General features: G+C 72.6%; 46 protein-coding genes and 2 pseudogenes (2 of these 48 only partly in view). 18 read left to right on the top strand and 30 right to left on the bottom strand.

Annotated features, from left to right (window positions below; genetic code table 11):
- Positions 1-163, bottom strand: partial view of a macro domain-containing protein gene (locus ACFY2L_RS03695; RefSeq protein WP_390821381.1) — the beginning only. The gene continues 1,199 nt to the left of window position 1, outside the view; the window shows 163 of its 1,362 coding nt (coding positions 1-163); it begins with the start codon at positions 161-163; the stop codon falls past the left edge of the window.
- Positions 164-264: 101 nt separating this feature from the next.
- Between ACFY2L_RS03695 and ACFY2L_RS03690 the strand changes: the two genes are divergently transcribed.
- A complete protein-coding gene (locus ACFY2L_RS03690; RefSeq protein WP_390821380.1) occupies positions 265-1,155 on the top strand; it encodes a macro domain-containing protein in 891 nt (296 codons plus the stop codon).
- A gap of 87 nt (positions 1,156-1,242) precedes the next feature.
- Here the strand turns inward: ACFY2L_RS03690 and ACFY2L_RS03685 are convergent, their stop codons facing one another.
- The 14 genes from ACFY2L_RS03685 to ACFY2L_RS03620 all read right to left on the bottom strand — a co-directional run bounded on the left by ACFY2L_RS03685 (position 1,243) and on the right by ACFY2L_RS03620 (position 20,597).
- Positions 1,243-1,998 (bottom strand): TIR domain-containing protein, encoded by a 756-nt coding sequence (locus tag ACFY2L_RS03685; RefSeq protein ID WP_390821379.1) that lies wholly within the window; start codon positions 1,996-1,998, stop codon positions 1,243-1,245.
- Positions 1,995-3,521 carry a hypothetical protein gene (locus tag ACFY2L_RS03680; RefSeq protein ID WP_390821378.1) on the bottom strand — a complete coding sequence of 509 codons (1,527 nt, stop codon included), beginning with the start codon at positions 3,519-3,521 and terminating at the stop codon, positions 1,995-1,997. Before ACFY2L_RS03680 ends, ACFY2L_RS03685 begins: the two co-directional genes overlap by 4 nt.
- A gap of 33 nt (positions 3,522-3,554) precedes the next feature.
- Entirely contained in the window at positions 3,555-4,259 is a 705-nt protein-coding gene (locus ACFY2L_RS03675; protein WP_390821377.1) for a hypothetical protein, read from the bottom strand.
- A 260-nt stretch (positions 4,260-4,519) separates the two neighbouring features.
- On the bottom strand, positions 4,520-5,407 hold the full coding sequence (locus ACFY2L_RS03670; protein ID WP_390655490.1) for an LLM class flavin-dependent oxidoreductase: 888 nt from the start codon (positions 5,405-5,407) through the stop codon (positions 4,520-4,522).
- A 171-nt stretch (positions 5,408-5,578) separates the two neighbouring features.
- The gene (locus ACFY2L_RS03665; RefSeq protein WP_390821376.1) at positions 5,579-6,688 is read right to left on the bottom strand and encodes a glycoside hydrolase family 5 protein; all 1,110 of its coding nucleotides are present in this window, start codon (positions 6,686-6,688) and stop codon (positions 5,579-5,581) included.
- 187 nt (positions 6,689-6,875) lie between these two features.
- A complete protein-coding gene (locus ACFY2L_RS03660; protein ID WP_390655492.1) occupies positions 6,876-7,913 on the bottom strand; it encodes a rod shape-determining protein in 1,038 nt (345 codons plus the stop codon).
- A 178-nt stretch (positions 7,914-8,091) separates the two neighbouring features.
- Positions 8,092-10,203: an MMPL family transporter gene (locus tag ACFY2L_RS03655; RefSeq protein WP_390821375.1), complete on the bottom strand. Its 2,112-nt coding sequence runs from the start codon at positions 10,201-10,203 to the stop codon at positions 8,092-8,094.
- A gap of 26 nt (positions 10,204-10,229) precedes the next feature.
- The gene (sigJ, locus tag ACFY2L_RS03650; RefSeq protein ID WP_390821374.1) at positions 10,230-11,150 is read right to left on the bottom strand and encodes an RNA polymerase sigma factor SigJ; all 921 of its coding nucleotides are present in this window, start codon (positions 11,148-11,150) and stop codon (positions 10,230-10,232) included.
- A gap of 125 nt (positions 11,151-11,275) precedes the next feature.
- Positions 11,276-14,536 (bottom strand): SAV_2336 N-terminal domain-related protein, encoded by a 3,261-nt coding sequence (locus ACFY2L_RS03645; RefSeq protein ID WP_390821373.1) that lies wholly within the window; start codon positions 14,534-14,536, stop codon positions 11,276-11,278.
- Entirely contained in the window at positions 14,526-15,584 is a 1,059-nt protein-coding gene (locus ACFY2L_RS03640) for an AAA family ATPase (protein WP_390821372.1), read from the bottom strand. The genes ACFY2L_RS03645 and ACFY2L_RS03640 overlap by 11 nt, the downstream gene beginning before the upstream one ends.
- 70 nt (positions 15,585-15,654) lie before the next feature.
- Positions 15,655-17,373 (bottom strand): trypsin-like peptidase domain-containing protein, encoded by a 1,719-nt coding sequence (locus ACFY2L_RS03635; protein WP_390655497.1) that lies wholly within the window; start codon positions 17,371-17,373, stop codon positions 15,655-15,657.
- A complete protein-coding gene (locus tag ACFY2L_RS03630) occupies positions 17,370-17,720 on the bottom strand; it encodes a CU044_2847 family protein (protein ID WP_390655498.1) in 351 nt (116 codons plus the stop codon). The genes ACFY2L_RS03635 and ACFY2L_RS03630 overlap by 4 nt, the downstream gene beginning before the upstream one ends.
- A gap of 100 nt (positions 17,721-17,820) precedes the next feature.
- The gene (locus ACFY2L_RS03625) at positions 17,821-19,158 is read right to left on the bottom strand and encodes a carboxyl transferase domain-containing protein (protein ID WP_390821371.1); all 1,338 of its coding nucleotides are present in this window, start codon (positions 19,156-19,158) and stop codon (positions 17,821-17,823) included.
- Entirely contained in the window at positions 19,155-20,597 is a 1,443-nt protein-coding gene (locus tag ACFY2L_RS03620; RefSeq protein WP_390821369.1) for an acyl-CoA synthetase, read from the bottom strand. Before ACFY2L_RS03620 ends, ACFY2L_RS03625 begins: the two co-directional genes overlap by 4 nt.
- A gap of 252 nt (positions 20,598-20,849) precedes the next feature.
- On the opposite strand from ACFY2L_RS03620, the gene ACFY2L_RS03615 reads away from it, so the two are divergent.
- Entirely contained in the window at positions 20,850-21,740 is an 891-nt protein-coding gene (locus ACFY2L_RS03615) for a RimK family alpha-L-glutamate ligase (RefSeq protein WP_390655501.1), read from the top strand.
- On the opposite strand, the gene ACFY2L_RS03610 is transcribed toward ACFY2L_RS03615, so the two are convergent.
- Positions 21,703-22,320: a hypothetical protein gene (locus ACFY2L_RS03610; protein WP_390655502.1), complete on the bottom strand. Its 618-nt coding sequence runs from the start codon at positions 22,318-22,320 to the stop codon at positions 21,703-21,705. The genes ACFY2L_RS03615 and ACFY2L_RS03610 overlap by 38 nt on opposite strands.
- 134 nt (positions 22,321-22,454) lie before the next feature.
- Here ACFY2L_RS03610 and ACFY2L_RS03605 point away from each other — a divergent pair, with 134 nt between their 5' ends.
- Positions 22,455-23,228: an IclR family transcriptional regulator gene (locus ACFY2L_RS03605; protein WP_390655503.1), complete on the top strand. Its 774-nt coding sequence runs from the start codon at positions 22,455-22,457 to the stop codon at positions 23,226-23,228.
- Positions 23,225-24,073 carry an SMP-30/gluconolactonase/LRE family protein gene (locus ACFY2L_RS03600; RefSeq protein ID WP_390821367.1) on the top strand — a complete coding sequence of 283 codons (849 nt, stop codon included), beginning with the start codon at positions 23,225-23,227 and terminating at the stop codon, positions 24,071-24,073. The genes ACFY2L_RS03605 and ACFY2L_RS03600 overlap by 4 nt, the downstream gene beginning before the upstream one ends.
- Positions 24,074-24,185: 112 nt before the next feature.
- Here ACFY2L_RS03600 and ACFY2L_RS03595 read toward each other — a convergent pair whose 3' ends face one another.
- From ACFY2L_RS03595 to ACFY2L_RS03585, 3 genes and pseudogenes are all read right to left on the bottom strand, one after another.
- Positions 24,186-25,604: an NAD(P)/FAD-dependent oxidoreductase gene (locus ACFY2L_RS03595; protein WP_390655505.1), complete on the bottom strand. Its 1,419-nt coding sequence runs from the start codon at positions 25,602-25,604 to the stop codon at positions 24,186-24,188.
- Positions 25,605-26,491: 887 nt separating this feature from the next.
- Positions 26,492-27,535 (bottom strand): annotated as a pseudogene (locus ACFY2L_RS03590) (MAB_1171c family putative transporter); the annotation flags it as partial.
- Positions 27,535-28,155 carry a toxin-antitoxin system, toxin component family protein gene (locus tag ACFY2L_RS03585; protein ID WP_390655506.1) on the bottom strand — a complete coding sequence of 207 codons (621 nt, stop codon included), beginning with the start codon at positions 28,153-28,155 and terminating at the stop codon, positions 27,535-27,537. The pseudogene ACFY2L_RS03590 and the gene ACFY2L_RS03585, both read right to left, overlap by 1 nt.
- Before the next feature lie 251 nt (positions 28,156-28,406).
- On the opposite strand from ACFY2L_RS03585, the gene ACFY2L_RS03580 reads away from it, so the two are divergent.
- From ACFY2L_RS03580 to ACFY2L_RS03550, 7 genes are all read left to right on the top strand, one after another.
- Positions 28,407-29,765 (top strand): extracellular solute-binding protein, encoded by a 1,359-nt coding sequence (locus ACFY2L_RS03580; RefSeq protein WP_390821366.1) that lies wholly within the window; start codon positions 28,407-28,409, stop codon positions 29,763-29,765.
- A complete protein-coding gene (locus ACFY2L_RS03575; RefSeq protein ID WP_390821365.1) occupies positions 29,762-30,706 on the top strand; it encodes a carbohydrate ABC transporter permease in 945 nt (314 codons plus the stop codon). The genes ACFY2L_RS03580 and ACFY2L_RS03575 overlap by 4 nt, the downstream gene beginning before the upstream one ends.
- Entirely contained in the window at positions 30,703-31,554 is an 852-nt protein-coding gene (locus ACFY2L_RS03570; RefSeq protein ID WP_390821364.1) for a carbohydrate ABC transporter permease, read from the top strand. The genes ACFY2L_RS03575 and ACFY2L_RS03570 overlap by 4 nt, the downstream gene beginning before the upstream one ends.
- A gap of 12 nt (positions 31,555-31,566) precedes the next feature.
- Complete coding sequence (locus ACFY2L_RS03565) at positions 31,567-32,550, top strand: arabinan endo-1,5-alpha-L-arabinosidase (RefSeq protein WP_390821363.1); 984 nt, start codon at positions 31,567-31,569, stop codon at positions 32,548-32,550.
- A gap of 35 nt (positions 32,551-32,585) precedes the next feature.
- The gene (locus ACFY2L_RS03560) at positions 32,586-34,100 is read left to right on the top strand and encodes an alpha-N-arabinofuranosidase (RefSeq protein WP_390821362.1); all 1,515 of its coding nucleotides are present in this window, start codon (positions 32,586-32,588) and stop codon (positions 34,098-34,100) included.
- 101 nt (positions 34,101-34,201) lie between these two features.
- A complete protein-coding gene (locus ACFY2L_RS03555) occupies positions 34,202-34,660 on the top strand; it encodes an RrF2 family transcriptional regulator (RefSeq protein WP_390655512.1) in 459 nt (152 codons plus the stop codon).
- Between the two features lie 123 nt (positions 34,661-34,783).
- Positions 34,784-35,683, top strand: coding sequence for a sulfite exporter TauE/SafE family protein (locus ACFY2L_RS03550; RefSeq protein ID WP_390821361.1), 900 nt, complete (start codon positions 34,784-34,786; stop codon positions 35,681-35,683).
- Between the two features lie 70 nt (positions 35,684-35,753).
- Here ACFY2L_RS03550 and ACFY2L_RS03545 read toward each other — a convergent pair whose 3' ends face one another.
- Entirely contained in the window at positions 35,754-36,503 is a 750-nt protein-coding gene (locus tag ACFY2L_RS03545) for an intradiol ring-cleavage dioxygenase (RefSeq protein WP_390821698.1), read from the bottom strand.
- A 33-nt stretch (positions 36,504-36,536) separates the two neighbouring features.
- Positions 36,537-37,214 (bottom strand): macro domain-containing protein, encoded by a 678-nt coding sequence (locus tag ACFY2L_RS03540; protein ID WP_390821360.1) that lies wholly within the window; start codon positions 37,212-37,214, stop codon positions 36,537-36,539.
- Positions 37,215-37,325: 111 nt separating this feature from the next.
- Between ACFY2L_RS03540 and ACFY2L_RS03535 the strand changes: the two genes are divergently transcribed.
- The 3 genes from ACFY2L_RS03535 to ACFY2L_RS03525 all read left to right on the top strand — a co-directional run bounded on the left by ACFY2L_RS03535 (position 37,326) and on the right by ACFY2L_RS03525 (position 40,999).
- Positions 37,326-38,942, top strand: a complete 1,617-nt coding sequence (locus ACFY2L_RS03535; RefSeq protein ID WP_390655515.1) for an ADP-ribosyltransferase domain-containing protein — start codon at positions 37,326-37,328, stop codon at positions 38,940-38,942.
- A 141-nt stretch (positions 38,943-39,083) separates the two neighbouring features.
- Positions 39,084-39,740 carry a DUF4360 domain-containing protein gene (locus ACFY2L_RS03530; RefSeq protein ID WP_390655516.1) on the top strand — a complete coding sequence of 219 codons (657 nt, stop codon included), beginning with the start codon at positions 39,084-39,086 and terminating at the stop codon, positions 39,738-39,740.
- A gap of 134 nt (positions 39,741-39,874) precedes the next feature.
- Complete coding sequence (locus tag ACFY2L_RS03525) at positions 39,875-40,999, top strand: FAD-dependent monooxygenase (protein ID WP_390655517.1); 1,125 nt, start codon at positions 39,875-39,877, stop codon at positions 40,997-40,999.
- A 25-nt stretch (positions 41,000-41,024) separates the two neighbouring features.
- Here ACFY2L_RS03525 and ACFY2L_RS03520 read toward each other — a convergent pair whose 3' ends face one another.
- Complete coding sequence (locus tag ACFY2L_RS03520; protein ID WP_390655518.1) at positions 41,025-41,792, bottom strand: intradiol ring-cleavage dioxygenase; 768 nt, start codon at positions 41,790-41,792, stop codon at positions 41,025-41,027.
- Positions 41,793-42,032: 240 nt separating this feature from the next.
- On the opposite strand from ACFY2L_RS03520, the gene ACFY2L_RS03515 reads away from it, so the two are divergent.
- Complete coding sequence (locus tag ACFY2L_RS03515) at positions 42,033-43,004, top strand: arabinan endo-1,5-alpha-L-arabinosidase (RefSeq protein ID WP_390655519.1); 972 nt, start codon at positions 42,033-42,035, stop codon at positions 43,002-43,004.
- A 12-nt stretch (positions 43,005-43,016) separates the two neighbouring features.
- Here the strand turns inward: ACFY2L_RS03515 and ACFY2L_RS03510 are convergent, their stop codons facing one another.
- From ACFY2L_RS03510 to ACFY2L_RS03475, 8 genes and pseudogenes are all read right to left on the bottom strand, one after another.
- Positions 43,017-44,669 carry a pyridoxal phosphate-dependent aminotransferase gene (locus tag ACFY2L_RS03510; RefSeq protein WP_390655520.1) on the bottom strand — a complete coding sequence of 551 codons (1,653 nt, stop codon included), beginning with the start codon at positions 44,667-44,669 and terminating at the stop codon, positions 43,017-43,019.
- Between the two features lie 188 nt (positions 44,670-44,857).
- Positions 44,858-45,925 (bottom strand): annotated as a pseudogene (locus tag ACFY2L_RS03505) (aldose epimerase family protein); the annotation flags it as partial.
- Between the two features lie 37 nt (positions 45,926-45,962).
- A complete protein-coding gene (mmsB, locus tag ACFY2L_RS03500; RefSeq protein WP_390655521.1) occupies positions 45,963-47,207 on the bottom strand; it encodes a multiple monosaccharide ABC transporter permease in 1,245 nt (414 codons plus the stop codon).
- Positions 47,204-48,754, bottom strand: coding sequence for a multiple monosaccharide ABC transporter ATP-binding protein (mmsA, locus tag ACFY2L_RS03495; protein ID WP_390655522.1), 1,551 nt, complete (start codon positions 48,752-48,754; stop codon positions 47,204-47,206). The genes mmsB and mmsA overlap by 4 nt, the downstream gene beginning before the upstream one ends.
- A gap of 32 nt (positions 48,755-48,786) precedes the next feature.
- A complete protein-coding gene (chvE, locus tag ACFY2L_RS03490) occupies positions 48,787-49,893 on the bottom strand; it encodes a multiple monosaccharide ABC transporter substrate-binding protein (protein ID WP_390655523.1) in 1,107 nt (368 codons plus the stop codon).
- 142 nt (positions 49,894-50,035) lie between these two features.
- The gene (locus ACFY2L_RS03485) at positions 50,036-51,007 is read right to left on the bottom strand and encodes a hypothetical protein (RefSeq protein WP_390655524.1); all 972 of its coding nucleotides are present in this window, start codon (positions 51,005-51,007) and stop codon (positions 50,036-50,038) included.
- A gap of 144 nt (positions 51,008-51,151) precedes the next feature.
- Positions 51,152-52,156, bottom strand: a complete 1,005-nt coding sequence (locus ACFY2L_RS03480; protein ID WP_390655525.1) for a zinc-binding dehydrogenase — start codon at positions 52,154-52,156, stop codon at positions 51,152-51,154.
- On the bottom strand, positions 52,153-53,310 hold the full coding sequence (locus tag ACFY2L_RS03475) for a mandelate racemase/muconate lactonizing enzyme family protein (protein ID WP_390821359.1): 1,158 nt from the start codon (positions 53,308-53,310) through the stop codon (positions 52,153-52,155). The genes ACFY2L_RS03480 and ACFY2L_RS03475 overlap by 4 nt, the downstream gene beginning before the upstream one ends.
- Positions 53,311-53,566: 256 nt before the next feature.
- On the opposite strand from ACFY2L_RS03475, the gene ACFY2L_RS03470 reads away from it, so the two are divergent.
- From ACFY2L_RS03470 to ACFY2L_RS03460, 3 genes are all read left to right on the top strand, one after another.
- Positions 53,567-54,478, top strand: a complete 912-nt coding sequence (locus ACFY2L_RS03470; protein ID WP_390821358.1) for a hypothetical protein — start codon at positions 53,567-53,569, stop codon at positions 54,476-54,478.
- A 1,174-nt stretch (positions 54,479-55,652) separates the two neighbouring features.
- A complete protein-coding gene (locus ACFY2L_RS03465; RefSeq protein WP_390655528.1) occupies positions 55,653-56,699 on the top strand; it encodes a LacI family DNA-binding transcriptional regulator in 1,047 nt (348 codons plus the stop codon).
- Positions 56,700-56,833: 134 nt separating this feature from the next.
- Positions 56,834-57,338, top strand: partial view of an ABC transporter substrate-binding protein gene (locus ACFY2L_RS03460; protein ID WP_390655529.1) — the 5' portion only. It continues 503 nt past the right edge of the window; the window shows 505 of its 1,008 coding nt (coding positions 1-505); the start codon lies at positions 56,834-56,836; its stop codon lies off the right edge, out of view.

Raw genomic sequence — 57,338 nt, 5'->3', positions numbered from 1 at the left:
GCGGGAGTTCGGCGGTCTGCTGCCAGACGTCCCGGTACAGCTGCCGGGCCGGCACGGCCTCGCCCTCGGCGGCGGCCAGGCGGACCAGCAGGCGCGCGGTCAGCGGGGTGAGCCGGGCCGGAGTGCCGTTCACGTCCAGCCGGACGGGCCCCAGGACGCTCACGCGTACGCACGGTGTGCGGGTCTCCACGCGCTTCGCCCCCTCCGCCGCGTGACTGCCCGTCAGCAGTGAGATCAGCGTACCAAGATGCCCTGGAGGCAACCATGCGATCGGACCGTCCGCACTCCTGGCTCCGGCACGCGCGCGTGCGGAAGGTGTTCGCGGGCAGCGTGCTCGTCGCCTTCGGTGTGGTGTCGGCCGTCGTGCAGTTCTTCAGCCAGTTGTTCCCGGCGGCGTTCCGTCATCCCGGGCTGGTGACCGCCGGCTCCCTGGGCCTGTGCCTGGCGTGGGGACTGGCCCGGGCGCGGCCGCAGGGCGGGGTACGCCAGGAGTTCGGGCGCCCCGGCATGACGGTGGTGGTGGAGGAGGGCGACCTCTTCGACCAGCCCGGGCATCTGGTCGTGGGGTTCACCGACACCTTCGACACCCTCGTGGACGACGGGAGCGTCATCAACGACGGCAGCGTGCAGGGGCAGTTGCTGGCCCGCCGGTACGGGGGAGACGCGGCGGTGCTGGACGCGGAACTGGCCGCGGCGCTGGACGGGGTGGCCCCGGTGGCGCGGGAGAGCGCGCAGGACAAACCGCGGGGCAAACGCGACCGGTACCCGATCGGCACGGTCGCCGTCCTCGGCGCCCGGCCCCGGCTCGTGTTCGCCGTCGCCTACAGCCGGATGGGCAACGACTGCGTGGCCTCCTGCGGCGTGCAGGACCTGTGGCTCGGTCTCGACCGGCTGTGGGACGCGATCCGCCGGCACGGTCAACTGGAGCGCGTCACCATGCCGTTGGCCGGCGCGGGACTCGCCCGGCTGCACGACCTCGACGAGGACAGCCTGCTGCGGCTGATCCTGCTGTCGTTCGTCGTCCACGCGTGGGAGCGGCCGCTCTGCCGGGAACTGCGCGTGGTGATCCGCCCCGGTGAGCTGGGCCGGATCGACCTCCCGGAGACCGCGGCCTTCCTGGCGGGTCTGGCGGCGGGTGCCCGGCGCCAGATCTGACGCCGGACACCCCCCTTCCCCCGACGAGCGGTACGGGCCCCTCCCCCGGGCGAGGCCCGTACCGCGGCTCTGTGCGGACGGCGGCGCCTACCGCCCCGTACGGCCGTACGCCGCCAGATGACGGAACGGCCAGGTGTGACGCCAGTCGGAGCCGGTGTCGTTCACCTTGCAGCCGGCCAGCTTCAGCCGCTCGACGATCTTGCCCACGGCGGTCTCCGAGCCGTCGAACCGGATGACGTTCATCCCCGCGATGTCGGAGATCGTGCGCAGCGCGCCGACCTCCACCATCAGCGTCCGCTCCGGGTAGGCCATCAGCACCATGCCCAGCTCGATCAGGACGTTCGGCCGGGGCTGGCCGGTCGGCTCCGTCTCGTACGCCGGTTCGTTCGCGCCCCGCAGGTCGGGGTGCAGCTGGACCACGTCGTCCGGGGTGAGCAGCACCAGGGCCGCCTGGGCCTGCGCGGGGGCCGCCGCGACGACCTCGCCGAGGAACGGCGCCGTCTTCCCGGTCGCCCTGACCAGGTCCTCCCACTCCAGGGGATGCAGATCGAGCAGCCGCAGCAGGTCGAACATCTTCATCCGGACCTCCTCGTCCCGGCCGTGGACGACGAAGACGTTCCGGCTGACGTCCGGGGAGGGCCCGGCCTGGACCCGGTCGGGGGCCGGGGCCCGGGAGGCCGCGCCCGGGGCCGGGGCGCCCGGGGAGAAGTACTGCGTCCCGGAGTTCCGGTTGTCCTGGTTCCCGGAGCCGAAGTTGCTGTGGCTGCCGAAGTTGTTGCCGCTGCCGAAGTTGTTGCTGGTGTGGGAACCAGCACCGCCGGAGGTGTCGGCCATCGAAGTCATGCCCCCTGGTTGCCGTTCTGCGGCGCCGTGCTCCGGTTGTCCTGGTTGCCGGGACCGAAGTTGCTGTGGCTGCCGAAGGTGTTGTTGCTGCCGAAGTTGTTGCTGAGGATGTTGGTCTGGCGGGCCTCGTGCTCCGCGAGGTCCACCTTGTGCTCGTGCAGGAAGCCACGGACGACGTGCAGCAGCTGGCGCTCCACGATCTGCGTGTACTTGATCGTGTCCGTCTCCTGGAAGAAGACGTGGAAGTCGTCGCTGGTGGCCAGCTCCCGGATGCTGGTGAGCGCCCCCCGGTCCAGCACGGTGTCCGCGTAGCGGCCGAGGTGGAACTCGCTGGTGTCGAGCGGCAGCAGCACCCGGATCCGGTTCGCGCCCGGCTGCCACGGCAGCAGGGCACGCGCCCGCCGGAGCGCCGGACCCAGCACGGCCCCGGGCGCGGCGCGCAGGGTGTCCCACGCGACCCGGAGCAGCAGCCTGCCGTCCAGGGCGGCGGGCAGCCGGTCCACCAGGTGGAAGTCGCTCTTGATCGGCGCCAGCACGTACGAGTAGAACTCGGTGTGCAGGGTGTTCCCCTTGAGGTCGAAGCCCACGAACGCGGTGGTGACCAGCTCCTGGTTCCACGAACCGACCCGCACGCACAGATACGCGCGTCCCGAGTCGTAGACGTCCTCCCAGCGGCCCTCGCGCTCCCCGGGGGTCGGCTCCCACAGGCCGGGGCGGGTCGTGACGCTCGTGGTGAACGTGGACCGCTCGACGGCGAGACCCTCGATCCGCTCCGCCTGCCGTGCCTCGTCGCGCAGGGTGGCGGCCATCCGTCCGGCGACATGGGAGGTGATCTCCTCGACGGTGAAGGGGACGACCTCCTTGCGCTGCGGTTCCTGCCCGGCCGCCGGCGCCCCCGATGTCCGCTGCGGGCTCTCGAACGGGCTGAGCGGCGCGCCGATCAGCAGCTCGGCGGTCGACCACCGCTTCACCGGTTCACCCGCGCCGACGAACGGCTTGTAGCCGCTGTAGCGGACCAGCGTGCCGTCCGAGGCCTGCTCCCGGTCGATCTTGGCGACCAGGTCGGCCGTCAGGTCGGGATGGCGGGGGTACGCGCCGGTGAACCCGCCCGTGTCGCCGGGTGCGCCGGTGCCGCGCCGCAGCCGGGTCAGCAGGGTCTGGAGGGTGACGATCCGCCGCAGGTACGAGGTGACCCACAGCAGCCACGCCACCGCCAGGAAGCCGCCCCACCCGTTCAGGACACCGGCACCCATGAGGACGAAGGTGAGGACCAGGCCCGCGCCGAGCACGGCCAGCCGGGCCCGGTGCAGCCGGCGGGCCGCCAGCGCGTGCGCGAGGACGGGAACCGCGTCGTAGCCGTACGACGGCGCCACCACCCGGAACCGGTGGGTCAGTAACTCGCGGATGACGGTGGCCCGGTAGAGCGGATCGAGATACGTGCCCGCGCACAGCAGCCGGGTGGCGTTGCTGGTCGCGGCCCCGGCCGCACGGCCCGCGGGTACGGAAAGGGTGTCAGTCGCCATGGCTTCGCTGCTCCGTTCTCGGTGGGTCGGTGATCATCCGGTGGGGCTCATCGAGCCGCCGGTGATGACCCCGTCGACCACGGTGTACTCGCCTTCGAACGACTGCTGGGTGCCGTCGTCCAGTTCGGCGCTCAGGCTCACCGAGACGGTGTCGCCGTCGACGGACTCGACGACGACGTCGCTCCGCCGGGTCCGGTCGTAGCCCGACACGAAGGCCGCGTAGTCGGCCGTGCCGAGGTTCTTCCCGCCGAGGTCCCAGGCCGTCTCGAAGTCGCGCGCGTTGACGGCGTCGTAGAACTTCTGGACCGTCGTCCCGGGATCGGCCGTCGTCGCGGGGCCGGTCGGTTCCCCGAGCCCGGTGGGGCTCGTGGTGGGGTCGGCCGTGCTCTCGCCGTCGGTGGGTGTCGCCGCCCACAGATCCGGACCGTCGGCCGCCGTCCGCGGGTCCTCCGAGGGGAGCGGGTCGGCCTCGGACCCGTCGGCTTCGCCGGCTTCGTACGGGGAGGTGGGCTGCGCGTACCAGCCGCTGTCCGGGCCGCCGGCGGCCCCGGACGACCCCCGGTCCCCGGAGGTCAGCGACGGCAGGACGCCGACCAGCAGGATCAGCAGCAGGGGGAGGCCGGCGATGAACAGCGCGTACGTCCGTTCCTGGCCGGCGGCCGGTAAGAGGCTCGGTGCCTCGTACGTGCCGCCGGGTCTGGTGCCCGTCGCGTCGACGGGGTGGTGCGCATGGTCCATGGGGCCCCTCACAACTCCCGGCAGAGCGCCGGATCCTCGCTGTTTCGCCGGCACGACCAGAGTCACAGACATCCGGTTCCGCCATGACGAGATGCGACCAGATCCCGCGCTTCCGCTACCAGACCTCGCGCCTGCCGATACGCTTCCGATCCACTTCCGGCCCGCTTCCGCGGATCACGGCGACAGACCCGCGCCGGCGGCGGGCCGTCCGGCGGGCGGGCGTGGGTCAACACCCGCCCGGATGAGGGGATGTGACCCGCTCAGCGGCCCGAACGGGGCCCGGCCGCCGCCAGCACCGCCTCCAGTTGCCGCAGCGGCTCGTCCCCCACGAAGCGCAGGACGACGGTGTCCGTGCCGGCCGCAGCGAGCTCGCCGACGCGGGCGGCGGCCTGCTCCGGAGTGCCGGAGACGGTGAACACCTCCTCCTGCGGACGGCCGAGCCAGGCACCGTGGCCCTCGGTGTGCGGATGGAGCGTGCGGGACACCTCGGCGGGGTCGTCGCCCACGCAGGCGAAGGAGAACGCCGTCAGGGAGTGCTCGGGCCCGGCGCCGCCCTTGGCGGTCAGCGCGCGGATGTTCTCCACGTCGGCCGGGCCGTGGCCCTCGGCGATCAGCGTGCCGTCGGCGATCCGCCCGGACAGTTCCAGCGAGCGCGGCCGTACGACCCCCGCGACGACCGGCGGGACGTCCGCCGGCGGATGCACCAGCCGGACGCCGTCCAGCCGCACTTCCCGCCCCTCCAGCTCCACGCGCTCGCCGCGCAGCAGCGCGCGCACCGAGGTGATCGTCTCCTCCAGCAGGGACAGCGGGGAGCGCGGCGCGACCCCCACCTGCGCCATCCACTCCCGCACACCGTGCCCGACGCCGGCCACCAGCCGCCCCGGGAACACCCGGGCCAGGGTGGCGATCTCCATCGCCAGCAGGGCCGGGCTGCGCAGCGGGGCGGGGGCGATGCCGATGCCCACCCGAAGCCGCTGTGTCGCCCCCAGCGCCACGGCGGCCGCCGACAGCCCGCCGTTCCACCCGAGGTCCTCCACCACCCACAGGTCGTCCGCCCCGAGGGCCTCGACCTGCCGCGCGAACCCGGGCAGCCCTTCCGGGGCCCAGTCGCGGTCGTGCATCACACCGATCCGTACGTGGTTCGTCATGCTCCGGAACCTATGCGGCGGGGGACGGAAGGATCAACGGCGTATACGGGCCACAGCAGTTGGAAGAGGGGGGCTGACCTGCGGCTGGGCGCGTCCGGGCGCGCGGGTGCGGGCCCGCCGACGCGGCGGTCGGCGGGCCCGGCGCGATGACGGACCGGTGGGGGAAGGGCCTCAGCCCTTGACCGGCTTGCCGCGGCCCCAGCCCCAGGCCAGGCGGTCGGCGCCGGACTGGTTGGTGGTGACCAGCCAGGGGCGGTCCGGGTCGCCGACGAGCTTCTGCAGGGAGTAGGTGTCGTCGGTGCGCAGACCCGGCCAGTACACCGAGCCCATCTTCAGCTCGCGGAAGGTGTCGGTGACGGCCTGGACGTAGTTGATGTAGTTGTTGTCCGGGGTCTTCACGTTGTAGTTCAGACCGTCCGTCATGGGCGCGCCGAACTCGTCCGCGACCGTGCGGCCGGCGCAGTCGCCGATGCGCACCTTCAGGTCGGCCACCCACTCGTCGTAGGTGGCGTACGACTTCCAGAAGCCGTAGTGGTGCAGGGAGAGGTACGTGCCCTTCAGGCGCGGGTCGGCGCAGACCGAGGTGACGTGGTCGTTGTAGCCGGCGCCGCTGACGAAGACCCGGTCGCGGGGGACCGAGGAGTAGGTGTCCAGCCACTTCGCGGCGATGTCGGCCCACTCGGTGTCGGTGTAGCCGTGCGGCTCGTTCATCGGCTCGAAGTAGACGCGCTTGTCGTTCTTGTACGCCTTGACGACGGTGTTCCACATCGGCCAGTAGGCGGCCTCGTCGTCGATGTAGCCGTCCTTGCGGTCACCCGTGCCCTCCCAGTAGGACACGATGACCTTGAAGCCCTGGTCGGACGCCGCGTCGATGACCCCGCGGTACGACTTCCAGTACGCCCCCTCGACCGTGTACGGGTTGATCGGCAGCCGGACCGTGTTGGCGCCGAGGTTCGCGCGGAACGCGGCGATGATCCGGCTCGCCTTCGCGTACGTCTGCCGGTAGGTGTCCGAGGTCGACAGGCCGGACAGCCGCAGGTAGTCGTCGGCGAAGTTGTCGCGCGGGTCCGCCCAGTTGACGCCCTTGAACCGGGTCGTGTCGCCGGCCGGGGCGGAGGCGGCGGAGGAGGAGGCGGTGGCGGAGGCGGGCGTGGCGGCGAGGGTGCTGCCGCCGACCGCGGCGAGGGCTACGGCGACGAGGGCGGCACGCAGGCGGGGGGAGCGGGAGGGCCGGGAGGCGGGGGAGGCGGCGGAGGAGGCTCTGGCGGGGGTCTGGCGCATCGACTTGCCCTTTCGAGGACGACGATGTTTGCGTAAACATCGAAGCCCGTCCCTGGCTGATGTTTGCGTAAACATGGCGGCGCCGGAATCGTGGCACCCGGCCAGGTGATCGTCAAGGTTTCGCGCGCGTCACGTGTGCGGGAGGAGTGACCCGAGTGGTCACGAAGGGGCGGGCCGGGGTGCGGGCTCAGGTGGCCAGCGGGGTCAGGGTGAGGGGCGCGATCCTGCCTTCCAGCATGGCGCCGAGGCCCTGCGCGGCGCAGATGTCGGGCCGCTCGGCGATGTGCACCGGCATGCCGGTGGCCTGGCGGAGCATGTGGTCGAAGCCCGGCAGCAGGGCGGAGCCGCCCACCATCATGATGCCCCGGTCGGCGAGGTCGGCGACCAGGTCCGGCGGGCACTCCCGCAGCACCCGCCCGATACCGTCGATCACGGCCGTCAGCGGGGTCTCGATCGCGCCCCGTACGGCGGCGGTGTCGACCCGGACGGAACGCGCCAGACCGGTGGCGACGTCCCGCCCGTGGATCTCCGTGGACGCCGGGCCGTGCGGGGAGAGGCCGTTGCCGGAGAGGGCGAGCTGCAGCGGCCGTACGGACTGGCTCGGCAGCATCAGCTCATGTTCGTGGCGCAGGAGTTGCACGATCGCTCGGTCGACCGCCTCGCCGCCCACCGGGATCCGCTCGGCGGCCACGATGGAGCCGAGGGAGAGCACCGCGACCTGGGTGGCGGCCGCGCCGCACACCATGATCATGGTGGCTTCCGGTTGGTCCACCGGCAGCCCGCAGCCGACGGCGGCGGCGATGAGGGTGTCCACCAGCTCCACCCGGCGCGCGCCGAGACCGACCAGCGTCTCGATCGTGGCGCGCTGGGCGAGCGGGCCGGCGTCGTGCGGGGTGCAGGCGGCGGCCCGCAGGAACGGCTTGCGGCGCAGCTGCCGGCGGACCTTGTCGCCGAGCAGGTGGCGCAGCATGCGCTGGGCCATCTCGATGTCGATGACCGTGCCGCCGGAGACCGGGCGCATCACCCGGATGTAGTGGGGGGTGCGGCCGGTCATCCGCTCGGCGAACTCGCCGACCGCGATCAGGGCTCCGGTCCGGGTGTTCACGGCCGCGACGGACGGCTGGTCCACGACGAGCCCGGCCCCCCGCACGTACACCCGGGTCCGCGCCGCACCGAGGTCGACGGCGAAGTGGCAGCGGCGCAACTGCTCCAGACTGACGGTCATGGCAGGTCCTCCCGAGAGCGCAGACCGGGGGGCCGCCGGGCCGGCGGGCCTCTCGTGCCGGTGGGCCGCCGGGCGGTCGGCCTCCTTCGCATCGTGCGGGGGCGGGGCGGGGGGTCGCCTGTTCAAGGGGGCCGGGCGGGGCGCGGCCGAATGGGGGTTTCCGTTCCTCCACGGCGTGTCACGTCCTCCCGAGGGCGGGTTCGAGTCCCGGTTCGGCCGCCCGGGGCGCGGGGTCGTCGTGCCGCCGGAACAGGGCGCCGGGCCACCACATCCACCGGCCCACGTCCAGGGTCAGCGCGGTGACCAGCACCGAGCGGACGATCATGGTGTCCAGCAGGACCCCGAACGCCACCGCGAACCCCAGCTCGGCCGCGAAGACCAGCGGCAGCGAGGCCATCGCCGCGAAGGTGCCGGCCAGGACGAGACCCGCCGAGGTGATCACGCCCCCGGTGGCGGACAGCCCCGTCAGCGCGCCGCGCCGGGTGCCGTGCAGCTGGGCCTCCTCGCGTACCCGGGTGACCAGGAAGATGTTGTAGTCGATGCCCAGCGCGACCAGGAACACGAACGTCAGGAGCGGGAAGGAGGCTTCCGCCCCGGCGAAGTGGAAGACGTGCTCGAACACCAGGGCGCTGACGCCGAGGGCCGCGCCGAACGACAGCACCACCGTCGCCATGAGCAGCAGCGGTGCGACGACCGCCCGCAGCAGCAGCGTGAGGACGAGGAACACCACCAGCAGCACGACGGGGATGATCACTTCGGAGTCCCGGGCGGCCGCTTCCCGGGTGTCGAGGAGGACCGCCGTGCTGCCGCCGACCTGGGCGTGCGCCCCGTCGATCCGGTGGACCGCGGTTCTGGCCCGCTCGACGGTGCGCATCGCGGCCGTGCTGCTGGGATCGTCCGCGAGCTCCCCGAGCACGAGGGCCTCCCCTCCCTTGACCACCGGCGCCGAGACACGGGTGACTCCCGGGACCCCGGCCAGCGCGTTGCTCACCCGCTCCGCCGAGGCGGCGCGCGCCACGACGTGGACGGGGTCGCCCGACCCGGCCGGGAAGTGCCGGGACCGTATCTCCGCGCCCACGGCGGTCTGCGGTCTGCCGGTGAACTGGTCGTTGCTGGAGAGCCCGTCGGCCTTCAGCCCGACCACCCCGAGCGCCATGACGCCGAGGACCAGCGCGGTGCCGGTCCACACGAGCCGCGGCCGGCCCGAGACGGCGGCGCCCACCCGCGTCCAGACGCCCCCCTCGGCCGTCCCGGCCGATCCGTACGACGGCCGCACCGGCCAGAAGACCCAGCGGCCGCAGACCACCAGCAGGGCCGGCATCAGGGTGACCATGGCGAGCAGTCCGACGAGGACGCCGACGGCGCAGGCCGGCCCGAGTCCCTGGGTGGAGTTGAGGGTGGCCAGCATCAGCAGCGTCAGGCTGACCGCGACGGTCGCGGCGCTGGCGACGATCGCCGGGCCGGAGCGGCGCAGGGCCACCGCCATCGCCTCGTGCCGGTCCTCGTGCCGCCGCAGCTCCTCCCGGTACCGCGAGGTGAGCAGGAGGGCGTAGTCGGTGGCGGCGCCGAACACCAGCACGGTCAGGATGAAGCCGGTCTGCTTGTTGACGGTGAGTCCGGCGTTCTTCGCCAGCAGGTAGATCACCGCCTCGGAGGTGACCAGGGCGCCGCCCGCGGTCAGCAGCGGCAGCAGCGGCAGCACCGGGCTGCGATAGGTGAACAGCAGGATCAGCACCACCACCGCCGCGGTGATCGTGGTCAGCCCGCCCCCGCCGGCGAACGCCTTGACCGAGTCGGACGCGTGCCCGGCCGGTCCCGTGACATGGAATCCGAGACCGCCCGTGTCCTTCTCGCCGACCTCGGTCATCGCGTCCACGACCTCGCCGACGCCTTCCCAGCCCGTCCGGTCCTTGCGCACCTGGACCACGGTCTGGACGGCCTCGCCGTCCTGGGACCTCACCGGTCCCTCGGGCCGCCCCACGACGTTCTCCAGGTCCTGGAAGGCCTCCGCGTCGGCACGGGCCTTGGCCAGGTCGGCGGCGGTGACACCGCCGGGCCGGTCGTAGACCACGATCGCGGGCAGGGTGTCGGCGGGCTGGAACCTCCCGGCCCGGTCGACGACGCTCGTCGACTCCGCGTTGCCGGGCAGCCAGGCGGCGTTGTCGTTCTCCTCGACCTCGCCGAGCCGGCCGGCCAGCATCAGGGCCGGGACCAGCAGGGCCGCCCAGAGGGCGACGACGACCCATTTCGCCACTCTGCCGCTGGGCAGTGACGCCAGTTCTCGCAGCATGCGCATTCCTCGGTGTTCGTGGACGGTCACTCGACGTGGGAGAGCTTGTCGGGGTTGGCGACGGCGTAGATCCCGCACACCTGGTCGCCGTCCGGTGTGAGGTCGAGGACCAGGACGGCGTAGGGGGCGTCACCGACCAGCAGCAGCGCCGACGGGGCGCCGTTGACGCTGCGGTAGGCGATGTCGAGGCCCCGGCCCGCGTGGGGGGCGACCGCGGCGAGCAGGCGGGCGACCTTGTCGCGGCCCTGGAGCGGCCGCAGGCCCCCCGCGCCCTTGCCGCCGCCGTCGCCCCACAGGGTCACGTCCGGCGCCAGGATCTGCAGGAGGGCGTCCAGGTCACCGCCGAGCGCGGCGGCCAGGAACCGTTCGGTCACCTGCTGCCGTACCTGCGGATCGGGCTCGTAGCGGGGGCGCCGGGCATGGACGTGCTCACGGGCGCGGTGGGCGAGCTGGCGGATCGCCGAGGGGCTGCGGCCCAGGATCTCCGCGATCTCGGTGTGCGGGTAGCCGAACACCTCGTGCAGGACGAACACCCCGCGTTCCAGGGGGGTGAGGGTTTCCAGCACCACGAGCAGCGCCATCGACACCGCCTCGGCGCGCACCGCCGCGTCGGCGGCGTCCTCGGGGGCGGGCCGGCCGGCGAGGGGGCCGACGAGCGGTTCGGGCAGCCAGGGTCCGACGTAGGTCTCACGGCGGCGGCTGACGGCCGCCCGGTGGGCGAGCGCCGCGTTCACCGCGATCCGCACCAGGTAGGCGCGCGGGTTGTCGATCCGCTCCGCGGCCGGGGCCCGGTTCCTGGCGGCCCACGCCAGCCATGTCTCCTGCAGCACGTCCTCGGTGTCACAGACGCTGCCGAGCATGTTGTAGACGATGGAGAACAGCAGTTCGCGGTGGTCGGCGAACACCTGGGTCGCGGTGTGCGCCACCGGATGCGGAGCGTGGGACATCGGAGGGCCTCCCGTCACGGATGCGTTCCGAGCTGAGAGGGACGCGGGCGCCCGGAGTGTGACATCCGCGCCCGGAATGTGATCCACCTCACGCCGAGGCCTGTCCAAGGCCCCCGGGGCCGTGTCTACAGCGAGCGGGCCGCCTCCAGCACGGGGGTCAGCGAGGGCACCGTGACCTCGCAGCCCGCCTCGCGCAGACCCTGCGCGACCGTGGGATTGCGGGCGAGGCCGATGAAGCGCAGGCCCACCTGCTGCGCGGCGGTCAGCTCGGCGAGCGTGGAGCCGATCAGGACGCCGGTGCGGGCGGGGGCGCCGTGCGGGCGCAGGGCGCGCAGCAGACAGTCGGGGTGCGGCATCAGCAGACCGAGGTCGTCGGCACGGCCGTGCACGCCCGCGGCCAACGGGAGCCGGCGGTCCTCCAGATACCGGTGGACGGCCCGCTCACAGACGTCCGTGGCGATCCCCACCCGACGGCCGGCGCCGTGCAGGGCGCGCACGAGGGCACCGGAGTGGTGGGTCGTCGGCGCGTCCGGTACGGCCCGCAGCTCCCACGCGTCGAGACGCCCCCGCAGGAGCGGTCCGAGCCCGTCGCGCGCGAAGGCCCGCAGCACGTCCAGCGGGTGCACGGACAGCTCCCGTGCCGCGCCGGAGTTCCCCGCGGGTCGGCCCGTCAGCGCGTCACCGGGGTCGCGGTGCTCGGCGACCAGGGCGAGCAGGTCGAGGGCGGCCCGGCGGGCGGTCGTCGCCGTGTACAGCCGGGCCAGCGGGCCGTCGAAGCCGAACAGCACGGTCTCGGCGTCCGCGAGCAGCTCCGGCAGCGGGCGGTCGGCGCGATCCGGCCGGAGCACCGCGGGTGGCGGGGCGTAGTCCGGCACGAGGGTGACGGCGCAGGTCACCGCGAGACCGGCCACCGGCCACCGGCCGATCCGGCCGTTGACGGCCCGCTGGGCCCCCGCCGGCCTGCGTACGGAGTGGTGGCGGGTGATCCGGGGCGCCGCCTCCAGGAAGTGGGCCAGCAGCTGCTCGCCGACCTGCCAGGCCTCCGCCCGTACGAAGGCGACGGGGTCCTCGACCCGCCAGGACAGCTCGACGGCGGCGGTGAAGTCGCCCTTGCCGGAGCTGGGCAGGGACACCTGGTGGACCGCCTGCCGGGGGGTGAGGTCGACCTCCCACCAGGTCACCGGGCGGGGCGGACGGCCCTCGTACGGGCGGGCGGGGTCGAGGAGGGTGAGGGGACCCTCGGGGCGGGTGTGCACGACGGCGGTACGCCCGGGGGCGGGGACGCCGAGCCGGCGGAAGTCAGAGGTGATGAAGGGGCCGCGCACCAGGTCGCGCCGCTCGTCCCCGGAGGGCAGGGGGCACAGCCAGGCGACGGGTCCGGAGCCCGGGTCGCTGCCGTAGCCGGGGTGGAAGCGGTGCGGGCCGGACGCGGCGGAGCTGTCGGTGAAGTCCCGGTAGAGGGCGGGCGGGATCACCACCAAGAGCGGGGCGCTGACCGTCTCGCCGGTCACTGGTGGCGTCTTGCCCGTCTTCAGGAACGTCAGGCGCAGGCGTGGCGGTTCGGCGAGGGAGGCCCAGCGGCCGGGGAGCCAGCGCAGGGCCGCCACGAGGACGGGGAGCAGCCGGGCGGCACCGTCGACCTCGACGTCGTAGCCGACGTCACGGACGCGGATGGCGTACTGCTGGGGAGTGAGGCCGCCGCGGGAGAGGATCTCGTGGACGGCGTATTCGAGGGCGATACGGCTCTCGGGGTGGCCGGTCAGGTCGGTGTCGGTGGTGAAGCGGAGGAAGTGGCGGCGGCCGCCCGTCCCGGGGGAAGCGTCCCCGCCCAGCCGCGGCACCGTCTCCGGGCTCACCGCCGCGAACGCCGGACCGCTGCCGTCGTGTCCGGCGCCGGCCGCCTCCGCGCGGAACTCGCCCGCGGCCAGCCCCGCCCGTTCGTCGATCAACCCCCCGATCGTCTCCAGGAGTTCGCGGGTGCGGCCGCGGACCGTGCGCGGCAGGGTGCGCAGCAGCACCTCGCGCACCCCCGGGCGGAAGTCGTAGGAGCCGGGCGGCCCGGGAACGGCCGTGAGCATGCCGCTGAGGATGACCTCGGCGAGATGCTGCGGGCGCGGTTCGCGGTCCACGGCACGCTGGACCAGGCGCATCACCGGGACCGACGGGACGGCCAGGGCCAGATGACCGGCGAGGCGGAACGCCTCCGGGGACGCGGTGGCGCGGAAGCGCAGCACGAGGTCCTGGGCGGGCAGATCGGTGGGGGAGGGGGCCGCTTCGGCGGACGGCGGCGCGGGGGGCAGCCAGGCGGCCGCGCCCGGGGTGCGGGCACCGCCCGGGGACGCCACCAGCGCCGCCCAGTTGGCGAGCCACGGCGCGCCCGGTTCGAGGACGGGCACGGGCACGGCCGCGCCGGGCGGGGGCGCCGCGTCGGGGTCGTACGGGGTGAACGCGAGGGCGGTCAGCGGGGCCGCCGCGGCCGGGGCGGCCAGGACACCCGGCTCGGCCGGGAGGGCCGTCGTCGGCCACAGGTGCTCCGGGAGCGGCTGTACGACGGCCAGCGGCATCCGGGCCGCCCAGTGCCGCAGCGTGCGGTACCAGCGCTCGCCCGCCGGGCCGGGGCGCCACTGCGGGCCCATGCAGTCGCTGACGACCAGTGTGACGGTACGGCCGTCCCCCGGGTCGGGGACGTGCCCGGCACCGCCGTCGGGACCGGCCGGGCGCAGGGTGACCGTGCGGAAGACGCCCGACTGGGCCAGCACGGTGTGCAGTTCACGGACGAGGGGACGCCAGACCGGCATCGTCGGGCCCGTGTCGTGGACGAGGTTGAGCCGCAGCCAGCGGTCCCGGGCGGGGCGCAGGACGGGCAGCCAGACCTCCGGGTGCGCGCCGAGCCGCGCGATGCGGTCGGCCGTCGCCCGCTCGTCGAGGAGCCGGGCGCGGGGCGCCGGCACCGTGCGCTTCAGCGGGCGCAGGGCGCGCTGGAGGGCGAGGGGGCGGGGGAGCATCGGGGGCGCCGGGGCGAGCAGCGGGGAGCGGGTGGCTCCGCCGGACGGGCCGGCGGGCCCGGGCCCGCCGGGTGCGGGCGCGGGCGCCGGCGCGGGTGCCGGCGGGGGAGCGGGGAGGTGGAGCGGGACGCGGTCGGCCGCGGCGGGCGGGGTCACCGGGGGCTCGCGATCCGCCGGGGGCGCGACCGGAGCGGCGGGCGCCGGGACCGCCGTGTCCGCCGAGGTCCGCGCGCGCGCCTCCTCGTCGCCCGACCGCGCTGCCAGCCACAGCAGTTCGGCCAGCTCGCGGGGCGTCGGCGGGGTGTCCGCGGTGGCCGTCAGGAGCGCGGTCAGCCGAGCCAGGGCGGCCGCGTCGCCGCCCGGTGTCTCCTCAGAATCCATCGCCGTCCGCCGTGGCGCCGAGGTACGGCATCAGCTGCTCCGCCAGCGCGTCGCGGGAGTCGGCGTCCAGGCCGGCGACCCCGGTGAGGTAGAGGGCGTTCAGCAGCTGGTCGGTGGCGAGTTCGCCGTCGGCCGCGCGGGCCAGGAAACGGTCGATGAGGTGGGCCGCCTCACCGGGCGGGGTGTCCAGATGGGCGCGGACGATCTCGGTGAGCTGCTCGCGGCCGGGGCGGCGCAGCTTCAGGCGGACGCAGCGGCGCAGGAAGGCGGGCGGGAACTCGCGCTCGCCGTTGCTGGTCAGCACGACGAACGGAAAGGCGCGGCAGCGGACCCTGCCCCGGTTGACGGTGACCGGCGCGTCGGTGCCGTCGGCGAGGACCTCGGCGGTGGTGCCCTCGGCGGAGTGGCGGGCCGCGGGCAGGAGTTCGGGGATCTCGTACTGGCCCTCCTCCAGGACGTTCAGCAGGTCGTTGGGCAGATCGAGGTCGCTCTTGTCGATCTCGTCGACCAGCAGGGCCCGGGGACGGGAGTAGGGGAGCAGGGCGGTGCCGAGGGGCCCGAGACGGAGATGGTCCTCGACGCCGGCACCGGAGGCCGTGTCCCCCGCGCCCACGCCCCGGGAGCCCCCGTCGCCCCCGTGCCGTGCCGCCTGCCGGGCCGCGTACAGCCGGGACAGCGGGTCGTACTGGTAGAGCCCGTCGGCCAGGGTGGAACGGCTGGTGATGTTCCAGCGCAGGACGGGACCCAGGCCCAGTTCGCGGGCGACCGCGTAGGCGAGGGAGGACTTGCCGGTGCCGGGCGGGCCGGTGACCAGCAGCGGACGACGCAGCACGAGGGCCGCGTTGACGAGCTGGACGCTCTCCGGGGTGGCGACGTAGGACCGGGCGCGGTGGACGCGGTCGGGCGAGACGGCGGCCTCGTCGTCGGCGTCGCGCGGCGGGGGCAGCACGGGCTCGCCGTCGAACGCCCGCCAGGGCGGCGGCGCGGGCAACCGGTCGATGCCGTCGTGCGGCTCGCTGTTCCCGGTGTAGACGGTCCAGTGGGGCATGGTTCTCCGAACTCGGCGTGACGCGGCGTGGTGCGGCAAGGGCGGCGTGGGTCGGACGGCGGGAGGCGGCTCAGACGACGGGGGAGTGGGCGTGGGCGGGGGCGCCGCCGTGCGGGTCGGTGAAGACGCGGGGGTCGTCCCACAGCAGCTGGATGTCCCGGGCCCAGTGGCCCTCCTCGGCGTCCGCCTCCTCCCGCAACGCCAGTACCTGGCGCGGGAGTTCTGCGGGGGGCACGCCGGACACGCAGGCGTCGAGCTCGTCCAGGAACGTCTTGCCCGCGCAGCCGTCCCCGCCCGCGCAGGCCTCCTCGGGGCCGTCCGCGCAGCCACCGCGCGACCAGATGACCACGGGGGCGGGCGCGGTGAGCGAGGTGTCGAAGTGGGGGCGGGTGCGCGGCGCCGCCGGGGCGGTGGCGAAGCCGGCGAGACAGGCGTCGGGCTTGCGCAGCCGCAGCCGCAGCCGGGCGGGTTCCTCGGGGCTGCCGCACTCCACGCGGTGCACCCGCGCCCCCGGCAGGGTGTCGAGCCGCTTCCAGGCGCGGGTCAGCTGGTGCCGGGTGCCGGCCCGCAGCCGTGCCTGGTCGGTGACGACCAGCGGGTACACGGACCCGAGCGGGGTGTCGTCGTCGGGGGCGCTCGCCCAGCGGTCCACCGGCAGGTCGATCCAGTCCCGGGGCAGCGCGAACGCGATCAACTCGTCGCAGCCGGGCGTCAGATAGCGGAACGCGGCCTCGATGCGCTCCTGCACGTAGGCCCGCACCCGGGCCTGCGGGACGGTCTCGGAGCCGACCGGGTGCCGGCGGCCCCCGCTGTACGCGGACACCTCGACGCGGACGTGCCCGTCGCCGGCGCCGCTGTGCTGGAGGTCGACGAGGATGGGCGACCAGTCGGGCGCGGCGGGCGCCTCGGCGGGGACCCGGAACAGGGCCTCCACCTGGGCGGTGAAGCGGGCCACGGTGGCGGCCGCGTCGGCGCCGTCGAGTTCGCACAGCACGAACAGGGCCGCCGACCACAGCGAGTCGAAGCCCTCCTCGGGCGGATCCGGGTCCAGCGGCGCCCTGGCCGCCTCGTAGAGCCGCACCCGCCGTACGGGATCGCCGTCGAGGCCCGCGCGCACGGCGCGCTCGACGAGGGCGCGCAGCCGGGCGCGGTCGGCCGCGCCGTGGTCGGAGGTGGGGACCAGCCCTTCCAGGCCGGGCCAGTAGCGGGCCATGACCTCGGTGGGCATCATCCGCCCGTTGTGGACGCCCTGGGCGCCCGCGGCGGCGGTGACCATGCCCACGACCTCGCCGGTGTCCGCGAGGGTGACCGCGGCCCCGCTGAAGCCCGGTGCGAGCGGCTGGCCGCCCGGCTGCCAGGCCTCCAGCTGGATCCATTCGCGGTTGAGCAACTGGGTGGCGGTGATGCGGTACTCGGCGAGCGTGCCCTCGTCGAAGCCGACCGGGAAGCCGTAGACGACGAGCTTGCGGGGCCGGCCGGCGCGCTGCGCGTGCGCCGCGTCGACGGGGGCGAGCGCGGCCGGCGCGATCGGGACGTCGTGCGCCAGTTCCAGTACGGCGAGGTCGCCGAGGTCGGTCGCGCCGCCGCCCCAGCCGCCGTCGGCGACCACCCGGGCCGGTACGGCGGGGGAGCCCGGCCGTTCGGTGAACGTCACGCTCAGCGCCTCCGCCGCGCCGCCCTGGCGCACCACGTGCGCGCAGGTCAGCACCTTGCGCGGGGTGACCAGGAAGCCGGCTCCGGCGACCTGGCCGGCGCTCTCGATCCGGGCGTGCCACTCGGCGCTGTTCATGAGACGGCGGTGGGCTCCGGCCCCTCGGCGGGCGAGGGGGACCAGGTCAGCTTCACCACGAGGTGGCCCTCCGCCGTGCCCTTGGCGATGATCGCGCCCGTCTCCGCCGAGAGCTTCACCCCGAACTCGATCTCCACTCCGTCGGGCCGTAACGAGCCGTCCCGGAACACCCGCAGCGCCGACTCGGCCGCCGCGCGCACCCCCTCCAGGGCGCCCTCGAAGGTACGGGCCGCCTGGACCGTGCCGTCGCCGCGGGCGACCAGCCGTGAACCGGGCCGCCCCTCGACGGCCGCCTCGACGGCGACCACGGCGCCGTCCTCGGTCTTGAACTCCACCAGTCCGTCCACGCGCCCCCGTAGCCCCTTCCCTCGGACCAGACCCTGCGGCTGTGTGCGTCCCCATTGTTACGGACGGTGCTCGGGGTTGTCCTGTTTCTTCCCGCCGTTTTCACGGCGTCCGCCGGTCGTCCGTCCTGATCACCCCCAGCTCGGCCAAGTCCTGCGGCCGGATCCGGAGTTGGCGGGCCGTCGCCTCCACCTCCTCCGGCGGGCGCTTGAGGATGGCGGCGGCCGCCTCGGGCGCGATGACGGAGAAGTAGCTGTCCGGGGTGGCCCAGGTGCGGCCGGGAGCGGCCAGCGCGAGCGCCCCGCCCGAGCCGCCCTCGCCGATCACCAGGGTGGTGACCGGCGTACGGGTGGTGGCGAGGGTGGCGAACAGCTCCGCGATCGCCGCGCCCGCGCCCTGCCGCTCCGCCTCGGCGTCGTTGGCGGCGCCCGGGGTGTCCACCAGGGTGAGCACCGGGATGCCGAGCCGGTCCGCGAGCCGGATCAGCCGGGTGGCCGTGCGGTACCCGGCGGGCCGGGTGGCGGCCCCGGTCTGCGCGGCGTACGCGACCGTACGGCCCCGGCGGTCGCCGAAGCCGCACAGCATGCCGCCGGGATCGGTGCCGCCGCAGCGGTCGCCGGAGATCGCGAGGCGGTCGGTGAAGTAGGCGTCCAGGTAGCGTGCTGCGCGCGGCCGCCGGGGGGAGCGGGCGCGTTGTACGGCATCCCAGCCGGAGAGCGGCAGGTCCTTCGCGCCGAGCGGCTCGGGCACCGGGGCGGGCTCGTCCGAGGCCCCCGTCAGCAGCCGCAGCCACCGTCCCAGCGTCTCCCGCAGCTCCTCCGGCCGTACCACGGCGTCCGCCGACCCCGCCGCGACCTGCGCCCGAGCCGTGTACGCGGCCGGGTCGGCGTCCGCCGGCCGCACCCGCGACCCGGCGAAACCGACCTGCGCGCCGGGCAGCGCGAGAACGACGTCGGCGCCCGCGCCGAGCGTGGCCCAGCCCCCGCCGGTCGTCGGATCCCGCACCACCGCGACCTGCGGCAGCCCGGCCCCGCTGGTCAGCGCCGACTGCCGTGCGACGCGCTGGAGTTGACCGAGGGCGACCATGCCCTCCTGCATCCGGCTGCCGCCCGTGGCGACCAACGGGACGACCGGGAGCCGGTGTTCACGGGCGTACGTGTACGCCGCCTCCAGCCGGTCCCCGGTGCGCTCGCCCAGCGAGCCGCCCAGGAAACCGAACTCGAAGGCGATCAGCACCGCCGGGGTCCCCTCGACGCTCGCGGTGCCGCACACGACGGACTCCGACTCGCCGGTGCGTTCGGCGGCGCGGGCGCGGGAGAGGTCGTACCCGGGCCAGGCGAGCGGACCGTCGGGAGTGAAGTCCCTTTTCGGATAGGGGAGTTCGGTGAAGGAGTCGGTCACGAGGGCGATGACCTCCCGGGCGCTCGCGCGTCCCGTCATGACGTCAGCGCCCGCTTCATGATCTTCCCCATGTCGTTGCGGGGCAGCGCCTCCAGGTAGCGGACCACGCGGGGCCGCTTGTGCGGAGCGAGCCGCCGGGCGACATGGCCGGCCAACTCGTCGCTGCCGGGCGGGGACTGAGGATCGACGGGGACGACCCATGCGACGATCCGCTCGCCGAGGTCCGCGTCGGGCTCCCCCGTGACGGCGGCCTCGCGCACCCCCGGATGCTCCAGCAGCGCGTTCTCGATCTCACCCGCCCCGATCTTGTACCCGCCGCTCTTGATGAGATCGGTGGCCTTGCGCCCGACGATCCGCACGTACCCGTCGGGATCGAGCACCGCCACGTCACCCGTCCGGAACCAGCCGTCGGCGGTGAAGGCGGCCGCCGTGGCGTCCGGCCGGTTGAGGTACTCCGTGAACAGGTGGGGCCCGCGCACCTGGATCTCCCCGACGGTCTCGCCGTCGTACGCCGTCACGACGGCCCCGTCCTCCTCCACGAGCCGCAGCTCCACGCCCGGCAGCGGCACCCCCACGGTCCCGGCCCGCGCCTCCCCGTCGGCCCGCACGGAGGTGTTCATCAGCGTCTCCGTCATGCCGTACCGCTCGATCACCCGCCGCCCGGTCGCCGCCGCGATCCGCTCGTGGTCGTGCACGGGCAGCGCGGCCGAGCCGGACACCAGCAGCCGCGCCGCCGAGAGCCCCTTGACCAGCTCGGGGTCCCCGGGAAGCGCCTCGGCGATCCGGTGGTACATCGTCGGCACCCCGAACAGCATGCTCGCGCCGCCGTTCAGCTCCCGGGCGACGCCCTCCGTGGTGAACCGCCCCAGATGCCGTACGGACCCCCCGCGCCGCAGCGGTCCGAGCACACCCAGCACGAGCCCGTGCACATGGAACAGGGGCAGTCCGTGCACCAGCACGTCCTCCCCGGTCCACTGCCAGGCGTCGGCCAGGGCGTCCAGGGTGGCGACCAGGGCGCGACGCGGGATGACGGCGCCCTTGGGCGGGCCCGTGGTGCCGGAGGTGTAGACGACGAGGGCCGGGTGCTCGTCGTCCACGGACGCCGGGGACGGGGCGCCGGTGCCGTGCACCTCGACGTCCACCCGCGCCAACCCGTCGAGTGGAGCGGGCAGTTCGTCGCCCGGAGCGGCGAGGACGACGCCCGGCGCGCTGTCCCGGAGGATGTGCCCGAGCTCCTTCTCGCCCGACTTCGGGTTGAGCGGCACGGCGGCGGCCCCGGCGAGCAGCACCCCCACCACGCCCACGGCGGTCTCCAGGCTCGGCGTGGCCCACACGGCGACCCTTTCCGCCCCCCGCACCCGCTCCCCGACGGCCCCGGCCGCCGCCGCGAGCTCCGCGTACGTCAGAGTCCGCTCACCGAACCGCAGCGCGACCCGCTCGGAGGGATCGTCGGTCAGGGCGGGGAAGAGTGAGGACACGCGGACGCTCCTTGTACTAGTGGCCATGCCACCGATCCTGCCCGGGTCGAGCCGCCTCCACCATGTCGGCCACCCCACAGCTCTCGTCGTCCGCCCCGCCGACGGCGTCCGCCTCGGCGGCCGGCGCCCGCACGGCGTCCCCGGGGGCGGGGCGCCCGGCCGCGCGGCGGCGGTCGCCGGTGGCCGGCCCCGGGCCGGTTGTTAGCCTTCCCGGGACCGGTCACCGGACATGCGTACGAAGATGGAGTCGCCGTGCCCCGCATCGCCCTCGTCACCTGCCGGCCCGGGCCCGAGGTCGCCGTCGACACCGATCTGCCGGGCCTGGTGGCGGCGCTGCGGGACGCCGGGGCGGACGCGGAGGCCGTCGTCTGGGACGACCCCGACGCCGACTGGGCGGGCTACGACCTCGCCGTGATCCGCTCCACCTGGGACTACAGCTGGCGCGCGGCGGAGTTCGTGGCCTGGGCGCAGCGGACCGGGGCGGTCACCCGGCTGGCCAACCCGGCCGGGGTGGTCCGCTGGAACAGCGACAAGCGGTACCTCGGGGAGCTCGCGGCGGCCGGAGTGCCGACCGTCCCGACGCGCTACCTCGCGCCCGGGGAGGAGGCCGGGTTCCCCGACGGCCACGAGTACGTCGTCAAGCCGACCTCCGGCGCGGGCGCCCGCTTCGCCGCCCGCTACACCCCCGACGAGCACGACACCGCCGTACGGCAGCTCGCGCGGATGCACGCGGAGGGCTTCACCGCGATGGTGCAGCCCTATGTGCGCGGTATCGACGTGGCCGGTGAGCGGGCGCTGCAGTTCTTCGACGGCCGTCTGCTGCACGCCAGCCGCAAGGGAGCCGTCCTCGCGCCCGGCACGCCGTACGACGAGCGCAAGGTGGCCCACCCGGGCCTGGAGCGGTGGCAGCCGACGGACGCCGAACTGGCCGTGGCCGAACAGGCCCTGGCGGCCGTCCCGGAGGCCCCCGAGCTGCTCTACGCGCGCGTGGACCTCGTGGACGGCGACGACGGGCGGCCGCAGGTCATGGAACTGGAGCTGGTCGAACCGAACCTGTTCCTGTCCCTGCACCCGGGGTCGGTGACCGGGGTCGTGGCGGGGATCCTCAGAGCTGCCCGGGCGGCAGACCGCTCCCGTCCCTGACCACCGTCCGCTGGAACAGTCCCCAGGTGAACTCGGCGACCACCTCCCGGCGTATGCCCAGGGCGTCCGGCGCGGTGAACGCCAGCCCCCAGCGGGTCGGGGCCGAGCCCTCGAGCGGGCGGGCCGGGGCGAAGGCGCGGGCGACCTCGTCGACCGTGCTGGACCAGGGGGTCAGGTCGTCCAGGCTCCGCAGGTCGGGGCTCTGCTCTCCCGGGGCACGGACCAGCCACTCGTTCCAGACGGCGCCGTTCGGCGCGAGCAGCACCTCGAAGCGGAGCCGGGGCCACAGGGGGATCGGCCAGAGCCAGGCCTCGCAGTCGAGGTCGCCGACGCGGCGGGCGGTCCTCGACTCGGGTTCACCGAGGACCGAGCGGTAACGGGAGAGGGAGCCCCGCGCGTGCGGGGAGTGCACCATGGCCTGCCAGCGTTTGTTGGCCTCCCTCATCTGCACGAGGGAGACCCCCAGACCATGGCGGGCGTCGTCCACCAGATCCGGGTTCTGGTCGGCCATGCGGCGCAGCATGACGAGTTGGAAGTCGGAGACACTGAAGGTGCCGGCGAGGCGTTTCGGGGTCGGCATGCCCCCATCCTGGCCCACGGCGCGATCCAGGACCATTGCCCGTGGGAGCGGCTTGTGCGAGCCTGTGTTCGTCATGCCGATCGCCTGTTGAAATTTCGAACGCAGGCCAGGGACGAACAGGGAGGGGGCCGGTCGTGGGACGCCTCGTACCAGCCGTGACCCGAGCTCTCGACATTCTCGAGCTCTTCCTCGACGGGGACGGGACGCTCTCCGCACCCGACATCGTGCGCAAGCTCCAGCTGCCGCGCACCACCGTGCACGAGCTGGTCACCACACTCGCCGCGCGCTCCTACATCGTCCCCGTGTCCGGACAGCCCGGACGCTACCGCCTGGGTGTCCGTCCGTACCAGCTCGGCAGCCGCTACGCCGAGCAGCTCGACCTCGCCGCCGAGGGCCAGCAGGTCGCCCGCACCGTCGCCGAGACCTGCGACGAGACGGTCCACGTGGCGATCCTCGAGGGCACGGACGTCATCTACATCGCCAAGGTCGACTCCACGCACGCGGTGCGCATGGTCTCGGCCGCCGGCCGGCGCCTCCCCGCCCACTGCACCTCCGTCGGCAAGATGCTGCTGGCCTCCCTCCCGGAGGCGGAGCTCGCCGCCCGCATCCCCGACGACGCCGACCTCGTCCGGATGACCCCGAACAGCATCACCGAGCCCGGCGCCCTGCGCGCGGCGCTCGCGGAGATCCGGGAGCGGGGCATCGCCGTCGAGAGCCGGGAGTCCAACCCCGACGTCAGCTGCGTGGCCGCCCCCGTCCGCGACCGCACCGGCCAGGTCGTCGCCGCGCTCTCCATCTCCGTGCCGATGATCCGCTGGAGCGACGAGCGCCGTGCCGAACTGGAGCAGCTCGCCGCCAAGGGCGCCGCCGAGCTGTCGGAACTCCTGGGCTACCGGAGCGCGGCATGACGACGGCCTTCGACGTGGCGGTACGGGCCGAGGCGACCCTCGGCGAGGGCCCCACCTGGGACGCGGCGGCCGGCCGCCTCCTCTGGCTCGACATCCTGGGCGCCCGGCTGCACACCTACGACCCCTCGACCGGCCGTCGCTCGGTCCGGGTCACCGACCAGCACGTCGGCGCGGCCAAGCCCCGCGCCGGGGGCGGCCTGGTCCTCAACCTCCGGGACGGCGTGGGCCTCCTGGACGAGGACGGATCCTTCCGCTGGCTCCACCACGAGCCCGTCCCCGGCCGCCGCGCCAACGACGCCGCCGTCGCCCCCGACGGCTCCCTCTGGGCCGGCACCATGCGCTACGACGAGGCTCCCGGCGGCGGCACCCTGTCCCGTCTCACCGGCGACGGCACGGCCGAGACGGTCCTCGACGACGTGGCGGTGAGCAACGGCATCGGCTGGAGCCCGGACCACTCGCTGATGTACTACATCGACTCGCCGACCCGCCGCGTCGACGTCTTCGACCACAGCGAGGGCCGCGTCGCGAACCGCCGCACCTTCGTCGGGATCGAGGAGGGCGCCGGCTTCCCCGACGGACTGACCGTCGACGCGGAGGGCTGTGTGTGGGTGGCGCTGTGGGACGGCGGAGCGGTACGCAAATTCACCCCTTCGGGTGAACTGGATCGTGTACTGATGTTGCCGACCCCGCGGGTGACGGCCTGCGCCTTCGGCGGCGCGGACCTGACGGACCTGTACATCACGACGGCCCGCGTGGGACTGACGGACCCTCACCCGCTGGCGGGCTCCCTGCTGGTGGTCCCGGACGCGGGCAAGGGCCTCCCGCAGCCTCCGTTCGCCGGATAGCCGGCTCGGCCCGGGGCGCCGTGACGGCGGGCTGCCGAGCGGCTGGGCGACGGGGGGAGGGCGGGCGCGGCGGCACCCCGCACGCGAGCGCCCTCCCGCGCCGCGCCCCCGGCTACTGCAACCCCGCCCGCTTCAGCTCGTCCCCGGTCAGCGGCGGCCCGGCCAACGCCGGCTTCAGCGGCCCCACCGCCGCCGCGACCAGCACCGACGGAGCCAGCAGCACCTCGGGCCCACGCTCCAACGAGGTCACGTCCGTCACCCGGCGGGCGATCCGCCCGTTCCCGGTGGCCGTCAGCATCAGGCGGCCCACGTACGCGGCCAGCACCCGGTCCCGCAGCGTGGGCCCGTGCTCCGTCGCCCCCGGATAGAACACGTCCTGCCCGACGGCGAGATCCCACGCCGCCGCCGCCGGCCGCGCCACCGCCCGCTGGATCCGGCGGGACAGCCCGGCCGCGCCCCACCCGTGCCGCCGCACCACGTCCCGCAGCAGCACCGCGCTCTGCGCGGCGACGGCGAGACCGTGACCGTAGAGCGGGTTGAACGCGGCGAGCGCGTCACCGAGGACGGCGAAGTTCTCGGGCCAGAGGGGCATCCGCTCGTAGAAGTGACGGCGGTTGCGGGTGGCCCGGGTGTACGACACGTCGGTGAGCGGCTCGGCGCGCTCCAGCAGCTCCCCGATGACCGGGTGCCGCAGCTCCTCGCGGGCGAAGCGGACGAAGTCGCCGGCATCGGCGGACGGTTCACCGCCGCGCGTGCCGTTGAGGGTGACGATCCAGCGGCCGTCCTCGATGGGCAGCAGGAAGCCGGCCCGGCCGGGGCGGCCGTCCCGCGGGTCCGGCTGCACGTTCACGATCGGGTAGCCGGAACGCGCCTGCTCGGGGGCGAGGTACAGCCGGCTCGCGTACGCCAGCCCGGAATCGACCTCCCGACGCTCCACGGCGGGCAGTCCGAGGTCCGTCAGCCAGTGGGAGGCCCGGGAGCCCCGCCCGGTCGCGTCGACCACCAGCCCGGCCCGCAGCACCCGCTCACCCGAGCCGTCCCGTCCCCGCCCCTGCTCTCGGATCCGCACCCCGGTGACCGCTCCCGCCCCGCCCTCCAGCCCCAGCACCTCGGTGCCGTCGAGGAGTTCGACCCGCCGGTCCGCGAGGACCTGCGCGCGCACCGTCGCGTCCAGCAGGTCGCGCCCGGCGAGGATGGTGTGGTGCGACTCGGGCCAGCGCCGGAACCAGCCCCGCGCCCCCATGACGACCATGTCCGTGGTCACCGGATTCCGGCGCGCCCCGGCCTCCCGGAGCGCCTCCACGGCGCCCGGCAGCAGCTCGGCCACCGCCCGCACCCCGCCCGACCACAGCATGTGGGCGTGGTGCGCCTGCGGGAGCCCCTTGCGGGGCGCGGGGCCGTCGGGCAGGACGTCCCGCTCCACGACGACGACCCGCTCGGCGAGTCCGCTCAGGGCGGCCGCCGCGAGCATGCCCGCATGGGATCCCCCCAGGACGACGGCGGTTCTGGCGGGGGTGGGATCTTCAGTCATGCGCTGACATGCTCTCTGCCGGGGCGGACCGCAAGCTCGCGGACCGCGTCGATGTCTTCGGGATGGCGGAGGACCTCGGACACGGCCTGGATCTCCCGCAGCAGATAGGTGGTGTCGGGCCCGCCCGAACCGGATCCCCCGGGCCCTGCTTCGGCTGCCGGTCCGCCCGAGCCGGATTCCCCGGGCCCTGCTTCGGCTGCCGGTCCGGCCGAACCGGAGCCGTACGCCCCGGACGGACGGAACCCCGAGGACCCCGCCCCGGCGCGGGACGGGCCGGAGGAACCCGAGCGGGCGGGGCCGTCCGCGGCCACCGGTCCGGGCGAGCCGGAGCCGGAGCCGGAGGGACCGTACGGTCCGGACGGACGGGAGTCCGAGGGGCCCGCCCCTGCGGTGTGGGCCGTGGGGGCCGTGTGGGTCGGGCCGGACGGACCGGAGGAGGCCGAGAGGCCGGTGGATCCGGACGGGCCGGAGGAGACCGCTGGGCCGGGGGAGCCCGTCAGACTGGCGTCGGCCACCGGGCGGGGGGTGCCCGTCAGACCAGAGTCGGGCGCCGACCCAGATTTCGCCGCCGCCCCGGCGTTGGCCGTCGGCCCGGGGGAGACCGCCGGGCCCGACTGGGTCGCCGCGTCGGGCGAGACGTACGGCCCCGAAGAGGCCGCCGGGTCGGAAGCCCTCGTCGGGCCGGATGTCCCTGCTGGTTCGGGAGTGGCCGTCGGGCCGGACGCCCGCGCCGGGTCGGAAGCCCCCGCTGGACCAGAAGCCCCCGCCAGTTCGGAAGTGGCCGTCGCGTCGGAAGCCCCCGTCGAGCCGGCAGCCCCCGTCAGGGCGGAGGGTGACGGCTGGGGTGGGGTGGGTGGGTTGGGGTGGGGGAGCGTGGGTGGGGGCGTGGAGCGGGTTCGTGCCGCCACCGCCTCCTGGATCGTCACCGCGGCCGCGAGGGCCTGCGCGCGGCCGCGGTCGAAGCCGAGGGCGACGGCCGCGTCGTAGGACCGTGCCCGCAGGTCGTCGTCGAGGTACCGGGACAGCTGGAGGACCGCGTCACGGATGAACGTCTCGCGGCGGATCAGACGCAGCTCCGGGGTGGCCCGCAGCGCGAGCGGCTCACGGGTGCCGACGACGGAACGCATCAGCCGGGCGAGCGGCTTGAGACCGCGGTGCCGGCGGCGCACCCGCCAGCGCTCCTGGAGGTACTGGCCGGCGTGCGGGACGATGAAGCCGATCGCGACCAGCGTGGCGGCGATACAAGCCGCCGACGGAGCGATGTTGGTGTTCAGCCAGTCCAGGTCGTGCCCGGTCCACCGGGCCCCCACCGCCGTCAGCTTCGCCGCGCTGAACAGCAGGTTCGTCACGTACCCGGCTCCCAGGAAGCGCAGCCCCCAGCGCAGCCAGGCGTCCAGGCCCTCCGTACGGCTCCAGTTCCAGATCAGCCCGGCCGTGACCGAGCAGGCCACCGTGTGCGCGAGCAGGTAGAGCAGGATCTCCTCGCGCATGAAGGGCGTGTTGGCGTAGTACGTGTCGAGGTCCCGGATCCGCTCCACCGGCACGTCGGCGAGCGCGAACAGCACCCACAGCGCGACCACGACCCCCGCGTACACGGAGACCACCCACCGGGTGGCGCGCCGGGTCTGCGCCGAGCGCTCGGTGAGGTTGTTGCGCCAGGCGATGACCAGCAGCAGCCAGGACGCGGAGAGCGCGGTGAGCAGGGAGTACACCCAGGGCGCCGCGATGTTGGGGACGCCGGTGACCCGGTTGGTCCAGGCGATGGTCTTCGGGGCGGCGAACACGAACACCGCGCAGGCGAACAGCAGCAGACCGCCGACCGCGCGCAGCAGCGGGTCCCGCCACAGCTTGAGGATGCTGGGCAGCTTGATCGCCAGGGCGGCGCCCAGCACCACGGTGGGCAGCCAGAAGGAGATGTACAGGCCGTGCATCACGGGGCGGTGCCCCTGCGTCCGCGGTAGCCCAGCGTCCGCTGCACCGGCGACGCCTCGCCGCCGGGCCCGGGCGTGGGTCCGGCCTCGGACAGATACCGCCGGAAGCGGGCCGCGAGCCGGTGGCCGAAGTCGTCGGCCTCGGCCTCGTCGGCCTCCCGGGAGCCGTTGCGGGCGGCCACGGTCAGCGCGATGGAGTCCCAGCCGGGCCGTCCGGCCAGGACGTCCGCCGCCTCCGTGCCGACACCGTGGTGATGGTGCCGGTGGCCGGCGTGCAGATGCCACAACTCATGGCCGAGAATGACGAGTTGCTGTACGGCCTCGGCCCGCTCCTCCACGATGACCAGGTCGAAGTCGCGGAACTCCACCCACAGTCCGGTCACCCCGATCTCGTCGGGGAACCGCTCGAACCGCAGCTCGACGGGACGTCCGCCGCGCCGCGCGGCCATCTCCTCGCACAGGGCCCGGGACACCTCCCGCACGCCGGCCGGCCGCCGGGGCCGGGCCCGCAGCGCGGCGGCGAGCTCGCCGGCCAGCTCGCGCATGGCCGGGCCGGTCCTCGGGCGCCGCAGCGCGGAGGCGATCCGGGCCGCCCTCCCGCGCGCGCCCGCGATGTCCATCAGGTCCCGTCCCCCTTCTCACCGCCGAACGGCCGCCGCTTCGCCGCCCTCCGGCAGCGGGTTCGAGCCTACGCGGCTGGTTGTGTCCGCGTCACGAAAAGAACTGACCGGGCTCAGGATAGAAAGCGCTATCAGAAGTCGTGTCGAAACCATTGACGCGCAAGCGCATCGATTTTACGGTCCCGTTCGAAGTTACGGGCATGATTCGAAATGTCGAACGACGACGAACGACGGGACGACAGGGGCAAGGTATGGGACAACCTGGCCTGAATCGCAGGCAACTTCTCGCCGCCGCAGGCGGGTTGACGGTCGCGGGCAGCTTCGGCTTCGCCGCCCTCGGCACCGGCGCCGACGCGCTGGCCGCCGGCAACCGCACCCGCGTCCGCTACTGGAACCTCTTCCAGGGCGGCGACGGCGCCAACCAGGTCGCGATGGTGGACGCCTTCCGCAAGGCGAACCCGGACATCACGGTCAAGGACGCCACCCTCTCCTGGGGCAACCCCTACTACACCAAGGTCGCCATGGCCGCGGCCGGCAACCGCGCCCCCGACCTCGCCGTCATGCACCAGGGCCGCATCCCGGGCTTCGCCCCCGGCCGCCTCCTGGACCCCTGGGACATCGGCCTCCTCGCCAAGTACGGCGTCCGGGAGGTCGACTTCAACCCGGTCCTGTGGCAACGCGGCATCGTGGACGGCAAGTTGTACGCACTGCCGCTGGACATCCACGTCCAGCTCAGCTTCTACCGCAAGGACGTCTGCCGGAAGGCGGGCCTCCTGGACACCGACGGCCGCCTCCCGGCCGCCACCTCGCCGGAGGACTGGTTCGCCGTACTCAAGGCCGCGAAAGGGAAGTTGACGGAAGGCCGGCAGACACTCGGCCTGCACGCCAACGACCAGAACTTCTGCTGGTGGTTCTTCGTCACCTTCTACCAGCAGCTCGGCGGCACCTACTTCACCGACGACCGCACCGGCGTCACCTTCGACACCGACAAGGCCACCCAGGTCCTGGAGTTCTTCCGCAAGCACGTCACCGACGGCTACGTCACGGTCGGCGAGGCCGACGGCGAGGCCTTCCTCGCCGGCTCGCCCTTCACCTGGGAGGGCAACTGGTCGGTGCCGTACTTCAACTCCCAGAAGATCGAGTACGGCGCCCAGCCGCTGCCCCCGGTCTTCGGGAAGCCGGCCACCCACGCCGAGTCGCACTCCTTCATCCTGCCCCACCAGGCAGACCGCGGCGGCGCGGCGAACGAGGACGCCTACCGGCTCGCCGCCTACATGGTCACCCACGCCACCACCTGGGCCAACGGCGGTCACGTCCCGGCCTATCTGCCCACCTTCAAGGATCCCGCCTATCTGCGGCTGACCCCCCAGAACGAGTACGCGCGCCCCGCGATGGACCACCCGGCCACCGAACCCCACATCTGGTTCGCGGGCTCCACCGGCATCCTCGCCCAGCGCGTCGGCCCGATCGTCGCCGCCTCCAACCTCGGTTCGGCCACACCGGCCGCGGCGGCCCGCCGTATGAAGTCCGCCCTCGGACAACTGCTGGCGGCGAAGAACCCGATGGACGGCCGCACGGCCGCCCAGGAGCTGAAGGGAGCGGGCGCATGAGCACCCTCGCCCAGGCGGGCACCGTACTCCCGGCCCGCACCACGGCCGCCACGGACTCCGCCCGCGCCCGCTGGGGCCGCCGCTTCCAGCACGGTGGCTGGTTCGTCGCCCCCTTCTTCGTCCTCTACGGCCTGTTCGTCGTCGTGCCGGTCGTCCGGGGCCTCTACCTCAGCTTCACCGACGCCAACATCTCCGGCGACGACCCCGGCTTCGTCGGCCTCGACAACTACCGCGAGGCGCTGAACGACGACCTCGTGTGGGACTCGCTGTGGCACAGCGTCCGGTTCACGCTCTCCGTGGTTCCGCTGATCGTGGCCGTGGCCCTGCTGATGGCGCTGATCGCCCACCACACGGTCCACTTCAGGTGGCTGTGGCGGCTGTGCTTCTTCGCCCCGTTCCTGCTTCCCTCGGCGGTCGTCGGCAACCTGTGGTGGTGGCTGTTCCAGCCCACCAACGGCATGGTCAACCACGTCCTGGGCCGGGACACCCCGTGGCTCACCCAGAAGTCCACGGCGATGTCGGCGATCGTCATCGCGACCCTGTGGTGGACGGTCGGCTTCTCCTTCCTGCTCTACCTCGCCGCCCTGCAGAACATCCCGCACCACCTCTACGAGGCCGCCGAGCTGGACGGCGCCAACGCCTGGCAGCGCCTGCTGCACATCACCGTCCCGAACCTGCGCGCCATCACCGGGCTCGTCGTCGCCCTGCAGGTCCTGGCGTCGCTCCAGGTCTTCGACCAGGCCGTGGTGATGTACCAGTTCGGCCCCGGCCCGGAGGAATCGACCCGCACCTTCGTGCAGTACACCCTCGAAGAGGGCTTCACCAGCTACCGCGTGGGCTACGCCTCCGCCATCTCCTTCATCCTGTTCCTCATCATCGCGGCCGTCGCCCTCGGCCGGATGTGGCTGCTGCGCCACCGCGAGGAGGCCGCGACCCGATGACGACCCCCGTACTGCGCAAGCCCCGCAGCACCTGGACCCCCGGCCAGATCGCCCTCACCCTCGTCGCGGGGGCCCTGTCCCTCGTCTGGCTGGCCCCCCTGGTCTGGGCCCTGTCCACCTCCCTCAAGACCCCCGCCGAGTCGGTCGCGTCCCCGCACTGGATCCCCGAGGACGTCACCCTGGAGTCCTGGAAGGCGGTCGTTGAGGCCGGCAACATCCCCAACTGGTTCGTGAACTCGGTGGTGGTGTCCGTCTGCGTCACCTTCCTGGTCCTGCTCGTCGCCGCGCCGGCCGGATACGGCTTCGCCCGCACCGAGTTCCGGGGCAAGCAGGCCCTGCTCGCGCTCACCATGGCGGGCCTGATGTTCTCCCCGGCGATCCTCGGCGTCCCGCTCTTCACCACGGTCCAGTCGCTGGGCATGGTCGACACGTACTGGGGGATGATCCTGCCGCAGTGCGCCCCGGCGGCGATGGTCTACATCCTCTACAAGTTCTTCCAGTCGCTGCCGAAGGAACTGGAGGAGGCGGCCTTCATCGACGGCGCGGGCCGCTGGCGGATCTTCTTCACCATCGTGCTGCCGCTGTCGAAGCCGTCCCTCTCGGCGGTGGGCATCTTCACCTTCATCGCCTCCTGGAACAACTTCCTGTGGCCGTACATGGTGACCAGCGACCCCGACCTGATGACCATGCCGAACGGCATCGCCACCGTGCAGAACGCCTTCGGCATCGTCTGGCCCCAGCTCATGGCCGGCGGCCTGATCGCGGGCCTCCCGCTGATCGTCGTGTTCGTCTTCTTCCAGAGCCAGATCGTGCGGGGCGTGGCCCACACCGGTCTGGCGGGCCAGTAAGGAGCCCGAGCAGTGCGACCGAGACTCGCGAGCCTCCTCACCGCGGCCGTGCTCGCCCTCCTGCCCGGCACCGCCCGGGCCGACGCCACCTACCCCGACCCCCAGCCGCTCACCGGAGAGCAGATCATCCACGACCCGACCGTCATCCGCCTCGAGTCGGGCGGCTACGTGGCCTATTCGACGGGCGGGATCATCGGCGCCCGCACCTCGGAGGACCGCACCCACTGGGACGACGCGGGCAACGCCTTCACCACGCCGCCGAGCTGGTGGTACGCGTACAACGACACCGGCGACCCCTGGGCCCCCGACCTCTCCTACCGCGCCGGCCGCTACTGGCTGTACTACGCCGTCTCCTCCTGGGGCACCAACCACTCCGCGATCGGCGTGGCCACCTCCCCGACCGGCCTCCCCGGCACCTGGACCGACCACGGCAAGGTCTTCGGCTCCGAACGCACCGACTCCTGGAACGCGATCGACCCGGCGGTGATCCGCGCCGACGGGCGCCTGTGGATGAGCTTCGGCTCGTACTGGACGGGCATCCGGATGGTCGAACTGGACCCGAGGACGGGCAAGGCGGTCGAGGGCGCGACGGTGCACCATCTGGCGACCCGCCCCGACGCCCCGTACGCGGTGGAGGGGCCGTACATCGTCGAACACGGCGGCCGCTACTACCTCTTCGCCAGCTACGACACCTGCTGCGCGGGCGCGGACTCGACCTACCGGATCAGGGTGGGCCGCTCGACGTCCGTGACGGGCCCGTACGTGGACAGCACCGGCGAGCCGCTGCTGGAGGGCGGCGGCGACCTGCTGCTGGCGGGACACGGCCGTTACGTGGGCACCGGCGGAGAGTCGATCTTCAAGGACAGGGGGAGAGACGTCCTGGCGTACCACTACTACGACGCGGAGGACGGCGGCACGCCGAAGCTGGGGCTCAACACCCTGACCTGGACCAAGAACGGCTGGCCCGACCTCCTCCGGGGGCGCGGCCGGCCATGAACCACCCGCAGGCAGAACCGAACCGAAAGGCCAAGATGAGCACCGCCCGCTTCACCCTGGACCCCGCCTTCACCGTGGGCGAGGTCAACCCCCGTCTCTTCGGCTCCTTCGTCGAACACCTCGGCCGCTGCGTGTACACCGGCATCTTCGAACCGGACCACCCCGCCGCCGACGCCGAGGGCATCCGCACGGACGTCCTGGAGCTCGTCCGGGAACTCGGCGTCACCGCCATCCGCTACCCCGGCGGCAACTTCGTCTCCGGCTACAAGTGGGAGGACTCGGTCGGCCCCGCCGAGACGCGTCCCCGCCGGCTGGACCTCGCCTGGCACTCGACGGAGTCGAACCGCTTCGGCCTCTCCGAGTACATCGGCTTCCTCCGGAAGATCGGTCCCCGTGCCGAGCCCATGATGGCCGTCAACCTCGGCACCCGAGGCGTCGCCGAGGCCCTCGAACTCCAGGAGTACGCCAACCACTCCGAGGGCACCGCCCTCTCCGACCTGCGCGTGTCCCACGGCGACAAGGACCCCTTCGGCATCAGGCTGTGGTGCCTCGGCAACGAGATGGACGGCCCCTGGCAGACCGGCCACAAGACGGCCGAGGAGTACGGCCGGGCCGCCGCCGAGACGGCCCGCGCGATGCGCCAGATGGATCCGCACGTCGAACTGGTCGCCTGCGGCTCCTCCAGCCAGTCCATGCCCACCTTCGCCGCGTGGGAGGCGACGGTCCTCGAGGAGACGTACGACCTCGTCGACTACATCTCCCTGCACGCCTACTACTGGCCGCAGGACGGCGACGTCGACTCCTTCCTCGCCTCCGCCGTCGACATGGAGTCGTTCATCGACAACGTCGTGGCCACCGCCGACCACGTGGGCGCCCGGCTGAAGTCCAAGAAGCGGATCAACCTCTCCTTCGACGAGTGGAACGTCTGGTACCTGCCCCGGTGGGAGGAGCACGCCAAGGGCATCGACCAGGAGGACTGGCCGGAGGCCCCCCGCCTCCTGGAGGACAACTACAGCGTCACCGACGCCGTCGTCTTCGGCTCGCTCCTCATCGCCCTGCTGCGGCACGCGGACCGCGTCACCGTGGCCTGCCTCGCCCAGCTCGTCAACGTCATCGCCCCGATCATGACCGAGCCCGGCGGCCCGGCGTGGCGGCAGACGACGTTCTTCCCCTTCGCCCAGGCCGCCCGGTACGGCCGCGGCCGGGTCCTCGACGTCCGCGTGGACTCGCCGACGTACGAGACGAGGAAGTACGGCGAGGCGGACCTGCTGCACGCCACCGCGGTCCGCGCCGAGGACGGCACCGTCACCGTCTTCGCCGTCAACCGCAGCCGCACCGAGGCGCTGCCCCTCGAAGTGGCCCTGAACGGACTGGACCTGACGTCGGTCGTCGAGCACAGCGCCCTCGCGGACGCCGACCCGGACGCACGGAACACCCTCGACGAACCGGAGCGGGTCGCCCCGCACCCGGTCGAGGGCACCGCGGTACGGGAGGGCACCCTCTCCGCCGTACTGGAACCGCTGTCCTGGAACGTGATCCGGCTGGCCTAGGCCCTCTCCGGATCCGCCGGACGGGGCCTGGCCGGCCGGGGACCGCCGACGGGCGGTCCCCGCCGATCACCTCGTCCGGCGCCGGGGGCCACAATGTCCGTATGAGGATCTCAGCGCGGGCGGACTACGCGGTGCGGGCGGTACTGGAGCTCGCCGTACGGCAGAGCGGTGACCCGGTGAAGGCGGAGACCGTCGCCGCCGCCCAGGACATTCCGCACAAGTTCCTGGAGGGGATCCTCGGCGATCTGCGGCGCGGCGGGATCGTCGACAGCAGGCGCGGCGGGGGCGGCGGCTACCGGCTGGCCCGGGACGCCGCGGCGATCACGGTGGCGGACGTGATCAGGGCGGTGGACGGCCCGATCGTCTCCGTACGCGGCGAACGGCCGACGGGCCTGACGTACACGGGGTCCGCGCAGCCCCTGCTCCCGCTCTGGATCGCGCTGCGGGCGAACGTGCGCCGGATCCTGGAGGGCGTCACGGTCGCGGACATCGCCGCGGACGCGCTTCCTGAGCCGGTGAAGGAGCTGGCGGCGGAGCCGGCGGCCTGGGAGAACCCCTAGGTGTATTGATCACGAGCGGGCACAGGTTTCACACCTTGCTCTCAGCTTGGGTGCCTACCCTCGCTCCCGTTCATCCCCACCTGACCGATGGGGAAAGCCGGGAACCAGGAAGCGGTGTCCAGGATGCGCACGCTCGTACTGCTCGCCCTCGCGGGCCTCGGCGCCCAGCTCGTCGACGGCAGCCTCGGCATGGCCTACGGCGTGACGTCGACCACGCTGCTGCTGGCCCTGGGCACCAACCCGGCCGCGGCCTCGGCCACGGTCCACCTCGCGGAGATCGGTACGACGCTGATGTCCGGCGCCTCGCACTGGCGCTTCGGGAACGTGGACTGGAAGGTCGTCACGCGGATCGGCGTGCCGGGGGCGGTGGGCTCCTTCCTCGGCGCGACGGTCCTGTCGCGGCTGTCCACCGAGGTGGCGGAGCCGGCGATGTCCCTGATCCTGCTGGGCCTCGGGCTGTACGTGATGTCCCGCTTCACGTTCCGGGGCCTGCCCAGGGACCGCCTGGGCAAGCCGCTGCGCCGCCGCTTCCTGACCCCTCTCGGACTGGTGGCCGGCTTCCTGGACGCGACCGGCGGGGGCGGCTGGGGTCCGGTCGGCACGCCGGCGCTGCTGGCCAGCGGCCGGATGGAGCCCCGCAAGGTGATCGGCTCGGTCGACACCAGCGAGTTCCTGGTGGCGCTGGCGGCCAGCCTCGGCTTCCTGCTCTCGCTGGGCTCCCAGGGGCTGCGGTGGCCCTGGGTCGTGGCCTTCCTGCTCGGCGGTCTGGTCGCCGCCCCCGTCGCCGCCTGGCTGGTCCGCCTCCTCCCGCCGCGCGTGCTCGGCTCGGCCGTCGGCGGCGTCATCATCGTGACGAACGTCCGCACGCTGCTGAGGAGCGACTGGGTGGCGGCGCCGGGCCCGGTGAGCGCGCTGGTCTACGTCGTCCTGTACGCGGTGTGGGCGGCGGCCCTGGCGTACTCGATCCGGGCGCATCTCAGGGAGAGGGCGGCGGCGGAGGAGCGGGAGCTGGTCGCGGCCTGACGCGCCGCCGCGCCGCGGCCCGGACCGGTGCGTGGCCGGGGGCCGCGGCGGGGGCGGCACCGCCCGGGGGTCAGGCGGAGTCGACGCCCACGGTGAGGGTCGCCTCGTAGCCGTCGGAGACGCCGGAGCCGAGGGCGGTCAGGGTCAGCAGGCCCGAGGAGGCGCCTCCGTCGTCGTAGATGCCGTCGTCCGCCAGCAAGGTCTCCTTGGTGGTGTTCGCCGAGTACGGCGCGGTCGCCTGGATCTCGGCGTTGATGTCCGGGTCGAAGAACAGCTGGCCCGTGTGGATGATCTCGCCGCCGGTGTACGAGTCGTCCGTGAGGGTCACGTCCGTGTGCACCCGCATATGGACGTGGACCGCGCGGGAGGCGTAGTGGCCGGGCCAGATCGAGGTGATGCCGCACCGGCCGTTCTCGTCAGTCAGCTGACCGCCGCGCAGGAACGTGCCGTTGTCCTCCTCCTGGTGGCCGTTGCCGCCGACGAATCCGGAGTACTCACCGAGGGCGTCGCAGTGCCAGATCTCCACGAGCGCGTCGGCGAGCGGCGCGCAGTCGTTGGCCTGGTCGACGACGGTGAAGGTGTACCGGACCTCGAAGCCTTCCTTGTCCTCCCGGATGTCCTCGCGGACGAGGGCGCCTTCCAGGGAGTACGGCCCCTCCGTGACCTCGGCGTTCAGGGTGCAGATGCCGGAGACGGCGGAACTGGAGGCCGAGGCGTCGGCCGCGGACGAGCCGGTCTCGCCGGTGCCGGTGTCCGCCGACGCCATGCCGGCGATCGCCAGTCCGCCGGCCGCGGCGACCGCGCTGCCGCCGATCTTGATTGCAAGCGAGTTGGGGCAAGAGGGCGGCTGGGGTCAGCGGCGGGGGGCCGAGCGCTCGGGCGGCGCTATGCGGACCCGCTGCCCGGTGGGCGCGTTCTCGATGTCGTCGAGCTGCGCGACGATCGTGCTGCGCAGGTCGTCGTAGTCCTCGAAGCAGTGGTCGTTGAACAGCGTGTAGCCCGTCCACATCAGGTTGGCGCACACCTGGGCCGGCACCCGGCCGGTCCGCGCGCCCATGCCGACCAGCGCCACGGACCGGATGCTGCCGGGCGCCTCGCTGTTCTGCCGGTGGATCGCCTGGAACGCGGCGGCGCAGGCCAGGGCCACGTTCAGGGTCTCGCTCACGTTCTCCGAGGACTGTTCCATCGTCGGCGTCGAGATCAGGAACTTCGGGTTGGTCGCCCCGGACGGAACGCACACCGCGCTGCCCACCGGGAGCCGTCCCCCGAACCGGTCGCGGATCGCCCGCTGCACGCGCAGCTGGATCCCGGCTCCGAGGTGCCGCTTGACGACGGCGTCCACCCCGCCGTTCATCAGGCCGCGGGAGTTGGTCGGGCTCACCCAGGCGTCGGCCTTCTCGGTGAGGATCGAGCCCTTGCGGATCTCGATCCCCGGCGTGTCGGCGAACGCGGCCCGCCATGCCTCCACCACCTTCGCGTTGAGGTCGGTCAGGACCACCTCGAGCGGCGGCTGCACGCGGTTCACGGTCATGTTCCACACTCCCATCGGGGACCGGTCGTTCCAGTGATCAGGACGCTACAAGGCAGCACTGACAACGCAGTTGGAGCCGGGTTGTCGTACCCCGCTGCTAGCGTCCCGGCCATGATCGATGCCAACACCCCCGCCCAGCCCGACCCGAACGACCCGCTGGCGCTCGCCGAACTGTTCCAGGGCGGCGGCGAACCGTGGCTGCCCCTGCTGAAGCCGGTCGTCGAGGCGCAGCCGGGCGCGGCCTCGTTCATCGGCCCGGGCCGTGGTCCGGACGTCGTTCCGGTCCGCGAACTGACCTTCCAGGCGCTCAAGCCCCATCCGCCGCACAAGTGGAAGGTCGTCGTCTTCGGCCAGAACCCGTACCCGCGGCCGGAGAGCGCCACCGGCATCGCCATGTTCGACAACACCTTCCACGACTGGAAGGACAGCCAGTTCGGCAGGGTCGTCAGCATCCGCTGCATCATCAAGGCGGCGGCGATGTGGAAGTACGGCATCGCCAAGAAGACGCCGATAGCCGACGTCCGCGCGCTGTTGAAGGAGCGGGACACCGTCCAGCCGCCGGAGTGGTTCCAGGCGATGCTCACCCAGGGCGTCCTGCTGCTGAACGCGGCCCTCACCGCCAGCAGCGACGGGCCGAGGGGAGCCGACCCGCACACCGCGTTCTGGCGTCCGGTCGCCGAGCGGATCGTCGAGGAGATCCTCAAGGCCAAGCAGAACGCCGGCGAGGAGGACCGCGGGGTCGTCTTCGCGTGGTGGGGGGCGCACGCCCGGAGTCTGAAGCAGGTCGTCCTCAGGCTCCAGAAGAAGTACCCCGAGGTCGAGGTCCGGCACATCGACCACTGCAATCCCGCGGCGCAGGGCGACATCTTCTGCGACGGCGACCACTTCGGCATGGTGAACGACGCCCTGGCGTCGGTGGGCGCGGACGCGGTCGACTGGCTGCCGAGCAAGGGGTGGGACCGGCTCACGGCGGAGGCCGGCGGGAGCGGCGGCGGTGTCGCCGAACGCATGGGCGCGTTCATCGCCTCCACCATGGAACTGCACCAGCTCTATCTGGAGCGGCTCTCCAGCGTCAAGGACGAGGGTCTCGTCCTCCCGGCGATCACCGGTGTGTTCGACACGCCGCTGATGGACTTCCGGGAGGCCGTCGGGCCCGTGGCCGAGCTGCTGTCCGGTCTGGACCGGCACGTCCAGCGGTCGCACGAGTTCGGCAAGCGGCGGGCGGACGAGGGGGCCGGGAACCTGTCCGCGGAGGCGATCGCCGCCCTCTACCTCTACACCTGCGAGTCCGCGTTCTACCGCGAGATCAACGCGATCCTGCGCCACCCGGACCGGTCGAGGGTCGTCCCGTACCTGCCGTATCTGCGGCTGCTGTTCTCGGCGGTGTCGGGGCTTCCCGTCCGCACGGAGCCGCTGTGGCGCGGGGTGCCGCTGGACCTGCGGGCGCAGTACCCGGTCGGACGGACCGTGACCTGGTGGGGCGTGTCCTCGTGCACGTCCGAGGTGGGCGTGGCACGGGCGTTCCTGGGCAGCCGCGGCAGGCGGACGCTGTTCGAGGTGCGGCCCGCCCGGGCCGTCGGCATCCGTGACTTCTCCGCGTTCACCGGCGAGGAGGAGTTCATCCTCCTGCCGGGCACGCAGCTGAAGGTGGCGGAGGTGACGACCGAGCGCGGCGGTCTGTGCACCGTGCGGCTGACCGAATCGGAGGAACAGCCCCTCGTGTCGTGAGCGGGTGTGTGAACGGGCCGGGGTGAATGGCCGGAGTTCGCCCTGGCCGCTCACCGGGGGTCTCCCTACGATTCCATCGCCGCGGCTCTTCACAGAAACCTCACAGGTTCTCCATGCTTCAACGAAGAGGAGAGACCCCCCATGGCAAGTGGACTGCTCCTGGGCGGCGCCGTCGCCGCCCTCGTCACCGCGGCGGTGCCCGCGCACAGCCCCTCCTCGTCACCGGTGTTCGCCGACCCGCCCCCGGACAAGATCGTCATCGATGTCGCCACGGTCAACGGCTCCGGCTGCCGCCCGGGATCGGCGGCCGTCGCGGTCTCGGAGGACAACACCGCCTTCACGGTGACCTACAGCGAGTACCTCGCGCAGGTGGGCGGCAACTCGGACCCGACCGCGTTCCGCAAGAACTGCCAGCTCAGCCTGATCGTCCATGTCCCGCAGGGCTTCACGTACGCCATCGCCCAGGCCGACTACCGCGGCTTCGCCTCGCTCCAGGCCGGTGCGAACGCCGTGCAGCGGGCCTCGTACTACTTCCAGGGCTCGTCGCAGACGGTGTTCAAGAACCACACCTTCACCGGCGCGCTCAACGACAACTGGCAGGCGACCGACACCACCGACTGGGCGAACCTCGTCTACGCCCCGTGCGGAGTCCAGCGCAACTTCAACATCAACACCGAGCTGCGCGTCAACGCGGGCACCTCCTCGCCGTCCAAGGTCAGCTTCATGACGATGGACTCGACCGACGGCGACATCAGCACCGTGTACCACATGGCCTGGAAGGAGTGCCCGGGCAAGTGAGCCCGGGGCCGCCCGCCGCCCCAGTGGCGCGGTGGGCGGCCCGTCCCCGCGCGCCGGGGCCCCGTGTCCCGGTCCTGCCCGTCCGGGGAGAATGCGGCGAGAGGAGACACGGGGCGAACGGGGAGCGTGAGTGCATGAGTCGTCGTGGCGCGGTGGTCGTCGGCGGGGGCATAGGCGGGCTGGCGGCCGCCATCGGGCTGCACCGCGTCGGCTGGGAGGTGACGGTCCTGGAACGCGCTCCCGCCTTCGCCGACGTGGGGGCGGGCATCTCCCTGCACGCCAACGGCGTACGGGCGTTGGACGCGCTCGGCGTCGGCGAGGCGGCACGGGCCGTCGTGCGCCCCCTCTACACCGGCGGCACCCGCTCCACCGGCGGGCGGCTGCTGTCCCGGATGGACGGCGCGGCCCTGGAGCGCCGGCTCGGCTTCCCGGTCGGCGGCGTCCTCCGAGCCGACCTGCACCGCGTCCTGCGCGAGGCGCTGCCCGCCGGGTGCGTGAAGAACGGGGAGGAGGTGACCGACCTGAACCGCGTGCGCGACGCCGATCTCGTCGTCGCCGCCGACGGGGTCGGCAGCCGGCTGCGCGCCCAGCTGTTCCCCCGTCATCCCGGCGCCGTCTACAGCGGTACGACGGTCCTGCGGGCCCTCACCGAGCACCCGCTCCCCGAACCGCCGGCCGACCTGGAGCTGACCTGGGGGCCGGGCGCGGAGTTCGGGCATCTCGTCTTCCACGACGGCCGGGCCGAATGGCACGCGGTGCTCGACGTGCCGCCCGGGGTGCGCCACGCCGATCCCCTCGCGGCGATGCGCCGCCGGTTCGGCGGCTGGCACGACCCCGTTCCCGCCCTCCTGGACGCGACCCGTCCCGAGGACGTCCTCCACCACGACATCCATGAACTGGCCACCCCGCTCCCCGCGTTCGCCGTCGGCCGGGTGGTGCTCCTCGGCGACGCCGCCCACGCCATGACCCCGAACCTCGGTCAGGGCGCCAGCCAGGCCCTGGAGGACGCGGTGGTCCTGGCGGCCCGCCTGTCCACCGAACCCACCGTCGCCTCGGCGCTGCGCCGCTACGACGTCGAACGCCGCCGCCGCACCCGGTCCGTCGCCCGTGCCGCCCGCCAGGCCGGCCGCATGGGGCACGGCCTCACCCACCCCCTCGCCATCGCGCTGCGGGACACGGCCCTGCGGCTGGCCCCGTCCGGGGTCACCCTCCGCCTCGCCCTGCGGCACGCGGACTGGGCGCCGCCGCGGTCGCGGTGACGCCCAGTCGGACACGGGAACGGGGTCAGCTGTCGACACCCAGGGTCAGCGTCCCGGCGTACCCGGAGGACGTCGAGCTCCCCAGGGCCGTCAGGGTGAGGAGGCCGGACGCGGCGCCTCCGTCGTCGTAGATGGAGTCCTGGGCGAGGGTGGTGCGGGTGACCGTGTTGGTCGAGTACGGCGAGACCTTCGCGACGGCGGTCGTGATCGTCTCGTTGAAGAAGAGCTGGCCGGTGTGGACCTCCTGGCCGCCGGTGAAGTGGCCGTCGGAGGTGACCGTGACACCGGTGTGCACCTTGACGTGGATGTGCACACAGCGGCCCCGGTACCAGCCGGGGTAGATCGAGGTGATCGCGGCGACCCCGCTGGAGTTGGTGAGCACCGCGCCGCGCAGGAAGGTGCCGTCGTCCGGCTCGCTGTGGCCGTTGTTGCCGACGAAGCCGGAGTACTCGCCGAGGGCGTCGGCGTGCCAGAGCTCGACCAGGGCGTTGCCGAGGGGCGCGCAGCTGCCGGAGTCGACGACCGTGAGCGTCAGCTTCAGCGGGATGCCGGCCTTGCCCTCGGTGATGTCGGAGCGGACGTACTGTCCGTCGAGGTAGTAGGGACCTTCGGTCATCTCCTTCGTGAGGGTGCAGACGGCCGCGGCGGCGACGGGGGCCGCGTCGGCCGTCGTGGCTGTGGGGGCTTCGGACGACGCGGCGGCGCCCACCGCCAGGGTGGCGGCGGTGGCACCGGTGGCCACGAGAACGGTACGGCGTCCGATCGGGCTGCGGGTTTCCGAGGTGTCTGTCATGGACACGGCACCGTAGGAACGGATCCTGTCGGGAGGCTGTCAGACCGGTAAAGTGAGCGCCCGTCAAGTTACTTGCCGGGCAAGCTACCGGCACCGCCCGCCCGACCGGCACTTCTCGAAGACTTTCGGGTGGCCGCGCGGAACGTTGACGCGCAAGGGGTTCGATTCTACGGTCCCGTCCGACGACACGACCTCCGTTCGAAACCACGGACGACGAACCCCCACTGAAGGAGCGTCCGCATGAGCCCCACCTCTCGCAGAGCTGCCCTTCTCTCCGTCCCCGCCGCGATCCTGCTGGCCCTGACCCCCACCACGGCCTCCGCCTACCCCAACCCCGGTACGGTCACCGGATCGACGGTCGTCCACGACCCGACCATGATCCGCACCTCCGCCGGCCGCTACCTCCTCTACGCCACCGGCGGCGGTCTGGCCCACCGCACCTCCACCGACCGCGTCGCGTTCAGCGCGGGCGCCGACGCCTTCCCCACCCGGCCGAGCTGGTGGTCGTCGTACGGCACCACCGAGGCCTGGGCGCCGGACATCTCGTACCACGGCGGCAAGTACCTCATGTACTACGCCGTCTCGACGTTCGGCTCCAACAAGTCCGCGATCGGACTGGCGGGTTCGAGCACCGGACTGCCGGGCTCCTGGACCGACTACGGCACCGTCTACACCTCCACCACGTCCAGCGACTACAACGCCATCGACCCGAACCTCTTCGTGGACGACGACGGCACCTGGTGGCTCTCCTTCGGGAGCTGGTGGACGGGCATCAAGATGATCCGCATCGACCCGTCCACCGGGAAGCAGCTCTCCTCCGACACCGCACGCCGCTCCCTCGCCGCCCGTCCCACCGGGACGAAGGCCGTCGAGGCCCCGTACATCGTCAGGCGAAACGGCTACTACTACCTGTTCGCCTCCTACGACACCTGCTGCGCCGGCACCAGCTCGACGTACAAGGTAAAAGTCGGACGCGCCACCGGCGTCACCGGGCCGTACTACGACAAGAACGGCGTCGCCATGACGAACAACGGCGGCACCGCCGTGCTGGAGTCGCACGGCAGTGTCATCGGGCCCGGCGGGCAGTCGATCATGAACGACGTGGACGGCGACCTGATCGTCTACCACTACTACGACGGCAACGACAACGGCACCCCCAAGCTCGGCGTCAACCTGCTGAACTGGAGCACCGGCTGGCCGGTGGCCTACTGAGCCGGGCCGGCCCTATCCCGCCTGTCCCATCCCCGCCGCGTTCGGCCAGCTCTGGGCGTTCGGCCAGCCGGTCGCCGCGGCGGGGGACAGGCCGTTGGTGCCCCGGACCTGGGCGGCGGTGAGGCCCCCGCGGGCCGGGACGCCGGGCGGGGTCGGGGCGGGCGCCATCGGCGCGGGGGGCGGGTTCATGGCGGCCGGGCTCATCGCGGCCGGGGCCATCGCCGCGGGGGCCATCGCCGCCGGGGCCATGGCCGCCGGAGCCGCGGCCGGGACCGGCGCCGGGGCCGGAGCGGGCACAGGCTGGGGGAAGACCTGTGCGGCGGCCGGCAACGGCATCCCGGCGCCGTTGGACGGGGCGGCCTGCGCCACGGCGGGCGCCTGCATCGGCATGCCGGCGGCGGCCGGCGCCGCGACCGGCATGCCGACGGCCTGAGCGGCAAGGTTGTGCATGCCGGCCCCGTTGGTGGCTTCCACGAGCAGCCGGTCCACGGCCGCCGTGCCCGAGCTGTAGCTGGTCCCGGTGCCCAGCTCGGGCACGGCGGCTCCCCTCCTGGTCCCGTAGAGCACCTGTTCCAGGCCGGACACCAGGCGACGCACGTCCACCTGGGGGCGCACCACGAGCCGCAGGAAGCGGCTGGAGGAACCGATCTTGTTACCGCACTCACGGACCAGGATGCGGTGCTCGGTGAGCAGCCGGTCCCGGACCACGGTGCCCTCGGCGCCGACGGGAAGGCGCACGAAGAGGAAGTTCCCCTGCGAGGGGTAGACGGTCAGGCCGGGCAGCGCGGAGAGCTGGCTGGCCATGTCCAGGCGGTCCCGGCGCACCTGCAGCAGGCTCTGCGCGTACTCGGGGCCGTGCTCCTTGAGCATGAACACCACGTACTCGGCGAAGGCGTTGAGGTTCCACTTCGGCAGCATCGAGCGGACCTTGCCGGCCAGGGAGGGGTTGGCGACCATGTAGCCGAAGCGGATGCCGTGCAGACCGAAGTTCTTGCCGAGGCTGCGCAGCACGATGACGTTCGGCCGGATCATCGCCTCCTGCACGACGCTGGGCTCCTGCTCCGCGTCGGCGAACTCCAGGAACGACTCGTCGATGACGATCAGGTCCAGGTCGGCCATCGCGTCCATGAACTGCACCAGCGCGTGCTTGTGCAGGAAGCCGCCGTCGGGGTTGTTCGGGTTGCAGATGACCGCGACCCGGGTGCCACGCGTCCGGATGAACTCGGCGTACTGGGCGAGGTCGAGCGCGAAGCCGCTGGACTCCTGGAGCGGGAACATGTCGACCCGCTTGCCGGTCTCCATCGGCTGGTCGGTCCACCGGCCGAAGGTGGGGACCGGGACGGCCAGGGACTCGCGGACCAGCAGGTGGTCGATCCAGGTGATCAGCTCGGTCGAGCCGTTGCCCATGGCCACGGCGCTCGGCGGCAGCTGGAGCAGGTTGCACAGCTCCGCGGTGATGGTGTCGGCGCTGCTCGGGTAGTACGTGATGATGTCCCGCAGTCGCTGGGACATCGTGTCCATCATGGCCGGGGTGGGGAAGTAGGGGTTGCACGGAATACAGAAGTCCACCGGGCCGGTGCCGTCCCCGCCCTCGCGTGTCAGCGCCGCCATCGACGGGCTGTGCGCCGCCGTACTGCGGAACAACGAGGTGACGTTGTCGGCCATGGAACCTCCGTAGGGGGCGGGCCCGGTGGGGACGGCCGGGCCCGTCGTCTGGGTGGCCCGCGCGGGGGAGCACGGGCCGCCCCTACATACGAAGGTGTGAGTGACCCCGTTCAACCGGTGTGAAAAAAATGTGAGTTGGGGAACCGGGGAGTGTCGTTTCGCGTCGGACCCCGGCCGCCCGCGTGTTCTCAGGCCCCGAACGAGTGGATCGTCGTCGTCCGGTAGGTCTTCCCCGGTCGCAGCACGGTCGACGGGAACGACGGCTGGTTGGGCGAGTCCGGGAAGTGCTGCGTCTCCAGGCACAGGCCGTCGCCCTGCCGGTAGACGCGGCCGCCGGTGCCGGTGAGCGTGCCGTCGAGGAAGTTGCCCGAGTAGAACTGCAGACCGGGCTCGACGGTGGAGACCGTGAGGGTGCGGCCGGAGCCCGGGTCGCGCAGCGTGGCCACCCGCACCGGCTCGGCGGTGACGCCCTTGTCCAGGACCCAGTTGTGGTCGTAGCCCTTGGCGGCGAGCTGCTGCGGGTGCCCGGCCCGCAGGCCGTGGGCGATCGTCCTGGGCTCGCGGAAGTCGAAGGGGGTGCCGGCGACCTCCGCGAGACCGCCGGTGGGGATCAGGCCCGGGTCGGTGGGCGTGTAGCGGGAGGCGGCGATCGTGAGCTCGTGGTCCTCGACCGTGCCGCCGCCCTCGCCGCCGAGGTTCCAGTAGACGTGACTGGTGAGATTGACGACCGTGGCCCTGTCGGTGGTGGCCTCGTAGTCGACGCGCCAGTCGCCGTCACCGGTGAGGGTGTACGTGACCTTCACCTTCAGCGTGCCCGGGTAGCCCATCTCCCCGTCGGCGCTCGTGCGGTAGAGGTGCAGGCCCAGGTCCGGGCCCCGGGTGAACGGTTCGACGTCCCAGACCTGGCTGTCGAAACCCGTGGTCCCGCCGTGCAGGCTGTTCGCACCGTCGTTCACGGCGACCCGGTGGTCCTCCCCGTCGAGGCTGAACCGGCCCCCGCCGATCCGGTTGCCGTAGCGGCCGATCAGGGCGCCGAAGTACGGGGACCTGCCCACGTAGTCGTCGAGGGTGGCGAAACCGAGCGCGACGTTCGCGTACCGGCCGTGCCGGTCCGGGATCTCCAGGGACCGCACGATCCCGCCGTAGGAGAGGACCTCCAGTCGTGTCCCGCCGTTCTCCAGCCCCCAGCTGTGGATCCGTGTGCCGTCGGCGAGCTCGCCGAAGACCGTCTTCACCGGTTTCCCGCCTCCCCTGTGCGAAGGGCCCCGCCTTCCGGCGGGGCCCGATCCGGATCTACGAACCGGACTTGCGCTTGTTCCACACGTCGAACCCGACCGCGGCCAGCAGGGCCAGGCCCTTGATGACCTGCTGCCAGTCGGTGCCGACGCTCAGGAGGTTCATGCCGTTGTTCAGCACACCGAGGACGAGACCACCGATGATCGCGCCGAGGACGGTGCCGACACCGCCGCTCATGGACGCGCCGCCGATGAACGACGAGGCGATCGCCTCGAGTTCGAAGTTGAGGCCCGCCTTCGGCGAGGCCGCGTTCAGACGGGCGGCGACCACCAGACCCGCCAGGGCCGCGAGCACGCCCATGTTCAGGAAGACGTAGAAGGTGACCTTCTTGTCCTTCACACCGGACAACTTCGCCGCCGGCAGGTTGCCGCCGATCGCGTAGATGTGACGGCCGAAGACGGCGTTGCGCATCACGTAGCCGTAGCCGACCACCAGCACGCCCAGGATCAGCAGCACGATCGGCGCGCCCTTGTAGCTGGCGAGCAGCATGGTGACGGTGAGGATCGCGGCGACGATCGCGACGAGCTTGAGCAGGAAGAGGTTCCTGGGCGCCACGTCGAGGGAGAACTCCTGCTGGCGCTTGCGGTCGCGGATCTCCTGCACCACCACGAAGACCAGCAGGACGATGCCCAGCAGCAGCGTAATGTTGTGGTAGTTCGTCTCGGGGCCGGCCTCCGGCAGGAAGCCGTTGCCCATCTTCTGCAGGCCGTCGGGGAACGGGCCGAGGGTCTGGCCCTCCAGCAGGATCTCCGTCAGACCGCGGAAGAGCAGCATGCCCGCCAGGGTGACGATGAAGGACGGTATGCCGAGATAGGCGATCAGGAAGCCCTGCACCGAGCCGGCCACCGCGCCCACGACCAGGCACAGCACCAGCGCCACGGGCCACGCCACGTCGTGCTGCACGGTCAGGACGGCCGCGAAGGCTCCGACGAACGCCGTCAGCGAACCGACCGACAGATCGATGTGGCCGGCGATGATCACCAGCATCATGCCGATCGCGAGGATCAGGATGTAGCTGTTCTGCAGGACCAGGTTGGAGACGTTGCGCGGCAGCAGCAGGTCGCCGCCGGTCCACACCTGGAACAGGACCACGATCAGGCCGAGCGCGATCAGCATGCCGTACTGGCGCATGTTGCGGCGCAGACCGCTCAGCACCAGCTGGAACAGGCTGCCCTCGCCGGCCCCGCCGCTCTTGCCGGGCGGCGCGGCGGCCGGGCTCTTGTCCGTCACATCGGTGCTCATCGCGTTACCTCTTTGTCCTTCGTCATCTGACGCATCAGCACTTCCTGCGTGGCCTCGGCCCGCGGGACCTCGCCCGTGAGCCGCCCGGCGGCCATGGTGTAGATGCGGTCGCACATGCCGAGCAGTTCGGGCAGCTCGGAGGAGATGAAGACGACCGCCTTGCCCTGGGCGGCCAGCTGGTCGATGACCGTGTAGATCTCGTACTTGGCACCCACGTCGATGCCGCGGGTGGGCTCGTCCAGGATCAGCACGTCCGGACCCGCGAAGATCCACTTGCTGAGGACGACCTTCTGCTGGTTGCCGCCGGACAGCTTGCCCACCGGCTCGAACACCGTCGGCGCCTTGATGTTCATGGACTTGCGGAAGCCCTCGGCGACCTGACGCTCCTCGTGCTCGTCGACGATCCCCCGCCTGGCCACCTTCTTCAGGGCGGTCAGCGAGATGTTGCGGTTGATCGTGTCGATGAGGTTGAGGCCGTAGTGCTTGCGGTCCTCGGTGACGTAGGCGATGCCGTGCTGGACCGCCTCCGCGACGGTCTTCGTCCGGATCTCCTTGCCGTCCTTGAGGACCGTGCCGCCCGCGTGCCGGCCGTAGGTCCGCCCGAAGACGCTCATCGCGAGCTCGGTGCGGCCCGCGCCCATCAGGCCGGCGATACCGACGATCTCCCCGCGCCGCACGGAGATCGACACGTCGTCGACGACCTTGCGCTGCTGGTCGATCGGGTGGTGCACGGTCCAGTTGCGGATCTCCAGGGCCGGGGCCGCGCCCTGCTCCGGGTGGTGCGGGGTGCGCTCGGGGAAGCGGTGGTCGAGGTCGCGGCCGACCATGCCGCTGATGATCCGGTCCTCGGTCGTCTCGGGCGCCTTCACGTCGAGCGTCTCGATCGACTGCCCGTCGCGGATGATCGTCACCGAGTCGGCGACCTTGCGGATCTCGTTGAGCTTGTGGGAGATGATGATCGAGGTGATGCCCTGCTTCTTCAGCTCCAGGATGAGATTGAGCAGTTTGTCGCTGTCCTCGTCGTTCAGCGCCGCCGTCGGCTCGTCCAGGATGAGCAGCTTCACCTTCTTGGACAGCGCCTTGGCGATCTCCACGAGCTGCTGCTTGCCCACGCCGATGTCGGCGACACGGGTCTCCGGGTGGTCGTCGAGACCGACCCGGCGCAGCAGCTCGGTGGCGTGCCGCAGGGTCTCCCGCCAGTCGATGAACCCGCCCTTGGCGTGTTCGTTGCCGAGGAAGATGTTCTCCGCCAGCGAGAGATACGGCGACAGCGCCAGCTCCTGGTGGATGATCACGATGCCGCGCTGCTCGCTCGCCCGGATGTCCTTGAAGGAGCAGAGCTCTCCCTCGAAGAGGATCTCGCCCTCGTAACTGCCGTGCGGATGAACGCCGGAGAGCACCTTCATCAAGGTGGACTTGCCGGCGCCGTTCTCACCGCAGATGGCGTGGACCTCGCCCTGGCGGACGGTCAGGGTGACGTCCGACAGCGCCTTCACACCGGGAAAGGTCTTGACGATCGAGCGCATTTCCAGGACGGGTCCCGCCATGGTCGTGCCTTCCAATCCGTAAGGGTCGACGCTTACTTGAGCTGGTCGGCCGTGTAGTAGCCGCCGTCGACCAGGACCTTCTGGTAGTTGGTCTTGTCGACGCTCACCGGCTCCAGCAGGTAGGCGGGGACGACCTTCGAGCCGTTGTCGTAGGTCTTGGTGTCGTTGGTCTCCGGCTTCTTGCCGTTGAGGACCGCGTCCACCATGTTCGCGGCGACCTTGGCCAGCTCACGGGTGTCCTTGTAGACGGTCATCGTCTGCTCGCCCGCGATGATCGACTTCACCGACGCCAGCTCGGCGTCCTGGCCGGTGAGGACCGGCAGCGGCTTGCTCTTGGAGCCGTAGTCGTCCGACTTCAGCGCGGAGAGGATGCCGATGGAGATGCCGTCGTACGGCGAGAGGACCGCGTCGACCTTCTTGCTCGAGTACGACTTGGTGAGGATGTCGTCCATGCGCTTCTGGGCGGTGGCGCCGTCCCAGCGCAGGGTCGTCACCTGGGTGAGGCCGGTCTGGCCGGACTGGACGACGAGCTTCTTGCTGTCGATGTACGGCTGGAGCACGCTCATCGCGCCGTTGAAGAAGTACTTGGTGTTGTTGTCGTCGTTGGAGCCGGCGAACAGCTCGATGTTGAAGGGGCCCTTGCCGCTCTTCAGACCCAGCTTGTCGACGATGTAGTTGGCCTGGAGCTCGCCGACCTTGGTGTTGTCGAAGGAGGCGTAGTAGTCGACGTTCGGCGTGCCGAGGATGAGGCGGTCGTAGGCGATGACCGGGATCTTGGCGTCGGCGGCCTGCTGGAGGACGTTGTTCAGGGACTTGTTGTCGATGGCCGCGACGATCAGCGCCTTGACGCCCTGCGTGATCAGGTTCTCGATCTGGGAGACCTGCTGGTCGGGGTCGTCCTCGCCGAAGACCAGGCTGGTCTTGTAACCGGCGGCCTTGAGGTTCTTGACGACGTTGTTGCCGTCGGCGATCCACCGCTCGGAGGACTTGGTCGGCATCGCGATGCCGATGGTGCCGCCCTTGGCACTGCCCTTGTCCTCCTTGCTGCCGCCCTCGCTGTTCTGGCCGCAGGCGGAGAGGGTCAGGGCGAGGGAGGCGGCTCCGGCTATGGCGGCGAGTGCGGCTCTGCGGTTACGCATGATCATCATCCTTGATGTGTGTGCAGGGCTCGGTCTCGCTGGGCCAGGACGCTGCCGAAGGTGGCGCATGGAAAGACCGAGAACAGATGTGTGGGATTCTGCGTGCCTGTGTCGGCTTCTGTGAAGCGGGGTTTCCGGAACGTTATGACGGGATGTCGAACCTGTTCAGTTCGCCGGGCAGCCGCGAGCCGAGCGGCGCCATGTCGCCGTCCGCTCCGTGCCGGGCGAGCAGATCGAGGGCGAGCCGGCCGCGCCGCACCCGCTCCCGGGCCGTGGACAGGGTGAGATCCCGCATGTGGTGCCCGTAGGGGTAGATCCCCGGGGCCTTGGACAGGCCGAACTTCAGGTAGAGCGGTGCGCCGCGCCGGATCAGCTCGGCGACCTCGTACATCCGGATGTAGCCGCCGAGATCGTCGGGGGCCTCGATGTACATGTCCATGGGAGCGCCGGACGCCCGGCGGATCTCGGTGAGATGATCCAGCGTCAGATCGCTGGGCACGTTGACCGAGTCGGCTCCGAGACGTTCGTAGACCGCGTAGGAGGCCGGGTTCACGGGGCCGATGAGCGCCGAGACCTTCAGCGTCGTGTCGGCCGGGACGATGCCGGCCGCGCGGGCCCGGTGCAGCGTCCACAGCACGCCCTCGTCGGCGACGAGCAGGCACTTGACGCCCAGCTCGGTCGCCCGGACGGCGTCCTCGACACACCCGGCGACGGCGTCGTGCCCGCGGGCCCTGAGGCCCCCGCCGCGCGAGTCGGTCCGGGTGGAGCCGCCGATGTCCCACGTGCCGCGCGGGCCGGTGAACAGGCACAGCTCGATGTCCCGCTCGCCGGTCGCCTCGACCATCTCGGTGATCTCGGCGTCGGTCAGCATCCACACGCCGCTGCCCTGGCTGATCCGGTGGATCGGCACGTCGAGCCGCGAGGCCTCCTTGAGGATGACGGCCAGCGCTTCGGGACCCTCGCACGAAGGGACCTCGGTGCGCCAGCGGCCGCCGCCCGGGAAGGTGTGGGGTGAGGTGTCGGCGGGGTCGAGGGCGGGCGCGCCGAGGCCGAGCGCGGCGAGCGCCTGCTCACCGGGCCTGCGGGCTGCCGTGGCGGAAGCGTCGGTGGTCACATGCCGTCCTTCGTGTTCGATATTTCGGTCAAGGTTCGCGGCTCTTGGCGTGCGGAGCTTGGGTGTACGCCGGCACGGGGGCCGTCAGGTCGCCCCCGTACCGGCGTACGGCCAGGGGTGTCGCCCGGCGTACGACCGGGCTTCCTAGGGTCGGAGCAGCACCTTGCCCACCTTCGGATCGCCGGATCCCACCAGCTCGATGGCCTCGGAGAACTCGGCGAGCGGCAACTCGTGCGTGACCAGCGGCAGCGGGTCCAGCAGCCCGGCCCCGAACACCCGGACGGTGTGCGACCACGCGTCCGGCGGCGCGCCGAAGACGGTGTGCACCTCCAGCTGCCGTACGACCAGGTCGGTCGGGTCGAGCCCGTCGGCACCCGGCGCCGGGATCCCCGTGAGGACCAGCCGGCCGCCGCGCCTCAGCAGCGAGGCGGCGGTCTGCGCGGCGGAGGCGGACCCGGCGGTCTCGATGACGACGTCGAAGTCGTCCGGGAGCTCCTGGTCCCTGGTCCGGAAGTCGGTGGCCCCGAACTGCCGGGACAGCGTCTCCCGGTCGCCCCGCGTGCCCACGACCAGCAGCTCGGCCGGCGAGCCGGCCTTCAGGAACTGGACGGCGAACATGCCCAGCGTGCCGGTGCCGACGACCGCGACCTTCTCGCCCGGCAGGGCGTGCGCCTTGATCGCGGCGGCCGCGATGCAGGCGGCGGGCTCCAGGAGCGCGGCCGCCGTGAGGTCGGCGTCGTCCGGGAGGGTGTGCAGGAGCCGGGCCGGGAGGGTGAGGGTGGCGGCCATCGCTCCCGGCTGGGTGAAGCCGGTCTCCTCGTACCCGTCCGTGCACAGCGTCGTCTCGCCCGCGTGGCAGCGGTCGCACACCTGGCAGTTCCTGAAGCCCTCGCCGACGACCTTGCGGCCGACGAGGGAGGCGGGGACACCGGGGCCCACGGACTGGACCGTCCCCGACCACTCGTGGCCGGGGGTGAGGGGGTAACGGACGTACCCCTCGGGCCGGTTGCCCTGGTACACCTCGCGGTCGCTGCCGCAGATGCCGACGGCGTGGACGCGTACGAGCGCCTCGCCGGGGCCGGGCTCGCGAGGGGTGTGCTCGACGAGCCGGTGCTCGCCGGGCGACTCGACGACGACGGCCGTGCTCACTGCGTGCCCTTGGGCTTGCGCTGCTCCCAGCCCTCGGCCCACAGGTCGAAGCGAGCCTGCTGCTGCGGGAACTCGGCGGCGGCGTCGACGTCCAGCTCCACGCCGAGACCGGGCGCGTCGGAGAGGTGGAAGTATCCGTCGATCACCTCGGGCGCGCCCTTGACGACCTTCTTGATCTCCGCGTCGGCGAAGTCGTTGAAGTGCTCGAGGATCTTGAAGTTGGGGGAGGTGAAACCGACCTGGAGGGAGGCGGCGGTGAGAACGGAGCCACCCACGTTGTGCGGGGCGACGAGCATGTAGTGCGTCTCGGCGGTGGCGGCGAGCTTCCGGGTCTCCCAGATGCCGCCGATGTGGCCGACGTCCGGCTGGATGATGTCGACGGCCTGGCTCTCGAACAGCTCGCGGAACTCGATGCGGTCGTGGATGCGCTCACCCGTGGCGACGGGGATGTCGACCTTGGCGGCGACCTTCTCCAGGGCCTTCAGGTTCTCCGGCGGGCAGGGCTCCTCCAGCCAGGCGGGCTTGAAGGGCGCGAGCTCCTTGGCCAGCCGGACGGCGGTGGCGGGGGAGAAGCGGCCGTGCATCTCCAGCATCAGCTCGGCGTCCGGCCCGATGGCGTCCCGTACGGCCTCGATCAGCGAGACGGCGTACAGGGTCTGCTGGTGGTCGAGCTCGAAGTGGCCGGTGCCGAAGGGGTCGATCTTGAGGGCCTTGTAGCCGCGCTCCATGACCCCCTGGGCGGCCTTGTGGTAGGCCTCCGGGGTCCGCTCGGTGGTGTACCAGCCGTTGGCGTAGGCCTTGACCTTGTCGGTGACCTTGCCGCCGAGCAGCTGCCAGACGGGGACGCCCAGGGCCTTGCCCTTGATGTCCCAGCAGGCCATCTCGACGACGGCGATGCCGGACATCACGATCTCGCCGGCCCGCCCGTAGTCGCCGTACTTCATACGGCGCGTGAGGTCCTCGACAGTGAATGGGTCCGAGCCGAGAATGTGGTTCGCCTCGGCCTCTCTCAGATAGCCGATCAGCGCGTCGGTGTGACCCAGCATGCGGGTCTCCCCGACACCCGTGATGCCCTCGTCGGTGTGCACGAGGACGTAGGTCAGGTTCCGCCATGGCGTCCCGACCACGTGCGTGCTGATTCCGGTGATGCGCACGGAAGTTACCCTTCGGCTGTTCGAGATTTCGTCACCTGTTCGAAATGCTGGGCAGACAGTAAGTACCGCGTGAGCGGAGTGTCAATGGGTCGAACGAGTAACGGTTTCGACAGTTTCGACGCCCTTTCGAGAATGCGTGATCCGGCGGTGTGCGACAGGTCACTCAAGCCGCCGCGCCGGTATGGCCGGTTTCCCACACAACTTTCACAGGCGACCCTAGGAACGTGACCGTCCGGGAACTTAGTCTTCCCGCGTCATGGACTACTGCCACCCGTGCCGACGGCACCTCAACGGCGCCCTCGCCTGCGCGGGGTGCGGCGCACCTGCCGACCAGCTACGCGCGTATCCCGAGGACGGCTACGCGCCGGAGCCGTACGCCCAGGACACCCCCGTGCCGCAGCCGTACGGCGCCGCCGACCCGTACGGCGCCCAGGAGGCGTACGGGTCCGGCGAGCCGTACGGGACTCAGGAAACGTTCCGCCAGGAGGAGCCGGAGTCCGCCGCCGACGAGCTCGCGCACGAGGGTGACGGCGACGGCGACCGCGAGGGCGAGGGCGACGGGCCGCGGGGCCGCGCCGCGCGCCGCCGGGAGCGGGGCCGGGGCGACCGGGGCCGAGGACGCGGACCGGCCGACGACGGCCCCGCCGGACCCGGCGAGGCCGACGCGAGCCGCCGTGACCGCAAGGCCGCGGTCCACCGCCGGCGCCGCAGACGCACGGTGCTGATCACCGCCGGTTTCGTGCTGGCCGCGGGCGGCCTCAGCCTGGCCGAACTCGGCGTGGACGCACCGGGGTTCAACTCCTCCCCGAACCCGGCGGCGGCCGGGGGCGAGTCCTCGGAGGTCGACGACTCGACGACCGAACCGAGCACGTCCGCACAGCCCCTGGACGACAGGAACAGCACCGGTGGGGACAAGGGCTCACCGTCCCCCTCGGCCTCCGCCTCCCCGTCCGCGTCGAAGTCGCCGGCCGGCGAGGACGACGCCACGCGGGCCCCGGACGGGGAAGCCCAGTCGGCCACCCTGCCCGCCTCCTCGGCGCCGGCCTCCGGCTCGACCGACCCGGCGGGCTCCGGCTCCACCCCGACCGCCGGCCCGACGTCGTCGGACCCGTCCCCGCAACCGTCACCGTCGCAGACCTGCACCCGCGTCCTGTGGTGGTGCTCCTAGCACCCTGGCGCTCCCGCGGACACGCCGAGCCGACGCGGCCCATTGCCCTGCGGGCGGGACGGGCGTTCGCCGTGCGCCCGCGCGGGCCCACGCCGCGTGGGCCGGGTGGGCCTTTGCCGTGCGGGCGGACGGGCCTTTGCCCTGCGGGCGGGATTCGCCGTGCGCCCGCGCGGGCCCATGCCGCGTGGGCCGGGTGAGTCTTCGCCGTGCGGGCGGGCGGGCCTTGCCCTGCGGGCGGGATTCGCCGTGCGCCCGCGCGGGCCCACACCGCGCGGGCCGGGTGGGCCTTCGCCGTGAGGCCGGGCGGGCCTTTGCCCTGCGGGCGGGACGGGCGTTCGCCGTGTGGGCCGGGCGAGGCACTGCCGTGGGCCGGGACGGGCGTCTGCCCTGCAGGCCGGACGGGCTTGCGCCGTGTGGGCCGGGCGGGCGGGGGCCGTGCGGGCTGGGCGAGCCCGTCCGCCGCGTGGGCCGGGACGGGCGTCCGCCGTGCGCTCGGACGGGTCTTCGTCGTGCGGGACGGACGAGCCTACGCCGCGCGGCCCGGGACGGGCGTTCGCCGTACGGGTGGGACGAGCCTGCGCCCTACGGGCCGGATGAGCCTGCGCCCTACGGGCCGGACGGGCCTGCGGCGTGCGGGCCGGGTGAGTCTGCGCCGGGCCGGCCGGATGGGTGCTTGTCGTGTGGGGTGTTGAGCGGTCGGCGGCCGGCTGGACGGTTCTGTCCACGACGGCGTGCCGGTCGTCCCGGCGGCACGCCTGCCCCGGGGGCCGGGGCGAGTGCGCCCTGTCGGGTCGGGCGCCGGCCCGCCGCTCGGCGGGGCCGCCTCGCGCCGCCGGGATCATGGCGCCGACCTGGGCGGACGGGCCTGCCGACGGGGTCGCGGACCCGGTCGGGACGGGCCGCCGCCACCGGGCGCGTTATCCAACCGTGACGGCCTTCCGTTGCAGCCCTCTTGACCGCCGTGAATTGTTAGCGCTCACAATGACCTCCGCATTCACCAGTCAAGGTCCAGCGCCAGCCGGGGAGTTACGAGCGTCGTGCCCAGAGTGCCCCAACTCGTCGAGCCCGCCTGGGCCGTTGGACCGTCCGGGAACCCGGCGTGAGGTCGGCGCCGCGGAATCGTCCGTCCACCCCGCAGGACTTATCGGCAGACCAGCGCCAAGGAGGTGCGGCCGTGACGCACACGCAGCTTCGGCCGCCCACCATGGCCGACGTGGCACGCCAGGCCGGCGTGTCCCACCAGACCGTGTCCCGCGTGCTGGGGGATCACCCCAACGTGCGGGACGAGACCCGGGCCAGGGTGCTGCGCGCGATCGAGGAGATGGGCTACCGCCGCAACTCCTCCGCACGGGCCCTCGCGACCCGGCGCACCCGCACCCTGGGTGTCGTGGCCTCCGACACCACCCTCTTCGGACCGGCCAGCACGCTGTTCGCGCTCGAGGAGGCGGCGCGCGCCGAGGGGTATCTCGTCTCGACGGTCAGTCTGCGCGAACTGACCGTGGAGAAGCTGTCCGAAGCCCTGGACCACCTCAGTGAGGGCGGGGTGGAGGGAGTGGTCGCCATCGCCCCGCAACGGTCGGCGGTGGACGCCCTGGCCGGGCTCCGCCATCCGTTCCCCGTGGTCATCGTGGGCAGCGCACCGGGCGTGGACATCCCCAGCGTCAGCGTGGACCAGCGCCTGGGCGCGCGGCTGGCCACGGGGCATCTGCTGGCCGCCGGCCACCGCAGGGTCTGGCATCTCGCCGGGCCCGAGGACTGGCAGGAGGCGGCCGACCGGGCCGCCGGCTGGCGGGCGACCCTCGAAGCGGCGGGCGTCGAGCCGCCCATGCTGCTGCGCGGGGACTGGAGTCCGCTGTCGGGCTACCGTGCGGGCCAGGAACTGGCCGGCTGGGTGGGCCGGGGGCTGACCGCAGTCTTCGTCGCCAACGACCAGATGGCACTGGGGGTGTTGCGGGCCCTGCGGGAGGCCGGCGTCCGGACTCCCCAGGACGTCGCGGTGGTCGGCTTCGACGACATCCCGGAGTCGGAGTTCTTCGCTCCACCGCTCACCACCGTCCGGCAGGACTTCGCGGCGGTGGGCAAGCAAGGGATCGCGCTGCTCCTGGAGCTGATCGAGGGCCGGCCACCCGCCGACACGCCCCGGATCGCGATCGAACCCCAACTCGTCGTCCGTGCGAGCACCTTCCCGCACACCGCTCAACCGGAGGGCGTACCCCTCTGACGGACCCACCGGCCGTCTTCGGCCAGACGTGTGGCCGAAATGCCGAACAGTGATCGACAGGCTGGACGTACAGCGGCCGGTCGCATCGAGTACCAGCAGGTCCTCCCCGGGCCGGCTCTTCAAAGGAGAAGAACATGCTCAGCAGAAGGAACTTCCTCACCGCGGCGGTCGGCGTGGCGGCCGCGGGCGGCCTGGCGGCCTGTGCCAAGAAGGACGAGAGCTCTTCCGGCTCCTCCTCCGGGGACGGCAGCAAGACGATCACGCTCGGCTTCTCCCAGGTCGGCTCGGAGAGCGGCTGGCGCAGCGCCAACACCACCTCGGTGAAGGACGCGGCCAAGGAGGCGGGCTACACCCTCAAGTTCTCCGACGCCCAGCAGAAGCAGGAGAACCAGATCTCCGCGATCCGCAGCTACATCGCGCAGAAGGTCGACGTCATCGCCTTCTCGCCGGTCGTCGTCACCGGCTGGGACGCGGTGCTCAAGGAGGCCAAGGCCGCGAAGATCCCGGTGGTCCTCACCGACCGCTCGGTGGAGACCTCCGACGAGTCCCTGTACGTCACCCTGGTCGGCTCCGACTTCACCGACGAGGGCCGCCGCGCCGCCAAGATCCTCGAGAAGGTCATCGCGAAGGCCGGTCTCA

Origin of the sequence: Streptomyces sp. NPDC001381, assembly GCF_042895685.1 — a bacterium.
In the GTDB taxonomy this organism is placed as follows: domain Bacteria; phylum Actinomycetota; class Actinomycetes; order Streptomycetales; family Streptomycetaceae; genus Streptomyces.
Note: the sequence above shows the minus strand (reverse complement) of the source record. Positions and strands in the feature narration are given on the sequence as shown.

Bases quoted from the DNA above. Each gene is read 5' to 3' on its own strand.
- ACFY2L_RS03655 (WP_390821375.1), bottom strand. From the start codon at position 10,203: ATGCTGCGAGAACTGGCGTCACTGCCCAGCGGCAGAGTGGCGAAATGG.
- ACFY2L_RS03540 (WP_390821360.1), bottom strand. From the start codon at position 37,214: ATGACCGTGAACCGCGTGCAGCCGCCGCTCGAGGTGGTCCTGACCGAC.
- ACFY2L_RS03575 (WP_390821365.1), top strand. From the start codon at position 29,762: ATGAGCACCCTCGCCCAGGCGGGCACCGTACTCCCGGCCCGCACCACG.
- ACFY2L_RS03570 (WP_390821364.1), top strand. From the start codon at position 30,703: ATGACGACCCCCGTACTGCGCAAGCCCCGCAGCACCTGGACCCCCGGC.
- ACFY2L_RS03600 (WP_390821367.1), top strand. From the start codon at position 23,225: ATGACGACGGCCTTCGACGTGGCGGTACGGGCCGAGGCGACCCTCGGC.
- ACFY2L_RS03685 (WP_390821379.1), bottom strand. From the start codon at position 1,998: ATGACTTCGATGGCCGACACCTCCGGCGGTGCTGGTTCCCACACCAGC.
- ACFY2L_RS03690 (WP_390821380.1), top strand. From the start codon at position 265: ATGCGATCGGACCGTCCGCACTCCTGGCTCCGGCACGCGCGCGTGCGG.
- ACFY2L_RS03645 (WP_390821373.1), bottom strand. From the start codon at position 14,536: ATGGATTCTGAGGAGACACCGGGCGGCGACGCGGCCGCCCTGGCTCGG.
- ACFY2L_RS03580 (WP_390821366.1), top strand. From the start codon at position 28,407: ATGGGACAACCTGGCCTGAATCGCAGGCAACTTCTCGCCGCCGCAGGC.
- ACFY2L_RS03675 (WP_390821377.1), bottom strand. From the start codon at position 4,259: ATGGACCATGCGCACCACCCCGTCGACGCGACGGGCACCAGACCCGGC.
- ACFY2L_RS03555 (WP_390655512.1), top strand. From the start codon at position 34,202: ATGAGGATCTCAGCGCGGGCGGACTACGCGGTGCGGGCGGTACTGGAG.
- ACFY2L_RS03550 (WP_390821361.1), top strand. From the start codon at position 34,784: ATGCGCACGCTCGTACTGCTCGCCCTCGCGGGCCTCGGCGCCCAGCTC.
- ACFY2L_RS03520 (WP_390655518.1), bottom strand. From the start codon at position 41,792: ATGACAGACACCTCGGAAACCCGCAGCCCGATCGGACGCCGTACCGTT.
- ACFY2L_RS03470 (WP_390821358.1), top strand. From the start codon at position 53,567: ATGGACTACTGCCACCCGTGCCGACGGCACCTCAACGGCGCCCTCGCC.
- ACFY2L_RS03585 (WP_390655506.1), bottom strand. From the start codon at position 28,155: ATGGACATCGCGGGCGCGCGCGGGAGGGCGGCCCGGATCGCCTCCGCG.
- ACFY2L_RS03515 (WP_390655519.1), top strand. From the start codon at position 42,033: ATGAGCCCCACCTCTCGCAGAGCTGCCCTTCTCTCCGTCCCCGCCGCG.
- ACFY2L_RS03640 (WP_390821372.1), bottom strand. From the start codon at position 15,584: ATGCCCCACTGGACCGTCTACACCGGGAACAGCGAGCCGCACGACGGC.
- ACFY2L_RS03510 (WP_390655520.1), bottom strand. From the start codon at position 44,669: ATGGCCGACAACGTCACCTCGTTGTTCCGCAGTACGGCGGCGCACAGC.
- ACFY2L_RS03595 (WP_390655505.1), bottom strand. From the start codon at position 25,604: ATGACTGAAGATCCCACCCCCGCCAGAACCGCCGTCGTCCTGGGGGGA.
- ACFY2L_RS03665 (WP_390821376.1), bottom strand. From the start codon at position 6,688: ATGCGCCAGACCCCCGCCAGAGCCTCCTCCGCCGCCTCCCCCGCCTCC.
- ACFY2L_RS03635 (WP_390655497.1), bottom strand. From the start codon at position 17,373: ATGAACAGCGCCGAGTGGCACGCCCGGATCGAGAGCGCCGGCCAGGTC.
- ACFY2L_RS03680 (WP_390821378.1), bottom strand. From the start codon at position 3,521: ATGGCGACTGACACCCTTTCCGTACCCGCGGGCCGTGCGGCCGGGGCC.
- mmsB (WP_390655521.1), bottom strand. From the start codon at position 47,207: ATGAGCACCGATGTGACGGACAAGAGCCCGGCCGCCGCGCCGCCCGGC.
- ACFY2L_RS03560 (WP_390821362.1), top strand. From the start codon at position 32,586: ATGAGCACCGCCCGCTTCACCCTGGACCCCGCCTTCACCGTGGGCGAG.
- ACFY2L_RS03535 (WP_390655515.1), top strand. From the start codon at position 37,326: ATGATCGATGCCAACACCCCCGCCCAGCCCGACCCGAACGACCCGCTG.
- ACFY2L_RS03610 (WP_390655502.1), bottom strand. From the start codon at position 22,320: ATGCCGACCCCGAAACGCCTCGCCGGCACCTTCAGTGTCTCCGACTTC.
- chvE (WP_390655523.1), bottom strand. From the start codon at position 49,893: ATGCGTAACCGCAGAGCCGCACTCGCCGCCATAGCCGGAGCCGCCTCC.
- ACFY2L_RS03670 (WP_390655490.1), bottom strand. From the start codon at position 5,407: ATGACGAACCACGTACGGATCGGTGTGATGCACGACCGCGACTGGGCC.
- mmsA (WP_390655522.1), bottom strand. From the start codon at position 48,754: ATGGCGGGACCCGTCCTGGAAATGCGCTCGATCGTCAAGACCTTTCCC.
- ACFY2L_RS03530 (WP_390655516.1), top strand. From the start codon at position 39,084: ATGGCAAGTGGACTGCTCCTGGGCGGCGCCGTCGCCGCCCTCGTCACC.
- sigJ (WP_390821374.1), bottom strand. From the start codon at position 11,150: ATGTCCCACGCTCCGCATCCGGTGGCGCACACCGCGACCCAGGTGTTC.
- ACFY2L_RS03625 (WP_390821371.1), bottom strand. From the start codon at position 19,158: ATGACGGGACGCGCGAGCGCCCGGGAGGTCATCGCCCTCGTGACCGAC.
- ACFY2L_RS03525 (WP_390655517.1), top strand. From the start codon at position 39,875: ATGAGTCGTCGTGGCGCGGTGGTCGTCGGCGGGGGCATAGGCGGGCTG.
- ACFY2L_RS03660 (WP_390655492.1), bottom strand. From the start codon at position 7,913: ATGACCGTCAGTCTGGAGCAGTTGCGCCGCTGCCACTTCGCCGTCGAC.